We start from the raw sequence: 57,671 nt of genomic DNA, 5'->3' as shown, positions 1-57,671 counted from the left end.
AAAGGGCTGTGGTATGGGCAATGGCATGGTTGAAGATGGCGCGTATCGCTTCGCCATGTTGCTCAAGTTGGCAGTGACACAGATGCATTCCAGGCTCCCAAGGTGGTTTCGCCTGAGTATGCCACAAGCCGGTCGGCGTGCCACCTAATGGACTGGATATCAAAAACAGTGCCTGCCCAGGTGGCAGGCACTGCTCAGGCTCAGTGCTGATCCAGCATGCCTTGGGTGACTATAAAGTCGATGATTTCAGCCACCCCTTGCCCCTGCTTGAGGTTGCTGAACACCCAAGGCTTGTTGGGGCGCATTCTGGCGGTATCTTCGGCCATCACTTCCAGCGAGGCACCGACATAGGGTGCCAAATCTATCTTGTTGATCACCAGCAGATCGGAGCGGGTAATGCCCGGGCCGCCCTTACGGGGGATCTTCTCGCCCTCGGCCACATCTATTACATAGATGGTCAGATCTGCCAGTTCCGGGCTGAAGGTGGCACTGAGGTTGTCGCCACCACTCTCGACAAAGACCAGATCCAGGCCGGGATGGCGCGCCGTCAGTTCTTCCACTGCCGCGAGATTCATAGAGGCGTCTTCGCGAATTGCCGTATGGGGGCAGCCACCGGTTTCCACGCCTATGATGCGGTCGGCGCTCAGGGCCTCGGCGCGGGTGAGAATTTTGGCGTCTTCCTGGGTATAGATATCGTTGGTGACCACGGCCAGGTTGTAGTTGTCACGCATCGCCTTGCACAGGACTTCCAGCAGTGCTGTTTTGCCCGAACCAACGGGGCCGCCAACGCCTATGCGCAAAGGTTGTTTGGTTGTTTGCATATTTTCTCTCATGAACGAAACAGTCGGGTGTATTGGGTTTCATGGCGGGCACTGGCAATGGCCAGCGCCGGGGTATAGCTGCCGATATCGGCCTCGGGCCAGTCTTGCGCCTTTTGCAGCGCCTCGGGGATCTCGGTGCTCAGTTGCAGCAACAGCTGCTGACCGGCGCTCTGTCCCAGAGGGATCAGCTTGACGCCGGCAGTGACGGCATTTTCGAGCCAGCTCCAGCAATAGGCCTCGCACAGTTCATATGTCGGCAGTTGCCAGTGTTTGGCTGCGAGGGCAAAGGCCGCCAATTGGGTTTGCAGCACCAGCTCCCGCTCCTCGGGCGCAAGTGGGATCCCCAGTTGTGGCAGCAGTTTGGCAAAGGCCTGACCTCGCTGGCGCTCCTCCAGCCTTAGTTCTGCTGTTTCGCGACTGGCCAGCAGTAGGCGGCAATAGTCGCTCGCCGCAGAGATGTGTTTCTGCGCCAGCGCCTGACACAGACGCATCAGCAAGGGCAGCTCCAAGGTGGCCAGGCTGTCTTTAAGTTGGTTTTGCAGCCAGTGTCCCAGGGTGACAGGGTCTTTGACCCAGCCCCGCTCTATGGCCCATTCCAGTCCTTGGGAATAGGTAAAGCCCCCCACAGGCAGAGACGGACTCACCAACTGATAGAGGCGCAAGCGGCCAAGCTCGCCGGGGGCCTTGGTCTGAGGCTCAAGGCACTGCTGCCCATGGGCTGGAACCCGGCCGGGGCTGATTTTAGTGGTCATGGCTGTGGTCGTGAGCATGTTCGTGAGAGTGCCCATGACTATTGCCGTGACTATGAGCGTGACTATTACCGTGACTATTACCGTGACTATGGCCGTGGGCACTGCCACCATAGGCCCCCGCCTCGGGTTGGAACTTGTCCTGGCGATAGCTGACCGTGAGTCCGAGTCCCTTAATCATCTCGTCCAGAACATGATCGTGCAGGTAACAGCATTGGCCTTGGGTTATCTGCAGCGGCACATGACGATTCCCCAGGTGATAGCAGGCACGAGCCAGCAGCAGTGGGTCTGAGCTGCTGACCACAGACAGGCTTTCGGCCTTGGCAAAAACCTTGGCCAACTCGCCCGTTTCCGCCTTGAGAATATCGCCCTCTTTGAGGACAGTACCGCGTGGCAGAAACAACCCGGCTTCGCTGCCGTCACTCAAGGTCACTCTTTGGCGGCTGCGAACCCGTTCATCCATCGACAGCCACAGCTGCAGTGTCGGGGTCTGTTGGCATTCATCGGCTTCCAGGCGTTGACAGAAATGGATCATCTAAACTTGCTCCTCTTGGTTTCAAGGCCCGAATATCAGAACAGGAAGTAGCGCTGGGTCATGGGCAACTCAGTGGCCGGTTCACACACCAGCGGCACACCATCGGCCTTGACCTCATAGGTTTGGGAATCCAGTTGGATCTCCGGGGTATAGTCGTTATGCAGCATCTGTTTTTTACTTATGTTGCGACAGCCCCTCACTTCACCTATGCGACTCTTGAGCCCCAACTTACCGGGGATATCCGCTGCGATGGCCGCTTTGGACAGAAACAGCATGGAGCTGCTGTGCAGCGCCTGGCCAAAACAGGCATACATGGGGCGATAGTGCACGGGTTGCGGGGTGGGGATGGCTGCATTAATGTCGCCCATAGGGGCATAGGCTGTCAGGCCACACTTGAGCACCAGCGCAGGTTTAACCCCGAAAAATGCCGGATCCCAGAGCACGATATCGGCCAGTTTGCCCGGCTCTATCGAACCCACCTCATGGGCTATGCCATGGGCGATCGACGGGTTGATGGTGTACTTGGCCAGATAGCGCTTAATGCGCTGGTTGTCGTTGTGCTCCGTGTCTCCCGCCAGAGGCCCGCGCTGCAGCTTCATCTTGTGGGCACACTGCCAGGTACGCATTATTACTTCCCCGACCCGGCCCATGGCCTGGGAGTCGGAGGACATCACTGAGATGGCTCCGAGATCATGCAGTATGTCCTCGGCGGCTATGGTCTCACGGCGAATGCGCGACTCGGCAAAGGCCACATCTTCGGCAATGGCCGGATCCAGGTGATGACAGACCATCAGCATATCCAAGTGCTCATCCACTGTGTTGACAGTGTAAGGCATGGTGGGATTGGTAGAGGCCGGTAGAATATTGGCTTCTCCCACTGACTTGATCACATCCGGGGCATGGCCGCCACCGGCGCCTTCGGTGTGAAACACATGAATGACCCGGCCATCGATCGCCTTGATGGTTTCTTCATAGAAACCGGCTTCGTTGAGTGTGTCCGAGTGAATGGCTACCTGCACATCCATCTCATCGGCCACCTGCAGGCAATGATCTATGGCGGCTGGTGTAGCCCCCCAGTCCTCGTGGATCTTGAAGCCCATGGCTCCGGCCGCTATCTGTTCCCGCAGTGCTTCCTTATTGCTGACATTGCCCTTGGCGAACAGGCCTATGTTGATTGGCAGTGAGTCCACGGCTTCCAGCATCCGGTGCATGTTCCAGATCCCCGGAGTGACTGTGGTGGCGTTACTGCCGGCCACAGGCCCAGTGCCGCCACCGATAAAAGTGGTGACGCCACTGACCAAACCTTCTTCGGCCTGTTGTGGGCAGATAAAGTGGATATGGGTATCCACCCCACCGGCGGTGACCAGCTTGCCTTCACCGGCCACCACTTCGGTTGCCGGGCCAACCACTATGTTGACACCATCCTGCACATCCGGGTTACCGGCCTTGCCTATGGCCTGAATGCGGCCGTCTTTAATGCCTATGTCTGCCTTGACTATGCCCCAGTAATCCAAGATCAGGGCGTTGGTGATCACCAAGTCGACACAGTCGGCCGCCAGTGCCTGGCTCTGACCCATGCCATCGCGGATCACCTTGCCGCCACCGAACTTGACCTCTTCGCCGTAACGGCAGTAATCCTGCTCTACTTCGAGGAAGAGCTCAGTGTCGGCCAGTCGTACTCGGTCGCCCTTGGTTGGGCCATACATGTCGGCGTAGGCCCGTCGTGATAACTTGCTCATTTTGCCTCCAGTGCGCCCATGATGGCGCCGCGAAAACCATAGATGGCCCGGCGACCGCCAAAGGGCACCAGCTCCACGGTTCTTTGCTGGCCGGGCTCGAAACGGATCGCCATGCCGGCCGGAATATTCAGCCTTAACCCCTTGGTTTGCTCGCGCTCGAACGCCAGTTGGGGGTTGACCTCGTAAAAGTGGAAATGCGAGCCGACCTGAATTGGCCTGTCGCCCAGATTAGCCACCGAAATTTTCAACTTGGGCAGGCCAGTATTGATTTCAATGTCGCCCAGTGCCTCATTGAGACGGTATTCGCCCGGGATCATCTGCTGCCTCCAATCAGATTATCGGTTCGTGGATCGACACCAACTTGGTGCCGTCGGGGAAGGTGCATTCCACCTGAATGTCGCTGATCATCTCAGGGACGCCCTCCATCACATCCTCGGCACTGAGTATGGTGCGGCCGTAGTTCATCAATTCGGCCACCGTCTTGCCGTCGCGGGCCCGCTCCATGATTTCACAGGAGATCAGGGCTACCGCTTCCGGGTAGTTCAGCTTCAGGCCTCGGGCCCGGCGACGTTCAGCCACCAGCCCGGCGGTGAACAACAACAGTTTGTCTTTTTCTCTTGGGGTCAATTCCATCTTCTGGTCTCGCTATCAGGTCGCCCAAATCCTTGGCGGCTGCGGCAGACGTCCGTGCCAGTGTTGGTGGATCTGTTGCCAGACGGCAATCAAGGCCGTCATCAGCACTTCGGTTTGGTGTCCCAGCAAACGGATACAAAGAATGCCGTCTACCAGGGTGGCACCGTATTCAAAGTCGTTTGTGCCTGCGGCGAAGGTCGTCAATGCCTGGCGTACCAACGCCAGCAACTGCGCATCGGCGGGGAAAACGTAGCAGTTGCCCTGCATGGGATAGGTTTGCAATCCCGCCAACTGCTCTGGGTTGCCGGCCTGCTGCACCAACAGGCCTTCGGACAGGCGCAGCTCGCCATCCAGATAAATTTGGCTGCGGCCGCGAATATCGCCATGGCTGAAGCATTCCTTGAGCACAGGGCGACCGAAGCAGAGCATCTCCCAGCCGATGAAGCGTGCACCTGTGACCAGCTCTATGCGGGTTTCCAGGCGGGCACAGGCACCGGGGAAAAACAGGGTTTCCTGGGGCAGCCATTCCAGCAGGGCGCCATCGGCCACTTGCAGTTGCAGTTGCTGAGCCGCATATTGGCCGCCGCTGCGGTAAAACTTACCGGCGCCCGGAGTGGTTACCAGGCTGTGGGCACCGCTGTCGGCGGCGATAATAATTTGTAGCTGGTCGCCGCCGACTACGCCTCCCGGTGGATGTAACAGATAGGTGTGGCAGACCCCGGCTTCGGCCTGAAACGGGCGCTGCACCAGCAAGGGACCAAATTGTTCCCTTTGCAGCAGCCGGGTTTGCCCCCGTCTGGGGCCATAGCGCAGATAGAGTCGGGCACGCCAGTTGGCATGCGTTATAGGAATTACAGACACACTTACCCCTGCCCAGGAATTGTCAAAAGGCATCTAGTTGTTTGAAAGTTGGACTCGATTTCGATCAGTTCGGCGTCGACCACGCCCTGGATGCACCGCAGAAAACTACGCGGTAGGGCGAAGAGAGAAAGGTCGACGGACGCCGGAGATCATAGGAGTTGTCAAGCATGGCGACAAGAGTCGCCCAAGCGAATTCATTTCGTTATCTGCTCATTTTATTTCGCAGTTGTTGTTTCCGGAGGTTCCGCCAGCACCAGTGATGGACGTCTGTGCCCAGGTGAGCCGCTATCCTTGAGGGCAAACAGCGCCAGAATGTCGTTGCCGCTGCGGGAGTGACTGCGAAACTGCAGCGGTGTCATTCCCTGATGCTGCTTGAACTTGTCGCAGAAATAGGCCGGGCTGTGAAACCCGGACAGCTTGCAGACCCGGCTGACCGGGAAGTCGGTGAAGGTCAAATAGTTGAGAGCCACCCCCATGCGCACTTCCAGCAATAACTTACTGAAACTGTAGCCTTCCTGTTGCAGATGACGCCTGAGTGTGGCCGGGCTGGTATACAGACGGGCAGCGACTTGTTCCAGGGTCCATTTATGACCGGGATCTGTCATGATCAGGCGTGCCAGCGCTCTTTCCCTGGGTTCGTCATATTTGACTCTGAGGGTATTGAACAGATCGACTCCGGCGGCCAGTATCGCCTTGAGGATAAAATACTGACATTGGCGTAGCAGACAGGGGGCCTGGGGGGTTGGGCTCACCAGTTCATGGGTGAGCCGCAGCAGTTCAAAGTTGTCTCTGGCGGCATCCGGCGTACTCAGGGCGTAGCGGCGATAGTGACCATCTGTCTGACATTGGCCCGGCAGATAGTCAACGGCCAACTCTTCCAGCAAAGCTTCATCCAGCGTCAGTGTTTGTAGCGTCAGCGGTTGCTGCGCCGCTTCTATATGACAGGAGATGTGGGCAAAACGGGGAATGATCAGCAGAGTATCCTGGTTCACGTTCAGTCGCTCACCATTGATACTGACCCAGCCATGAGCGGAGTGCAGACGCACCAAAAGCGCGTTATCTATATAAAATTCGCGCAGTTCTATATGTCTGGATGAGTCGATATGTCGGTATTGCATCGTGAGTCTGGCCCGGGATGAATGCCTGTATTATAACCTGAGCCGGCTTGTCACCAAGCCGGGCAGAATAAAATTAGCTCCCCGGGTTTCAGTCGCGACTGTCTTTGGGGGCTTGAAATTCGGTCAGGCTCATATCGGCGTGCAGTACGGCTATCCGCTTGGGGGCGCCGTTTTCTGCCAGTTCCAGAAGGCCGATACCGCTTTGGTTGACCAGGCGCTTGCTGGGGGCTCCATTGGGGCGGCGGCCGCGGATCGACATGCGTTTGCGTTTGGTCAGCAGATTGAGCGGCGAGAAATGACCATAGAGCCAGCCGTTGAGCTTATCAAATACAGGCAGCAGCTTTTCCGGGAACTGATTTTTGATGCCGCTGGCGGTGACCTGGTAGATGTTGGGACTGGCACGGCGAAAGCGGATCCCTATGTCATAAGCAAAGGAGTAATGCACATCGCCGGAGAGGATCACAAACTCCTGCGGGGTACGTCTGTGCATGAAGATCGACAGCAGGGCGTTGGCGGCGCCTGGGTGCGCCATCCAGTTTTCGGCGTCCACCAGCAGCGAAGCCCCGATCAGGGTCGCCGTGCGCTGCACCGCCTCAATCAGCTTGACCCCGAAAATCGGTGCCGCCGACACTATGATGACCTTATCCTGCCCCAGCAGTGCCTGCTGCAGATCCATCAGCGCCTCCCAGTCCATCAACCCGGAAGGCTTGGCCAGGTTGGATTCGCTGCGCCAGCGGCGGGTACGGGTATCCAGTACTACCATTCTGGGTTGAGTATCCAGGGTGTAGTGCCAGTTCTCACACTTGAGCAGCTTGTCTATCAGGGCATCCTGGCGCTCACTGTCGGCTAGATAAAGGCCGCTCAGCTCTTCGAAAAAGTCGGTAAACCTCTTGGGTTGATTGCCAAGGGCCTGAAACAGGGTGTAACCCAGCAGGGCATTGCCTATGATGCGCTTGGAGAAGGCGTGACCATAGGCGGCCTCTTCCCAGCGGGCCGTGAGGTTCCAGTCGTCGGTGATGTCATGATCATCGAAGATCATATAAGTAGGCAGATGCGCCAGCAGGCGCCTAACCTTGCCAAGACCCGCCTTGAATTCCAATAGATGTTGCCACTGGGTCTGCCACTCCTGTGCCCGTTTGCCGGTCAGCCCGGGTAACTGCTGCGGCAGTTCCAGTTGCTGCCACAGTTCCGGTGACCAGATTAAAAGATACAGGGCCGTGACTTCGGCGAAGCTCAGCAGATGGTTTTCAGCCATCGAAGAGGTGAATATGGGGTGATTGATATACCAGCGCCAAAGTGCTGTCTTGGCCGGATACTGGGTACGGGGCAAGAGCTGTTTTGGCCTTTGGTAGAGGGAGTCAGGGCCATAATCTATCTGCGCCGAGTCTTTGAGTGGGGCGTCACTAAAGCTTTCCTGCTTTAGTCCCAGCAGCTCGATTACCTGGGCAATGGCCACCAGGGTGGGGCCGGCCACGTCATCGACATAGAGCTGATCGCCGCTCAGCATCAGTAGCGCCGGGCGCTCGCCTGGGGCATTGTTCTGCTCCAGCAGAGTATCGGCCGCCACCAGTGCATCGCCGCTGTGATGATGCGGGTTGCGACAGGAGCCGTGCAGCAAACGATCCAGCCTGGGCTGCAGCACCAGCTCGGGGGTGGATTTGTCCGGATAACACAGACCTTCGATATCGGCGAACAGCGACTGACCATCGGCATCTTCCAAGCTATAACCCACGGCTTGCCCTTGGGGCAGTAATCCGGGAACTTCCAGATGCAGCAGATACTGCCAGGCGTGTTTACCTAGTTGTACTCGGTGCACTTGTTCTTCATTCAGCGGCAAGGGCGCCGACTTGTGACTCAACTTAAGCGTTAATTGCGGGCTCAACGGTTTGCTGCTGACCCACCAGAGGGTGAAATGGTCCCGGTCACAGTGGCGCAATATCGGGCCGGCCAGGATCAGCGGCAAGGAAGAGGAAGTGGTCATCGGCGGGTTCTGCAGCCTCTCAGGAATGAAAAAGGGTGAATCCACAGGGTAAACAAGTGCTTTGGCTTTGAAAAGCCCCTAAAATGTGAAGCCTTGTTAATGATGTAAAGCGGCCGTGCCGAGGTGTCGACGGCAGACATTGACACTCCAGAGCCTCGCAATGCCATAGCCAACTTGGTATACCTGCCGATTCAATGCTTTTGCAGGTTTTCGGATGATAAACGGATGAAAAGTACCCCGATGGGAATGACTGGCTTATTTGGCCGAACCGGTGGCCTGGCGGCGGCCGATCAACTGGCGTTGCTGCGCGTCCTGGGGTTGCTGCTGCAATTGGGGTTGACCCTGCTCGGCAGTGACGCCTTTGGCCTGACGCTGCAACCTGAACCCTTGTGGTGGGTGTTCGGGCTGGAAAGTGCCTACCTGGCCTTGACCCTGTGGTTGCGTCATCCTCTTTATCGTCAGAGTGCCGGTATCTTTATCGCCCTGTTGCTGGACACCCTGTTCTGGATCTCCTGGCTGTGGTTTTCCGGTGGTGCTACCAATGCCTTTATTTCGCTGCTGCTGGTGCCGATTGCGCTGGCGGCGGTCACCTTGCCCGCCTGGGGCAGTTGGAGCCTGGCTGCGTTGTCGACTCTGGCCTATAGCCTGATGATCTTAAGCTTGCCGGAAGGCCATATCCGTCATCAGGGTATGGATATGAGTTCACACTTCCTGGGGATGTGGCTCAACTTTGTGGTGTCGGCACTGGTGTTGACCACCAGTGTCGCCCTGATAAGCCGTCGTCTGCGACGCCAGGATACCGAGCTCGGTTGGCTGAGGGAAAATCAGCTGCGGCAGGAACAGCTGCTGGCGTTGGGCACAGCTTCGGCGCAGATGGCACACCAGTTGGCAACGCCACTGGCGAGCCTGAGATTACTGCTGGATGAAGCCATGGAAGAGGGTTTGGATGCCGAAGCGCAGGTGCAAATGGATCAGGCGTTGTCCCGCTGTGAAGTCACACTCAATGAATTGCGCCGCGCCACTGAATCGATTCGTGAGCGTCGCTGCCAGGCCGTGACATTGGCGGCACTGGGGCAAAATATGCGCCAGCAACTCATGCTGTTGATGCCCGAGGTGGATTTCAGTCTCACCCTGCCTGCTGGCCTGACTGAACGTGAAATTATCACAGATGCCAGCCTGTTACCGGCGCTGCTGGCGCTGGTGGATAACGCCGCCAAGGCTAGCCTTAACAATATAGGCGAGCCTAAGGTTGAAATTGGCTTCGACTCCCTCGGTGACACTCGGCTTGAAATTAACATCAAGGATTATGGCCGCGGCATAGAGGCCCATCTCTTGGGTGAGCTTGGACTGATGCCGGTGGCGAGCCGCACAGGGATGGGGGTTGCCGTGCTCTTGAGTCACGCCAGTCTGGAGAAGCTGGGGGGCGAGCTGGTACTGCACAACGGCCCACAGGGCTGTGAGGCGCGTATCAGTCTGCCCTTATTGCCGGTTTCTGCCATTAAAGGAGATGCGGCATGAAGCGGCTATTGATAGTCGAAGATGACTTGGCGCTGGCGGCCATTTTGACACGGCGTATGCAGCGGCATGATTTTGAGTGCTGCCATGCCGAAGATGCCAGCCAAGCACTGCTCAGCGCCCGCAGCTGGCAGCCGAGCCATGTGCTGCTGGATATGAAATTGGCGCAAAGCAACGGCCTTAGCCTGATAGTACCGCTGCGAGCCAGCCTGCCCAAGGCCTGTATTGTGTTGCTCACCGGCTTTGCCAGCATAGCCACTGCGGTGGAGGCGGTGAAACTGGGGGCAGACAACTACCTGGCCAAGCCGGCCGACACCCGGACACTGCTGGCAGCACTCAAAGTCGAGCCTAAACCCCATACGGCTTCATCCTTGCCTGATGAAACCCCGCTGCACCCCAAGCGCTTGGAGTGGGAATATATTCAGCAGGTACTCAATGCCAATAAGGGCAATGTCTCGGCCACCGCCCGCCAGTTGGGAATGCATCGCCGCACCCTGCAACGTAAGCTGGCCAAGAAGCCTGTTGCTTAAAAAAATCCCGGCCTTCCGAGACGAGAAAAGGCCGGGGCAGGTTCAATTGCAGTGGAAATCTCAACGGCTTGCGGGAGCACGGTGAGGATGAACCCTTAAGCGGGCAACCGTGGCGCCCTTAAAAACGGTACTCGCCCATGACCCAGGCGTTGAGACCGGGTTGTGGTAAGCGCTCGCCGACGGCGATATCACCGCCCATTACCCGGTTATAACCGGCGAGATGATCGACATATTCTCTATCCAGCAGGTTATCGACTCCGGCCTTGAGCATAAAGCTGTCACCGCGGTAACCGGCCGCCAGATTCACCAAGCCATAGCCTGCAGTTTCCTGCTCCAGCTGAGTGGCCGAGACCTTATCCTGGGCGGCAACCGCTACTGTCTCCAGGCGGGCAAACCAGCTGCCCTGATCCCAGTTGAGTCCCAGAGTCAGGGTAGGCGGGGCGATACGGTAAAGCTTGTCTTCCACGTCGCGGCGCTCACCATAGGTATAGGCCGCTTGCAGATCCAGGCTCCACTGTTCATGCAACTGCCAGTGGGCGTTGACATCCATGCCGTAGAGCAGGGCATCGGTATTGCTGAACACCAAGGTGTTGGCATCGCCGGCGGCGATAACGGCAGGATCATCCGTGGGCAGGCCTTGAATATAGTTGTCTATCCTTTGGACAAACACCCTAGGGGTCAGGTTGAAACCCTGACGGTGTAAATCCAGCCCCAGCTCCAGTTGCCAGGCGGTTTCCAGATCCAGGTCCATCTGGCCCACATAGGTGCGGCCATCGGCCAGCCCGCCGGTGGACTGCATCGGCACCCAGAGATAGCGCTGTTGATAGCTGGCACTGGCCTGTTTTCGTGCCAGGCCGATTATGGCATCCAGCTCATTGTCGATTTCGAAGCGGCCGTTGAGCACCAAGTCCAGCCCGGTATCGTTTTGGCTGCGATCGGCCTGATTGAATCTGTCCATCAGGGTCTTGATTGCCGGTTTCATGGTCGCCATAGAGTGACTCACGGCATCGGCATCAAACCTGTAGTGTTTCACCCGGCTGCCCAGTTGCCAGCTCCAGCGGCCAAAATCCTGTTGCCATTGGGCGTAGAGGCTATAAACACTGTCGTTGATACCGTTGAAGTTATCCACCCGGAACTTGCTGTTGCTCGGGTCTGTCACCACAGTATCGTGTTCGGCATGGCGCCAATCAAAGCCAAATTCCCAGCTGTCTTTCGCCATTTGCCAATGGCCATCGAAACTTTTGGAGTCGGCTATGGTGTAGCGCGGTGCCATGGTAGGCATTTTCATCCGTAGGCTGAAGTTGTCCATGCCGTGACGGGCATCGCTGTAGCCCAGATGCCAGCGCATTTGCCAATCGGCCAGCAGGTGCTCACCACTGAGTTTGAATCTGTCTGTGCGGATATAGTCGATATCCATCGGCAGCGCCGGGGTGGCGGCATCTGTGGTTTCCAGATGCTGGAACGAGAAGGCTATCGACTCATCATCGGCGTTGCTGTCGGCCAGGTTAAATCTGTATTCACCGCCGAACACCTGCTTGTCGTAGACCCCTGGCAGTAATCTGTGGTTATCGCCGCTCTCGGGCACATCATTGCCCTTGAACAAGTCGCCATACAGCATGAGTGCCTGACGCTCACCGCCGAAGTTGCTCTTGACGCCGATGCGACTCTGCTCGCCATTATGCTGGTATTGGCCGCTGACCAGGCCGCTGACTTCATCGAAACGGGCCTGGGACTCCACTACCCGGATACTGCCACCCAAGGTATCGACGCCGCTGGCGACTGGGGCTATGCCGCGATCCAGTTCGAGTTGCTCTGTGATTACAGGCACGGCATAACTCAAGGGAGTATCCATGGCGTTGGGACCGGCGCCGGCCATGCTCATGCCGCCGACCTGGGTTTCGACTCTATCGCCAAAGAGGCCTCGGTACTGGGCTATGCCGGTAAGTGGGCCGTTACTGTTGACGTTGGCGCCGGGCAGTGACTTGAGCAGACCACTGATATCGGCCTTGGGCGCGGTGGCTTCTGGCGAGGTCTGCAGCACGCTGCTCTGTACGCTGCCGCGCACCACCAGCACTTCCATGGGAGAGTCACTGGCCTTGGCGGCAGTGCCCAGACCGATTATAGGCAGTAAAGCCAGAGCGAGAGGAGAAGGTGAAAAGCGCATATCTTATTGATTTTGGTTGTTTTGGGTGACCCATTCTGGGTCTTGTGCGCGGATGGGGCAAAGCTAAACAGCCAAAGTGCGACAAGCTGTCGCACCCGGAAGAGGGTCAAACCAAGGGTGTGAACTTGATCAGTTCGGCAATACTGTGGACGCCAAGCTTTTTCATGATCTTGGCGCGATGTACTTCTATGGTTCGCAGCGACAGATAGAGAGCTTCGGACATCTGTTTATTGGTCATTCCCTGCACCAGAAGTTGCAATACCTGTTGCTCGCGCTCGGTCAGGGTGGCGTATTTCTGCTGCAGTTGTTGCTGTTCATGGGTCTTGAGGCTGTAGTCGAAGGCTTTTTCGATAGCGGCGGCCAGCGCCTTGCCGGCCACGGGTTTCTGGAAAAAGTCGCAGGCTCCCTGACGAAAGGCGTCAACGGCCATTGGCAGATCGCCATGGCCGGTAAGAAAGATGATCCCCAAGGGACTGTTGGCCTCCAGTAGTCTCTGCTGTACCTGCTGGCCGGTGAGTTCAGGCATGCGGCTGTCGAGGATCACGCAGCCAGGCGCCTCCAACTCAGCGTCCTGGAGAAATGCCTGGCCGCTGTCAAAGGCTTGCAGCCGATAACCGAATTGGCTCAGCATAAAGCCGAGTGAATCCCGGACGGCGGCATCGTCGTCCACCAAATAAAGCGCTACGTCAGTCACATACTTGCCTCTCTCAGGTGAATAAGCCAATCCTAATCTTTGTCGCAGTGAGGCTCAAACTCGGTTGTTGGCTTTTAGAGCCAGATCACTGAGGTGTTGGCCGACATTTGCCCTCCATCAAGTTATTTTTTCGCTGTCTGTATTAGCTTATCTTCATGGATAAAAGGGGAGTGGGAATGGCCAGAATATTAATCTTGATACTGTTGTTGGGGGCCGGGTGTGCTTCGGCTTCGGCGCAACTGTATGAACCGGCGACCGATGCCGAAATGGGTGACGAGCCCATAGAGGCTGTGTTTCGGGTCGGAGTGCTGGCCAATCATGGTGTGGCTCAAGCCAAAGAGAGATGGCGCCCCATGATGCAATATCTCAGCCAAGAACTTCCAGGAAATCGCTTCGAGGTCGAACCGCTGACTTTTGAGCAAATGAGCCAGCAATTGCTGGAGCACAGGATCCACTTTATCGTGACCAACCCAGGGCAATACCTTAGCCTCAGCAGCAAGCTGCCCCTGTCATGGCTGGCTACCATGCGTAGTCGCAAGCACCTGGGAACTACCTTTGCTATCAGCTCGGCTATCATAGTGCGGGCCGACAGCCCGGTGCGCAATATTGAGGAGCTGCGTGGTGCTACTGTGGTGGCCAGCGATCCTCAGGCGCTGGGGGGATATCAGGCGACAGTAGGCTTGCTCAACAAGCGTGGCTTTGCTGCCAAGCGTTTTTTCGGCGAAGTGCGTTTTTTGGGGTTTCCGCTGGAGCCTCTGGTTTACCAGGTGCGTGACCGCACTGTCGATGCCGCCATTACTCCCTTCTGTACCCTGGAGGAGATGGTGGAAACCGGCTTGGTGCAACGTCAGGACTATCGGGTAATCAACGGCGTCAAGCCCGAGGGGTATGACTGCGAGACCAGCAGCGCCCTCTATCCCAACTGGTCATTTGCCGCCTCTGATCTGGTGCCTAGTCATATCACCCAAGCGGTGACCCGGGCGCTGTTCGACTTGCCTTCCGACTCTGAAGCGGCGATCAAGGCCGACACCATGGGCTGGACAGCTCCTATCAGTCAGCTCAAGGTGATCAAACTATATGAGGAGCTGGATCTTCACGGCGGCCCACCTCCTCTTTATGAAGCCGCCATCGACTGGGTACGCAAGAACAAGGAGTGGGGCGGAGCGCTGCTGTTACTGTTCCTGATCTCCACTCTCTACCACCTGTGGCTGGAATATAAGTTTCGCCAGAAGAGTGAATTCCTGTTGGCAACAGAGCGACAACTGCGGGACAAAGAGTTGCAACTGGAACGAATGCAAAGTGCCGCTATTCTGGGCGAAATTGGTGCCGGGCTGGCGCATGAGCTCAATCAGCCGATTGCCGCTATTACCCAATACAGTGAAGGCGCCATGATGGTGCTGGAGCAGCGCGCTGCCGAGGGCTGTGGCGAGCGCGCCGATGCCATGCGTGAGGTGCTGACCAAGATCAATAATCAGTCTATCCGCGCAGGGGCCGTGGTGCATCGTATTCGCGGTTTGCTGCGTCGGCGCCGGGCCGAATCTGAGCCAGTGGTGATAGAGTCACTGCTCAGGGATGCACTGGCGCTGTTTCAGCGGCCGATGGAGCAGCAGGGCGTCGAGCTCAAAATAAGTCGCCGCGGGTCGGAGCGGCCGTTGCTGGGGGATGCTGTAGGGCTGAGTCAGATGCTGGTTAATCTGTTGAAAAATGCTATGGATGCCCTGGATGAAGTTTCGGGTAAACGGGAGATCCAACTCAAACTCGACTATCAGGCCGCGCCCCCCGCAGCCGGGACCAAGGGAGAGTGGCTGCTGCTGGAACTCTTGGATACAGGCATAGGCCTCAGCGCCTCGGCGGCGGAGTTGATGCTGTCTTTTGCTACCACCAAGGAGGATGGCTTGGGGCTGGGATTGGCTATCTGCCGCGACGTGGTGACTCAGCATAATGGTCATCTGGAGCTGGAAAACCGCCGCGAGTGCCGCGGTTGCCGGGTGCGGGTGTGGCTGCCTATGGGGGCACCATCCCGGAATGAATGATTATCCTTGACTCAAGTCGCTGGTGTCGGCTTTATCGCAGTGCCCCAAGGGTTTGCCACTGACGGCGGCCGAACTCCAATACCACGCCTACAGCCAAACCGGCGGCGGCATTGACGGCCAGGCTCACCACAGCGGTCGCCAGGATAACAAAGATACAGAAAGGCTTGCCGTCCAAGAGGCGTTTGGACCAGGCCAACTGCAAGCCGGCGGTGGACAGCAGACTACCGAGAATAGCCAGCGGAATAAGGCTCAGCAGCCAGGCCACGTTTTCCCCCCAGGAGAGGGCTATCAGCAGGCAACTGCCGCCGAAGATTAGCGGCGCCCACAGGCGGCGGGCACCGAAATGGTATTGCACCGCCAACCCTCCGGCACCGTGGCACATGGCCGAAGCACCGAAGGGACTCAGCAGCAGATTGGCCAGGCCAGAGCTGGTGGCAAAGGCCTTGGGGCTGAAACGCTGGCTGTCTTCGGGGAACTTCTCTTTGGCCATTACTGAGGTGGCGATAACGGCATTGGTCAAAGTCAACGCCAGTTGCGGCAGCACCAACAGGGTTGCCGCGGCTCCCCAGTCATTTAACTCGGGCCAGCTCAAGTGCCAAGGCGTGTTGTTGAACACAAAGCTGCTGTCGCTGCCGCCTTGCTGGTATTGCCATAGCATGCCGAGGGCAATCACCAAGGGCATGGCCAGATAGCGCAGCGGGATAAAGCGGGCAAAGAAAATCAGTGCGAAGGCGCCGAATCCCAGCACAGGCTCGTCGGCCATCATCTTGAAGCCCATCCACAACAGTTGCAGCCCTATGGCCAGTTGGATGCCGACACTGATAGCCTGGGATATTTGCCGCGACAGCCAACTGATGGCGCCGGAAGCCGCCAGTACCAGCAGTATTACTCCCATCAGCATGGCGCTGGCTTGCATCATGCCAGGTGTCAGCCCCTGGGCGATGACCAGGGCGGCAATCACTTTCATGGGTTGCACGGGAATGGGGCGGCGATAAAACAGGGCTGTGGCCAGGGCAAAGAGACCGAAACCGAGAAAAATGCCTTGGGGAGAAAACTGATTCAGAGCTATCAACCCAAGCACCAGAGGGAGAAAGGTTCCCAGATCGGCAAAGGCGCCGCTAAGCTCACCCAGGGAGCGGTTTAATGAGGAAAAAGTCTTGCCGTTTGTTGTCATTGCACTTGCCACAGAAAAGGATGCCCAGACAACGCAAGAAAAATGCCATTTTTTGTAGGGAGTTGCATCATCAATGACCCGAATTTACCGTCATAGTCTAATTCAGTGTAGTGCCGCTTGGACACTTTGGCCCGATTCTGGGTCTAAATGTCTTTTTTGGGGATAAGTGGCATCTCGTTTGGAGGGTACCAGATGAAAGAGTACCAGATGAGAGTGACCGGCTCCCGGGAGGCAGGGAGATGCGGGAGCCGGTCTTCAGGGCTTGCCTGAATCGGATCAGCGGGCGTGGCGAGCGCCGCCTTTGTGTTTCATGGGGTCGCCCTCATAGCCCAGCGCCTGCCAGTCGAGGCGGTCACCGCCGTTGTGGCAGTCGGCGCACTTGAGCGCTTCACTCTTGGGCGAGACCATGTGGTTGATACGCCACCACATTTCGGTTTTGGCGAAGCCGTACTGGCCGCTGTAGCTGATGCCCTTGGCCTGCATGGGCTCGCTGGCGGCCATCCCTAAGCGAATCGCCTTATCCCAGTCAAACTCAGACCAGAAACCGCCCTTGCCATAGGTCTTGGGATTGAGCAGCACCTTGTTGACCTTATCGTACACCTGCTTGCCTGTGTGTACCTTGAAGGGGTAGATCTTCGCCTTGGGATCCTGAATGTCACCCAGGGGGAAGGTCAGACGGGTGACCTGCTCGGGATCCATCTTGTCACCGGCCATATAGGCATCGGCGCGGCCGTTGTACCAGGCGTAGCTGGGCTTGACCATCTTGCCCCAAACGAAGCTGCCCTTTTTCTTGGCGTAGCTGTGACGACCATATTGATCCAGGCTCTCTTCCCTGTCTTCACCGGCAGTTGACCAGTCCCAGTGCAGCTTGGTGGGCTCATGGCGGGCAAAGAAGGGAATGTGGCAGGTCTGACAGGCCACGGTCGCCGCGTGCTTGTTCAGCTGTTTGTTGCCGTGTGGTGCACTGTCGTGGCAATTGTCACAGCCGATATGATCTTCACCGCCGGGGGACACACCCATGGCGTTACCGCTGATCATATGCTTCTGGGTGGTGTGGCAGTCCTGACACTGGAAGTCATTGCCGTCGCTGTCCATATGCACATCCGTGGCCTTGTCCGGGTAGGCCATGGAAGAGTCGAGGTCGCCATGTTTGACCGCATCTCCGCCGCCACCATAGAAGTGGCAGCTGCCGCAGTTATCCCGCACCGGCTTGCCGACATTCTGGGCGACCCGCAGCAAATCTACTGTCTTGAATACCTCACCGGCTGCAACGGGATCTTTAACATAAGTACCCGTGGTGTCATGGCACACCAGGCAGTCCACCTTGGTCTTGTCCTTGAAGTCAAAGCTGTTGTCTTTCCAGCCGTAACCGGCATGGCAGCCGGTACAGCGCGGTTCGTTACCGGCAATGGAAACACAGAAGTTGTTGATGGAGTTTTTCTTGCCCCGTTTGACTGTACGTCCGGGCAGTTCCTGCTCCAGCTCCCAGGTCCAGTGGGATGACAGCATAAAGTCATCGGCATCCTTTTCATGGCACTCAAGACAGGCCTGGGTGACTTCCGAGCCTGTGTTGAAGGGGCCCTTGAGTACCTCTTTGTGGGGGCTGCTGGCCTGGGCCTGGCTCAGGAGGCCGAGCCAGAGTGCCGTGGCTATAAATGGCAGATAAAATGTTTTCATCTGTGTTCCTCCCTAGAAATTCACTGTCAGTGAGGCGTTGATATCCAGCGCCGTATCCACCACGGGCAATAGCGAATAGGCGCTGCCGTCCAGTACATCATCCACCTTCACAGGTGCACCCACGGGCGTGCCCGAGCCAGTGTATTCATAGTCGTAGTAGAGCCCCGCCAGCTTGATAAACATCCTGGGGTTGATATCGAAGATGTAGTAGGCCTCGGCCACATGGCCGCGGGTGGCCAGCTTGCTGCCGACCGGGTCGTCCTGGGCCTGAGTGAAGGGCGTCCAGTACTTGGAGCCATAGTTGTACTCCAGACCGAACTTGCCGTAAGGTGCCGGGATCTGCATGCCGATATAGATGCCATAACCATCGTGGGAGGCATCGGACTCGGCGCTGGATGGCACCATCAGCAGTTCATCGCCACTGCTGTTGAGCTCTGCCTGAAACACGGCGTCGGTCAACATGCCGCCGAACATGCCGGCGTTGCCGTTGCTCTCAGCGCGGGTCCAACCGAAGGAGGCAAACAGCTTGAGATCGTCATCGGACTCATAGGCATAGCCCAGGCCGCCCAGATACATGTCGCCTATGACCCCGCTGGGTTGCACCCGGGTAACAAAGTTGAAGTTGTCGAATTTCTGCAGATCGCTGTATAGAGTGGGGGCGAAAATTCCGGCCAACTCGTTGGGGAAGGCCATGGTGCCCTTGAAGCCGTCGTTGATATCCCGCGCGGCAAACAGGGTCAGCTGCAGGAAGTGGTTACCATCGTTGATCACATCAATGTTGAAACCGCCCAGATGGGTGTCCTTGCTGACGGTATCGCCATAAAGCTCGCCATTGCCCCATTGGGACTCAAAGCCCTGACCGTAACAGAAACGCACCACCTGGCCTTCTATCCCGGTGAGCTCTCCAAGCTTGTAGCTCAGAGTGGCACCGTCAAAGTTGAAGTTGACCAGGTGTCCGGAAGGGGTGCCGCCACGTTTTTCATTTTCCCGGTAGTGGCTCGGTGGGCCATAGGTGGAGGGACGACGGCCGACAGACAGATAAAACTCGCTGCCGCCGATGTTTTTCCAGTCAAAGTAGGCGCGCTCGACCCGCAGCCAGTCGCCGCTGGGGTTGCCTGAGTTGGTGCCGTCCATGGTGAAAGAGCGCCAGGAATCAAACACCTGCACACCGGTGGAATCGCCCCAGTCCTTGAACATGGTCAGGCGTCCGGCAAAGCTGACGTTGTCCCACACCTTAGCCTTGAGATCGAGCCGTAGCCGAGTAGTGTAGAAGATGTCATTGTCTATGTCGCCACTGCGATAAGGCGCCAGCACATAGGGCATAACGCCCTGCAGTTGCCCCTGGGCAAAGGCGTTGGCCAGCTCAGGGTTGGCAGCCATCATCTTGCCAAGGGGCGAGGAGGGATCCATGGGGTTGCCCAGTTCGCCGGCCATGGCTTTGGCGCCGAAGTCGTTGAAGTCCATCTTGATCGCCGGATGCCAGGTGACATTGCCATAGTGCAGCGAGTGGGCTCGGGTACGAAAGTCGCCGCTGATCTCCAGTCGATCGAGCGCCGTGTGCCGCTCTGTCTTGTCCACCCGGCTGTTGAGTATATCCAGCTCTTCGGTGATCTCCTGCAGTTGCTGTTTAAGCTCGCGGATCTTGGTGCTGTCATCCAGTTCCCCGGCCTGAAGCTGGGGGCTGCCCAGCAGAGCCAAACCCAGTGCCTGGGCCACCGCCAGAGCGATAAGAGTACGCATAGTAGATTCTCCTGACCGGTCTTGCCGGTCGTTTTCAGGCAGCAAGCGGCCCTGGGGTAACCCCATGACTTTGCTTGCAAGCTGTAAATTTAGTTAAGTGATTGGCGCCTATGCGCTCGGATCAACCGCAGGTCTGGGGTTGATCCGAGTCGGCGGCATGGTCGTACAGGAACTGTTGAATATCCTTGAGTTCCTGCTCAGTTAAAGGCTGAAACGCCTCGGGTTTGGCTTTGTGTTTGTCTCTGGCGAAGAATCTGTCCCATTGGCTCATGGTCTTGCTCATGGGAGTCAGTTCGCCGCCTATGCCTGCTTTGCTGTGACACTCTTTACAGACTTTCTTGTACAGGTGTTTGCCTTTCTTGGGGTTGCCGCCGTCGGCTGCGGTGGCGCCTGTGGCCAATGCGCAGGCTAAAAGCAGAAGGCCGAGTTTGCTGCTGGTGTTCATCATCTATTCCTCTGGGGTGACCGCCCGCTCCGTTAATGGGCTGTTATTTTATGTGTCCTTGCGGTTGTCAATTTAGCAATCCTGAGGTGCGTCAGCTTTGAACTGGATCACTTTCATGAAAATAATCTAATTGATAAAAATATCATTGAAATAAATCTAATTGATATGGTGTTTTTGTTTTTAATTATCTAATTTTATTGTATTTTTATTTTTTGATCAGAAATCATCACTGTTGTTTTGGCTGATTTTATGAGCGTGATCGGCTTAACAATTGTGAATATTTGTTATCTCTAAAGTGGTTTTTGTTAATCAGTTTGGTGCTTGTAATGGCTTTTTTTTAACGGCTAGAGGCTGGATTACCCTCACACTTTCATGTCCTTTCCGGCATCTTTGCGGGGGCTGGATCACACTCACTCCCCCTATGTGGTTTACCACAATACCCACAGGAATTTAATGGGTAAACAATGAGCTTAAGCCGCTGTAGTCAAGCGGAATCCCATTCAAACAATAACCTGTGTGAGCGACCTTTCCCCGAGGGGAGAGGATGGAGGTAAACCATGATAGAGCTTGATAGGCGCACCTTTCTGAAAGGGGCTGGAGCCGGAGGGGCAACCTGTGCCCTGGCCGGAGTTCTGCCCGGTTCGCTGGCGGCTTTGGGGCGCAGCCCTCTGACCGGCAGTGCCACTGAAGTTGCCAGTATGTGTGAGATGTGTTCGACCCGTTGCCCGATTTCGGCGCGGATAATCGACGGCAAAAACGTCTTTATTTCTGGCAACAAAGAAGCCAAATCATTCGGCGGTAAGGTCTGTGCCCGTGGCGGCGCCGGCCTCAGTTTATTGTACGATCCACAAAGGATTGTCAAACCACTCAAGCGCGTCGGTGAGCGCGGCGAAGGCAAGTGGGCCGAAATCAGCTGGCAGGAAGCCTATCAAACCATCGCTACCAAGCTGAATCAAATCAAGGCCGACCATGGTCCTGAAGCCGTGGCATTTTCCTCCAAGTCAGGTTCGCTGTCCGGACACCTGTTCTATTTGGGTCAGGCTTACGGCAGCCCCAACTCCTTTACCCATAACACCACTTGCCCGGGCGGTTATGTGGTTGCCGCCAAGGCGATGTTCGGTACCAAGGTGAAGCGGGATCTCTCCAACTCCAAGTACATCATCAACTTCGGTCATAACCTCTATGAGGGGATCAATATGTCCGAAACCCGGGGAATGATGAAGGCCCAGGCTGACAAAGGCGCCAAGTTGGTGGTGTTTGAACCCAGGTTCTCTGTGGTGGCCGACAAGGCCGATGAGTGGTATGCCATTCGTCCCGGTTCGGATGTGGCCGTAGCCCTGGCGCTGTGCCATGTGTTGATTGCCGACAACCTCTATGACAAGGCCTTTATTGAGCGCTATGTTGTGGGTTTTGAAGAGTTTGCCGCCGAGGTCAAGGCTTATACCCCTGAGTGGGCTGAGAAAATTTCCGACGTACCTGCCGCCGACATCCGCCGTATTGCTCACGAGTACGCTGCTGCAGCGCCTCATGCCGTGGTCGACTTTGGCCACAGATCTACCTTCACTCCGGAAGAGTTCGATATGCGCCGGGCGCTGTATGCCGCCAACGTGCTGATCGGCAACCTGGAGCGTAAGGGTGGCCTCTACATGGGCAAGAAGGCCGGTGGCTACAACAAGTTTGCCGGTGAGCTTGTGGCTCCTGAGCTGGGTAAGCCAGGCGTTAAACTGCCCAAGCCGCAAGCCAAACGCATCGACCAGATGGATGAGCAGTTTGCTATGGCCTGGTCCGGTGGTGGTATCTATCAGTCAATCATAGATGCAACTCTGGAAGCCAAGCCTTACCAACTGCGGGCCTGGGTTATGAGCCGTACCAACCCTATGCAGACCATGACCGACCGTGCCAAGGTGGTTGAAAGTCTGAAGAAGTTGGAGTTTGTGGTTTCCTGTGATGTTTACATCAGTGAAACCGCCGCCTGGGCCGACATCATACTGCCCGAGTGTACTTACCTGGAGCGGGATGAAGAGGTCGCCGACAAATCCGGCAAGAACCCGGCCTACTACCTGCGTCAGCAAGTGGTAGATGTGATTGGCGATGCCAAGCCTTCCTGGCAAATCTTCCGTGAACTGGGCATAGAGATGGGCCTGGAGCAGTACTATCCCTGGGAAAACATGGAAACCCTGCAATTCCTGCAGGTGAATAAAGACGCCCAGCTGTTGCAGCACATCAAGGACAAGGGCTTTGTCAGCTACGGCAAGCCGCTGATGCTGCGTGAACCCAAGATGGTGGCCGACTTTGTCGCCGCCTACCCCAACGCCAGGGGCATGGATGAAGATGGTACTTATGGTAGCGCGCTCAAGTTCAAGACCCCCAGCGGCAAGATTGAACTGACCTCCGCCAAGGTAGAAGACATGGCGCCTGGCCGTGGCACTATCGCCTATCGTGAAGTGACCCTGAAACAGCCGGACGAGCTCTACTTTATCCAGGGTAAGGTGGCAGTGCATACCAATGGTGCGACCCACAATGTGCCTATGCTGGCTAACCTGATGTCCGATAACGCCGTCTGGATCCACCCTGACACTGCCGCCAAGCATGGCATTGAGAATGGGGACGCCATTCGTCTCACTTCCAGTGTCGGCAGTGAAGAGGGTCATGCGCTGGTGACCAAGGGCATACGTCCCGACACTGTGTTCGCCTATATGGGCTTTGGTTCCAAGAACAAGGAGCTGGCACGGGCGACCGGTAAGGGCGTGCACTGCGGCAACCTGCTGCCCAACGTGACTGCACCTGTGTGCGGTATGAACGTACACACCACAGGTGTGAAGCTGGAAAAGGCATAAGGGGAGGCGAAGATGACTAAAAGATATGTGATGGTGCACGACGAGAATAAGTGCATCGGCTGTCAGGCCTGTAACGTCGCCTGCCGCAGCGAAAACGGTGTACCTGAGAGCGTAACCCGCCTGCAGGTACGGGTAGAAGGCCCATTCGGTGATGCGCCGCATCTGCACTTCAAGTATCACAGGGTGTCCTGTCAGCAGTGTGAAGATGCCCCTTGCGTCAAGGTCTGTCCTACCGGGGCGGCTTATGTGGGCGAGGACGGCATTATTTCCATCAAGGCAGAGAAATGTGTCGGCTGTATGTACTGTGTGGCAGCTTGCCCCTACAAAGTACGCTTTATGAACCCGGAGACCAAGGTGGCCGACAAGTGCAACTTCTGTAAGGACACACGTCTGGCTCGCGGCGAACAACCCGCCTGTGTGACCGTATGTCCTACCGATGCCCTGGTGTTTGGTGATGCCAACGAGGCCGGCAGCGAGGTGGCGACTCTGCTCAACACCCGCGTGACTTATCAGGACAAGACCCATCTGGGTACTAAACCCAGAATCTACCGTATTCCTGTCAAGAGAGGGGGGATCCAATCATGAACAATACTTGGGGCGATATGACACAATACGACCCTGTAACCTGGAACTGGGTCATAGCGGTTTACCTCTTCTTGGCTGGGTTGTCGGCGGGTAGTCTGCTGATTGGGATCGGGCTGCGTTGGGTGCAAAACAAGACAGAGGGTGACAGCGGTATTCTCAAGGCGGCAGCCTTGATAGCGCCAGTGGCTATCTGTTTGGGGATGCTGTGTCTGGTGTTTGACCTGACCAAGCCGTTCCACTTCTGGCTGATCCTGATCAACTACAACCTGACATCTGTGATGTCCATCGGGGTGTTGGCGCTGCTGGCCTATATTCCGCTGACCTTTGCCTATGCGCTGGTCGTGCTGAAAGATGATCTCGGTAGCTGGGGTCTGGGCTTTCTTAAAGGGATTGCAGAATCACTGACTGGCCTTCGCAAGACTATGGAAGTACTGCTGTTTGTGCTGGCGATTGTCGTGGGTGCTTACACAGGCTTCCTGATCTCCGCCATGAACGCCTACCCCATGCTGAACACTGCCGTATTACCGGCGCTGTTCCTGGTGTCCGGTCTGTCGGCCGGTGCGGCCGCCAACGCGGTAGTGGCGCTGCTGCTGTTCAAGACAGACAAGCACTGCCCACAGCTGGGACGGATGCACGGTTTGGAACTGCCGGTAATGGCGGCAGAAATCCTGTTCCTGTTCATGCTGTTCTGCGCGCTCTATTTCAAGGGCGGTGCAGCGGCGGCAGCGCTGGCATCATTGACAAGTGGCGTCTGGGCCAGCGTGTTCTGGATTGGAGTTGTGGGTATAGGTTTTGGTATCCCGCTGCTTTCCATGTTGTTGCTGCCGGCGAGTACCCGCCACACCAAGGGCGCCATGCTGGCGGTAGCCTGCTGCAGCCTGACCGGGGTGCTGGCACTTAGACACTTCATTCTCTATGCAGGTCAGAGCTATCTTGGTTAACAAGCACCTCTGAACCTGTTTTGCCTCAGCCCGTATCATTTGATACGGGCTTTTTTTGTATCTTGATACCATTGTGCCACTGAGATCTGGACTATCTTTAACCCATGTAACTAACGTCTTGCGTCTGGTTACAGATAAAAGCAAGAGGGGGATGAGATGAAACTGAGTCTTTTGACACTGCTTACCACGGGGCTTGCCAGCACGCTGGCGCTGGCAGGGCAGGATGTTTATGAGGCCCGCGCCGATGCCATGGGCGGCGTTGCCGTGGCGGCCGGTAATCGTGAGGCGGCGGCCTTTTCCAATCCGGCGCTGCTGGCTTTGCCCTCGCGCCGCAGCAGTGACTTCAGTTTACTTATTCCCACCATAGGCGCAGATGGCGCAGATAAAGATCAGATGATCGATAAGTTTGATGCCTTGCAGGATAACTATGACGCTCTGGTCAATGCCATAGATGCTGCCGACACAGCGGCTATCGATGACTACCGCAAGCGCCTCAGTGGTGACTTGCAATCGCTGCAGGGCAACAACGCCTATGTCAGTGCCGGTATCAATATGGCGTTGGTCATGCCTTCGGATGGTTTTAGCTATGCCTTTGTATTCAAGAGTTATCTCGATGCCTTGGGGATTGCCGAAATCGCCGCTGCGGATATTGATGCCCTGGATAATCTGGACCCCAATAACCCGCCGGAAATCCAAGATTTGACCTCCCAGGGGCGGGTAGTGGCCGGGGCGGTTTCCGAGCTCGGAGTTGCCGTGAGCTATCCGCTATCTATCGTCAATATGCCGGTGACAGTGGGAGTCACCCCCAAGCTGCAACGGTTGGATAGTTTTAATTATGCTGTCAGCGCCAACAACTTCGATGCCGATGATTTCAATGATGATGATTATCGCAGTGATGACACAGGCTTTAATCTGGATATCGGCCTGGCATTTCAGCCATTGGATGGTTTGGTTATCGGTGTCAGCGGACGTAATCTTATCGAGCGGGACTTAAGCAGCATAGAGGCTGGCGGCGTGCAGCTTACCTATCAGGTGAAACCTATGGTTACCGCCGGGGTGGCCTATGACTGGGCGGCTTTTTCGCTCAGCAGCGACTTGGATCTTACCGACAACGATAAGTTTGCCGAGCTTGAGGGCAGCCGCTATTGGCGTTTAGGTGGCGAATACCGGCCTGCTGACTGGGTTGCTTTACGGCTCGGTTATCGCCAGGATCTTAATGATCACAGCGCCGATCTTTATTCACTCGGGACAGGGTTCGCCATAGGCAACAGCTTCCGGCTGGATCTCACCGGCATGTTTGGCAGTGACGATGCCATAGGTGGCGTGCTGCAAACCAGCTATCACTTCTAACAGCGATTTAACCGTTGATGAGCGCCAGGGTTGACTTGATAGTCAGCAACAGGGCGCTCAGGGTGCATAGCGCCAAGGTTAAGCTGCGGGTCTTCTCTTTATCCACCCGGCCCACCAAACGGCCAGCGACCAGAAAACCAATAAATACCGCAGGCAGCAGCAACAGCGATAGCCACAGATGCTTTAGGGTCAAGAGGCCAAAACAGCCGAGAATGATCAAGGCTATCAAGGAGCTGAAGATGAAGAAGGCCGACAGCGCTGCGCGGAACTGACTGGCATCCTTACCCGCCAGCAGCAGAGCCATAGGTGGTCCACCTATGGCCGCCACGGTACCGAAGATCCCGGAAAATACCCCGGCAATAAACAGGCTGAGGCGGTTGATCTTAATGCTGTATTTTCTGAAGCTGAGAAATACGGCCACGGCCACAATCAGGGCTATGGTCAAGCCCATAATCGGTTGCGGTGCCAGCAACAACAGGGTGGCACCAATCAGGCCGCCGGGGAGTCGTCCCAGCAAGGCATATTGCAAGCCGTTGAATTCCAGGTGGCCGCGTTCGCGTATCAAGGTCAACAGGGCGATAGAAAATCCCATCACAATCACAGGGACGGGAACCAGTTCCGGATCGACGATATACAGCAAAGGTGTGGCTACCACGGCCAGGCCAAAGCCTATCAGCGACTGGGTCAGGGCGCCGGTAAATATGATCAGGGATGCCAGCAACAGGGTGACGGGATCTATCAATGACAGCATTCGCAAGCTCCCAAAAGAAAAGGATCGCGCAGCGATCCTTGTTCAACAATAAGATAATTCAGAGGAATAAGACACTTATTCCATGTCTTCCCATTCAATGCCCATGGCATCCATCATGCGTTTGGCTTCTTCCGGGATGCTGTCGGGTTTGTCTTTGGACAAATCCTCATCATTGGGCAGTGGCTGGCCGGTATAGGCATGCAGGAAGGCTTCGCACAACAGTTCGCTGTTTGTGGCGTGCCGCAGGTTGTTTACCTGGCGCCGGGTGCGCTCATCGGTCAATACTTTCAGTACCTTCAACGGAATAGAGACAGTGATTTTTTTCACTTGCTCATTCTTCTTGCCGTGTTCGGCATAAGGGCTGATGTATTCGCCATTCCATTCAGTCATTGATTCACCTGTGATCTCACTAATTCGCAGCAGATTTTAAACCCTTACAGGATACAGTCAAATGATTGCCTGCAAAATCTGTGCAATATGAACAGAAATCCATACATTTGGACGTCCAAACGTCTTGATGCCTATTGACGGCTGGATAGTCATTGGTTAGATTTAGACGTCCAGACATCTTTATGGTGTCGAACCTCAGCATTCAGGAGTCGATTATGACAGAGCGGCGATTAGCAACCACAGCGGTCCGGCAGGGCATCGAATCAGACAGCCAGCACGGGGCCGTGGTGCCACCCATCTATCTGTCGACCAACTATGCCTTTGAGGGGCACACTCAGCCAAGAGCCTTTGATTATAGCCGCTCGGGTAATCCTACCCGCTCCATTCTGGGGGATGCCTTGGGGGAGCTGGAACAGGGCTGCAGTGCGGCAATCACAGCGACCGGCATGGCGGCCATTACTCTGGTGGTCAACCTGCTGGGGCCGGATGACCTCTTGTTGGTGCCCCATGACTGTTATGGCGGTAGCTATAGGCTGTTCACCCATCTGGCCGCCAAGGGCCAGTTTCGTTTGCAGGTTTTGGATCAAACCGACCCGCAAGCACTCGCCGCTGCCCTGGCGCAAAAGCCGCGCATGGTGTGGCTCGAGACGCCATCTAATCCGCTGCTGCGGGTTGTGGATATCACCGCCATTGCCGAGGCGGCCCACCAGCAGGGCGCATTGGTGGTGGCCGACAACACCTTTTTATCGCCGGCGCTGCAACAGCCTTTACTGTTGGGGGCCGACATAGTGGTGCACTCGACCACTAAATACATCAATGGCCACAGCGATGTGGTGGGCGGCGCCGTGATTGCCAAAGATCCCGAACTGGCAGAGCAGCTGCACTGGTGGTCCAACACGCTTGGGCTGAGCGGTGGCGCCTTCGATAGCTACTTGACCCTGCGAGGCCTGCGTACTCTGGCGCTGAGGATCCGCGAGCATCAGGCCAATGCCGAGCGCATAGTGGCGCTGCTGAGCCAGAGCCCGGTGGTAGACAAAGTTTATTATCCGGGGCTTAAGAGTCACCCTGGTCATGAGATTGCCGCCAGGCAGCAGAGTGGCTTTGGCGCTATGCTGAGTTTTGAACTCAAGGGCGATGAGACGCAGGTGGTTGCCTTCCTCGGCGCGCTCAGGCTGTTTTCCGTGGCCGAGAGCCTGGGAGGGGTTGAGAGCCTGGTGGCCGTGCCCGCCACCATGACCCACAGAGCCATGACGAGTGAGGCTCGCGCCGAAGCCGGTATTAAAGACACGCTTATTCGCTTGTCTGTGGGCATAGAAGATAGCCGGGATCTGCTAGACGATATCGCCGCCGGATTGGCGGCAGCCGCAAACTGTTGAATTGAAGGAGCTTGAGATGGCACGTTGTCACCTACATAAGTTTGGCGGTTCCAGTCTCGCCGATGCCGATTGCTACCGACGGGTCGCCCATATTTTGCTGACCCATGGTCATGCCGATGATCTTGTAGTGGTTTCCGCCGCCGGCAAGAGTACTAATTTTCTCTATAAACTGTTGAACCTGAAGGAGTCGGGCGCTCTGTGGCAGGAGGAGCTACAGGAGCTTGTCGGCTATCAGCAGAATCTGATTGAACAGCTGCTGGGCAATGAACAGGCACGTCAACTGCGGGAGCGTCTGTCTACAGATAAGGCGCAACTGGCCAGTTTATTGTCTTTGCCTGAACTCAGCGAATACCAATGCAATCAGGTGGTGGGTTTCGGTGAACGCTGGTCGGCCAGACTGATGGCGGCGCTGCTGCGGGAGTCCGGTGTTGCCGCTTCCCATGTGGATGCCCGCAGTTTGTTGATTGCCGATGAGGGCGCAGTGCCCAGGATTCGCCTCGATGAGTCCCGTGAAAGGGTGCAGCGGCTGCTGGCCGAGCATCCCGATGAGCGTCTGGTGATCACCGGCTTTATCTGCGCCAATAGCCAAGGCGAAACTCTGTTGCTTGGTCGCAACGGCTCCGACTTCAGTGCCACCCTGATAGCCAGCCTGGCCGATATCGACAGGGTGACTATCTGGACAGATGTCGAAGGGGTGTTCAATGCCGATCCCAACAAGATTGCCGATGCCAGGTTGCTGAGCAGTATGTCGCTGGCTGAGGCCGACCGCCTGGCGCGGCTTGGCTCCCCGGTACTGCATTGCCGTACGTTGCAGCCGCTGTTTGATACCGAGGTCAGCCTGGCGGTGCGTTCGAGCTACGCCTCGCATACCGACTTCACCCTGATAGCCCCCAAGAGTGATGCCGCAAGCGCCCCAGTGGTGACCAATCTCAATCAGGTGTCACTCTTGAGCCTGGAGTTCAATGGCACCCAGGCTCAGACTCAGACGCTTGATGCGCTCAATGAGGCGGGTTTGACTCCGCTGGCCTACTGGTCTCAGGGGCAACACAAACTTGAGCTGGCCTATACTCCCGAATTATCCCGCCAAGTCTGGCAGTTACTGGAAGCGCAGACATCCGAGCTCAAAATTCAAAGCATTACCGAGGACAGAGAGCATGGACTGGTGGCGCTGGTAAGCAGTGGCGCCGGCAGTTATCGTCGCAGCTTTGCCCGTTTGCTGAGCCGTGAAGCGCGGCCTCTGTACCAGGACCAACTCAGCCTGGTCACCCTGGTACCTAAATCGCAGGTGAACCTGCTGACCCAGAAGGTGCACAGGCGCTGCGCCGGCCCCCGCAAACGCATAGGCGTTATTCTGCTGGGTGTGGGTAACATAGGCGAAGCCTGGGTGGAGTTGTTTGGCCGAGCCCGCGACGGCCTCAAACGTGAGCTGGAGGCCAGTGTTGAACTCCTGGGCTTGGCGAGTTCGAGCCGCGCCTGGATCTGCAATGAGGGGATCTTTGGGGATGACTGGCAGGCAAGGTTTGAAGCTGAAGCTACCCCTTGGCAGTATGAACATCTGTTCGAACAGCTTGCGTTGCTGCAAGCCGATGAACTGGTAGCGCTGGATATCAGTGCCAGCGCTGGACTGACACTAGAGTATCCTGAGTTTTTTGCCCGTGGCATTCATATGGTCAGTGCCAACAAGTTGGCTGGCTCCGGGCCATTGCCTTTCTACCGCGAGCTGAAACAGCAGTTGGGTAACCGCCGACTGTTCTGGCGTTACAACGCCAGTTGCGGCGCCGGGCTGCCGGTGCAGCACGCGCTCAATGATTTGCACAACAGCGGCGACAGGGTAGAGGCTGTCGGCGGTATCTTCTCCGGCACGCTCTGCTGGCTGTTTGAGCATTTCGATGGCATCAAACCTTTCTCCGAGCTGGTGTTGCAGGCCAAAGAGCTGGGGATCACTGAGCCAGATCCCAGGGACGATCTTTCCGGGCGTGACATGCAGCGTAAGCTGTTGATTTTGGCTCGTGAAATAGGTCTGGAACTGGAGCTTGAGGATATTCGCTTAAGCTCTCTGGTGCCTGAGGCGCTGGCCGATATTCCGCTGGATGAGTTTTTGCAGCGGATCCCCGAATTGGATGCCACTCTCGCGCAGCAGTTTGCCGCCGCGGCCGAGCAAAACAAGGTGCTGCGCTATGTGGCTTCACTGGAGCAGCAAGATGGCCAGGTTAACGCCGAAGTCTCTCTGCAGTGGGTCGAGCGTCAGCATCCATACGCTAACCTGACCCCGGGAGATAATGTGTTTGTCATCCGCTCAGCCTTCTACCAGGGTAATCCGCTGATCATTCGCGGCCCAGGTGCCGGTAGGGAAGTGACTGCCGCGGCAGTACAGTCGGATCTGGTGCAGATCTGTCGCGATCTGCTGCAGGAGTAGGGTTGGTATTAGCGTCATGTTTGAAGTTGGTTGACTCCTGGCTAGGAAAGCCTGTGTTAGAGGCCGTTCTCGGACGTCCTGTCCTTCACGGTATTCGGGCTTTCAGCCTATCCGCACCGCAGGTGATGGGCTTGCGGTTTAGCTGGAAGCTGAGATCAAGTTTATTGGTGAGCTTTGGCTTAAAGCCATGCTAGCCGCTGTGCCAGCGGTCTAAAGTCGTGGAGCAAATGCATCCATGCACAAAGGCCAGTTCGCCATCCCTGGCTCTCGCTCGTTAGCTTGTCGCTAGACGACACTCGCCGCCCCACACCCGAGGAAAGGGGGCTGTATCGACTCGCCCCCTTTCCAAACCCCCAGCGACCCGCGACGCAGCGGACAACCCCTTGTGCTTATGATGCCAATTCGCTATCGCGCCAGACGCTCAGAGTCACATCCATGTGACTCTTATCCAGCTCAACATCCTGTCTCGCGCTCGTGAGCTCGTCGCTAGGCGACACTCGCCCCTGATTCGACTGTCGCTGCTTCGGCATCCAAATCCTTCCATGGATAAAGGCCAGCTCGCCTTCCTTGGCTCGCGCTCATAAGCACACTCGCCACCGGCGAGCATTCGCCCTCAGCCACGTTATTTGCGCCAACGGCTTTCGGCGACACCGAGGGGGAATAGGTGCAACTCTGTTAGTCCTGAGCAGCTTGAAATATTTGAGCGATTTGCAGACATACACCTATTTCCAGGCACAGGATCACCTGTGCGAGAGCTCTCCTCAGGCGCAAAGCCGAGGCTTTGCAGAAACACTCATTAGTGGCTTTTATACTGATTAAGATAAATACACCTTTGAAGCCATCTTTGGGCTTGACTTCAAGGACAGTTTCTCTAGTATGTGGACATATAGACGTCCAAACGTCCAGATAGATAGTTGAGGGAATTTTCAATGGCTTTTCATCACGCACAACATGCGCACTCGCTGAACCAGAGCTTGTCTGAGCTCAACGGCGACATCAATGTTTCTTTCGAGTTCTTTCCGCCCTCAACGCCTGAGATGGAAACCTTGTTGTGGAACTCAATTCAACGCCTGGAGCCACTGAATCCCAAGTTTGTTTCTGTCACCTATGGTGCCAACTCAGGGGTGCGGGATCGCACTCACAGCGTGATCGAACGGATCCAGCAGGAAACCGAGCTGGTGGCGGCGCCGCACCTGACGTTGGTGGATGCCAGTGATGAAGAGTTACTGCAGTTGGCACGTCATTACTGGAACAGCGGTATTCGTAACATAGTGGCGCTGCGAGGCGATCTGCCGGAAGGCAGTCCCAAGCCGACACGTTTCGCCTCGGATCTGGTGCGTTTGCTGCGCTCGGTCGCCGACTTTGATATTTCGGTAGCCGCCTATCCAGAGGTGCACCCGGATGCGGCTAATGCCCAGGCTGACCTTATCAACTTGAAACGCAAGATTGAGGCCGGTGCCAGCCGTGCCATCACCCAGTTTTTCTTCGATGTGGAGTCTTATCTCAGGTTCCGCGACCGTTGTGTGGCCGCCGGCATCGATGTGGAAATTGTTCCCGGGATATTGCCTGTGGGCAACTTCAACCAGCTCAAGCGTTTTGCCGCCATGACCAATGTGTCTTTGCCTGGATGGCTGCACCGCCAGTTTGAAGGTTTGGATAACGATCCCGGTACCCGGGCGCTGGTGGGGGCCAACGTGGCCATCGACATGGTCAAGGTACTTTCCCGTGAAGGGGTGAAAGACTTCCACTTCTATACCCTGAACCGCGCCGAACTTACCTATGCCATCTGCCATACTCTGGGAGTACGTCCCGGCAAGTGAAGGCCTTTGATAACGGCTAAGCGGATAAAAACGAAGCCCACCAATAGGTGGGCTTGTCTTTAGTGTGTTTTTAGTGAAAGGATTAGACCTTGAATTGGCCAATCAGCTGTTTGAGGCGTACCGACAGCTGCGCCAGCTCTTCACCGGCAACGGCTATCTGGGCTGCACTTTCACTGCCCTGAGCCACACCATCATTGATATTGGTAAGGTTACGATTGATCTCGGCCGAGACGGCGCACTGCTCGTTGGCGGCACTGGCTATCTGGATATTCATCTGGGTGATGGCGGAAACTGCAGCGCGGATCTCATTGAGAGCCGCATCGGCGTTTTGCACTTCGGCGACACACTTATCCATGGTTTGATTACTGCTTTGCATCACACCGACGGCTGACTGCGCCCCTTGTTGCAGGGTTTCAATCATATGCTGAATTTCGGTTGTCGATGCCTGAGTGCGGCTCGCCAGGGTGCGTACTTCATCGGCTACCACGGCAAAACCCCGTCCTTGTTCGCCGGCCCTGGCTGCTTCAATGGCGGCATTGAGTGCCAGTAGGTTGGTCTGATCGGCAATATTGCGGATCACTTCCAACACTGAGTCTATCGCTTGACTGTCCTGCTCGAGTTTGTCGATAGCAGCCGCGGCGCCACGGATCTCTGACTCCAGTCCGGCCATCAGCTCAACCACACTGTTGACCACCTGTTTACCTGAATCTGTGGCGGCATCGGCTTGCTCTGCCGAGTCGGCGGCAACTGTGGCATTTTGGGCGACCTCCTGAACCGTGGCGGCCATCTCGTTCATGGCGGTAGCCACTTGTTCGGTTTCCCTTTGCTGCTGCTCGGCGCTGTGGCGGCTGTCGCTGGTGATGCCGGACATCTCTTCGGCCGAGGTTGCCAGTGAGTCAGTGGCTTGAGTCACCTGCTGAATAGTTTGCTGGATTTTGGCGACAAACAGGTTGAATGCCCGTGCCAGATCGGCAATTTCATCCTTGCTGCTCACTTCGATACGCTTGGTCAGGTCGCCTTCCCCTTGAGCGATATCCTCCATGGCGCTGGTGGTTTGCGCGATAGGGCGGGTGATGCTGCGGGCGATAAAGAAGGCGATAACGGCGCCCGCCAACAGCGCTATGGCACCAATGGCCACCAACTTGAGTTTGATATACCAGAGGCTGGCTTCCGAGTGGCTGCGATCCATGGCGATCGCCAGTACGCCAATGGGGTTATCGGAAAAGTCAGTCACCTGATGCAGGTAGAGGACATGACTATTGCTATTCAAACTTATCAAAGACTTGTCAGCTTTTCCCTGTTGTACTTTCTGCAGCAGCGCCGTGTCTTTGAAAGCCGCGGTTTCAAAGGTTCCGCCAAAACGGCGGTAACCGCTGCTGTCAGGTGTCAGCAGGGCAATTTCGGCCTGATAATTCTGTTTGAAGGCATCAAAGAAAGGTTGACCGAATGACATGCCAAACTCAACCGAACCTGTGTGTTGTCCCTGATAAGTCATTGGAGCCAGGCCGCGGATCCCGAGGCCGGCCACCCCTTTCTCGAGCCCCATTATCGGCTGCTTGCTGTTGTTGGTCTGCACGACGGTTTGGCGAAACCCCGAGAGATCGTCACCGAACTTTTCCGGTTTATGTACCCTGAGGAAGGAGGTGGCCGGTGGCAGATGGAATTGAAACTGCTGCACGGCAAAATCCCGTTTCAACGGGACAAACAGTTGTTGGCTGCGGTTGTTGAGTGAATCCCTGTCGCCGAAGGCGAATTCCTGCTGCATTTCCGGGGTATTGGCCACCACAGTAGCCAATGCCTCGGCCAATCTGCCTGAAGAGTCTATTTCAGCAATCGCGGTTTGATACAGCTTATGCAGTTCACGCTGCTCGGCATTATCAATTTGGCTGGAAAATTCCGACAATACCAAGGGCATGATAAAGCTCATCATGGCGATAAGTACGGCGCAGATCCCCAGCACGATTCGAGTGCCGATTTTTAGATGTGAGAACAAGTTAGCCTCCAGGCATGGGGGGATGAAACGAGTGCGGCGGCTTGACGTGGCCTGGTGATCGCCACGACCTTGCGCCGGGCTCATTGTACCTTCCCAGGGTCAAACAAGGTTGAATAATTATAGTGCTACTAGTGTTAAGTAATTGCGACTTATGACAAATTTTTGTCCAGATCCGTTTACTTACTGAACAGATGTGCGAGGCAGATCGGGTTTATTCCCGATTAGCTATTTACTTAGCAGGCTAAATAAGTAAAATGCTTAGCCTGCTAAGTAACCAGTTAATCAAGATGCACAAATATATAGAACAGCTGACAGAGACCTCTCTGGGAGAGCGCTTGGGGCGTTTACACCGTTTATGGCGCATGGTCGCCGACAATGAATTGGCGCCTTTGGGGCTGACCCATCCTCGTTGGACCGTGCTATGGAAGCTGAGACGCATGGGCGACCATATCAGTCAAAAGCAGTTGGCCGAGTCGCTGGAAATTGAATTGCCTTCTTTGATGCGGACCCTGGGTCAGCTGGAGCAGCAGGGGTTGATCACTCGCCACAGCTGCGAGCATGACAAAAGGGCGCGCATCGTTTCCATGACGGCCCAAGGTGAGGAAGTTATTCGCTCCATGGAGGCCAGGATCATCCAGGTACGGGCCAAGTTGTTGGCGGGCATAGATCCGGATGAGCTGGCTCATTTTGAAGCCGTGATCACCAGGATTTGCGATAACGCCCAACATCAGCTGCAGCAAGAGCAAGCGAAATGAGAGAGACTTTATGACGCCAGATCAACAATTTGCCAGACTCGTTAAATTTTCCATGGTGGGCTTTGTGCTGGTCTTTGCCTATTTCATGTTGGCGGATCTGGAGATGCCGCTGACGCCACAGGCGATGGCGACCCGCACTGTGGTCAAGGTAGCGCCCCAAGTGAGTGGCCCGGTGCAATCTGTGGCTGTAGCCAACAATCAACATGTAGAGGCCGGGCAGTTACTCTTCGCCATAGATCCGGCTCCTTTTGAGCTCGCGCTGGAGCAGGCCAAATTGGCGCTGGAGCAGGCGGTGCAGGATAACGCCGAGCTGGATGCAGCCATAGAGGCCGCCGCCGCAGATGTCAGCGCCAATGAGGCCATGTTGCAACAGAAACAACGTGAGGCCAGGCGCCTGGATGCCCTCTATGCCAGCAATGGTGTGTCACGCCAGCTTAAGGATCAGGCCGATACTGATGCCAGCTCGGCGTTAGCCAAGTTGGCAGCCTCCAAGGCACAACTGGCTAAACTCAAGGTTTCCCGGGGAACAGCCGGGACAGAGAACCTCAAGTTGCGCCAGGCCCGCAGCCGTTTGGCTCAGGCAGAATTGGATCTGAGTTACACCAAGGTGCTGGCAGAACACGAAGGCATAGTCACCAACCTACAACTGGCCAGTGGCAGCATGGCCAACAAGGGCCAACCCGTATTGGCTCTGGTGTCGGAGCAGATGGATATCATTGCCGATTTTCGCGAGAAAACCCTCAGGGGAGTTGAGTCGGGCACTGAAGCCTGGGTGGCGTTCGATGCCGAGCCAGGCAGACTCTACCCTGCCAGAGTCAGCAGCCGCGATGCCGGTGTCAGCGCTGGACAATTCGATGCCAACGGCATGCTGGCGACGCCGACCGAGTCAGATCGTTGGGTGCGGGACGCTCAGCGTCTGCGACTGCACTTTGAACTCCAGAGTGAAGAATACCCCAGGTTGGCGGCCGGTTCCCGAGCCACCGTACAACTGCTGCCGGACAATAGTTTCTATCGTTTCATGGCCAAGCTGCAGATCAAGGCAGTCAGCCTGCTGCACTACATCTATTGAGGTGGCCGATGATCCTGCGTCACCACCCCTTGACTCAGAATGAGCTGCGCCAGTGCCTGCGCATCGCCACCGGCGCCAGCCTCGGCTTTCTGATCTGTAAGCTGATGAATTGGAATTACGGGGTGTTTTATACTGTCATCCCCATGTTGTTGCTGGGACTGGTGCCAGTGATGAACGGCCATGCGGCGCGCCAGTTACTGGCCGCGGCTGTTGTCTGTGGGGTTGAGGTGGGCATCATAGGCGGTTTGTTTGGCAGTCATCCGGCACTGATGACCTTGATTGTCTTTGTGCTGTTTCTGTATCGCTTTGCCTGTATGTCCCGTGGCGCCCTGTTTCTGTTTGGTGCCAATGGAGTGATCAGCCTCAGCATTATGCTGCATTTTGCCAGCTATCCTGATACCGACCTGAACGACCTCATCTTCGGTAACTTTTGGGCCAGTGTGCTGTCTGTGCTGATAGCTTATTTGATGACAGTGCTGATCCCGGATGTTGAACCTCGCAATGCTTATGTCCCCGGGCCCAAACAGCCCCACAGAATGCGCCATGAAGCTTTGATGGGGGCCAGCGTTGCAACCCTGTCGTTTCTGATATTCCAGGCCTTTGATCTGCGCGACTCCATGTCGGCGCAGGCTACTACACTGTTGTTGCTGTTTCCCATGCATTGGAACGGTGCCCTCGACTATGCCCGCAAACGGGCTATGGGTACTGTGCTCGGGGTGGTATACGGGATGGCGGTGCAACTCTTGCTGTATGACTGGTCCGGTGTGCTTTTGTTGGTCGTACCTATGCTCTGGTTCGGTACTTTGTTGTTTGCCCAGGCCCATGTCAAAGAGGCCAGTGGCTCGGCGGTGGGCTTTGGTGCCATGACCACTCTGGGAATATTGTTCGGCCAATATCTGACTCCGGGCAATGATCTGATCTTCAGTGCCCTGTATCGGGTGAGTAGCATTCTGGTGGCCATAGTCGGCACCTTGTTGGCCTGTTATCTATTACATCATTTTCTCAATAGCTTTGAGACGACCCGCTTTGGAGAGTAATAACTTCTAAACGAGAATCGTTATCCAATACATTGTTAGAAAAGGGTTTTTTATAAAACTCAAATCGTAAGCAAATATTTCAAAGCCGAAGATTTATTTGAGCTGCAAACCTTATGGCATCTGGATTATGGCCGTTTTCGCTGGTTTTTTGATATTTATCGCAAACTTCTCATATATGTGATTTGGATCTATGCTATAGCACTTACTCATTTTGGGGGATAACAGATGAAATCAATCACGCTCGCCGCAGGTGGTCTGTTGCTGTTGGCTCAGTCCATAGGAACCGCTATGGCAGCAGAGCCGGCTATGCCACCGCAGGCCGCGCTTTGTGGCAGTTGCCACGGCCCTCAGGGACAGGGCGTAGAGCCGTTGGGCCCAAGACTCGCCGGACTTTCCAGCCAATACATTCAACAACAAATCAAGCTGTTTCAGGCTGGAACCCGCCAAAACGCTACCATGACGCCCATGGCCATGACCCTGCAAGGGGATGAGGTTATCGGCCAGGTGGCGGATTACTTCGCGGCCCAGAGCGTCGCTGAAGTCAAACCCCAGCTCAGAGGTGAGCAGGTGGTATTTGCCGATCCGACCGAAAAACTGGTGTACCAGGGCGACTGGACCCGGAACCTACCCGCTTGTGTGACTTGTCATGGCCCTTCCGGCCTGGGTGGTGGCACTTTCCCCAGGCTTGCCGGTCAGCAAGCCAGTTATATCAAGACTCAACTGCAAGCCTGGCAGGATGGCAGCCGTAAAGGCGATGTCGATGGCATGATGGAGCATGTTGCCAAACAGCTCAACAGCGCCGAAATCGATGCTATTGCCAGCTATTTTGCCAATCTCAAGTAAGGACGCAGCATGAAAAAATCTACTCTGTTTATCATGGGTGCTGTGGCCGCAATGACAGCTCAGGCCCAGGCCGAGAATCTGCCCGATCGCCAGGCGCAACTGCCATCATCACCTAAGGTACAAGGGCAGGAATATCTGATCCCCAGACCGCTGGATGCGATTCCGGCCGGTGCCTTTGGTGATAAGGTGCGCAAGGGCTATCAGCTGTTTGTCAATACTCAGCAACTGCGCGACAAATACGTCGGCAATGAGCTGAACTGCGTCAATTGCCATATGGATGCCGGCCGTAAGCCCAATGCTTCTCCTATCTGGGGCGCTTATTTCGCTTATCCTGCCTATCGGAAGAAGAACGATAAGGTCAACAGCTTCGAAGAGCGTATTCAGGGCTGTTTTACCTATTCAATGAATGGCAAGGCGCCAGAGAGCGGCAGCCCTGAGTTGGTGGCCCTGTCTGCCTATGCCTATTGGCTTGGGGTAGGTGGCTTGATGGATCAATACGGTGTCAAAGGCGAAGTGCCTGAACTGGCCGATGCTGAGCTTATCAAGGGCGGCAAACGGGAAGACTTCCCCATCCCTGAAGCCATTAAGCAGCAGTTGACGGTAGATCAACGCGCCAATCTGCCGGGCCGGGGTTATCCTTCAATACCCAAACCTGAATTGGCTTATGATCCGGCCCGCGGTGAGCAGGTTTATCAGGCCCATTGTCAGGCGTGTCATGGCGCCGATGGTCAGGGGCAAGCGATAGCCGGTGTGTATGCCTTGCCACCGCTTTGGGGACCGCAGAGTTTTAACTGGGGCGCCGGAATGCATAGGGTCAACACGGCTGCCTTCTTTATCCACGAGAATATGCCACTGGGCAAGAGTATGCAGCTGACCACTCAACAAGCTTGGGATGTAGCCGCTTATATCAACTCCCATGAACGTCCTCAGGATCCCCGCTTCAAAGGAAAGCTCGAGGAAACCCAAGGCAAGTATCACAAGCATGCCGGTTACTACGGTAAAGAGGTAAAGGGTACCTTGCTGGGCAAAGAGGCTTATCCCATCTTCCCCAAGAAGTCGTAAGGCAAGAGCCTTAATCTATTCGGCGCGCCATAGCAGGCGCGCTTTTTTTATTTGGTAGTACAGGGTTGGGAACTTGACTCTGTGGTTTTGGCCCGGGGGAGGTAATTGACTGACTGAAGCCATTAAAAAGTAAAAGGCCGATCTCAGGGGAGGACCGGCCTTGGATACTGATGGGCTCAAACGGAGATGAGCCTAAGCATCACGCTCTGCTCGGATGATCAGAGGTTGTTTTCCAGGTACTGGCGGATAGCTGTGTCGTTAAAGACACAGGCGTGGTTGCCGCCGAAACCGACTTCGAGAGCGAAAACGCCATCGCCGATACGCATATTCTTGGCTTCTTCGGCATTGTCGTTGATGTTCTTGATATGCAGAGTCTTGATCTGCGCAACAATCTCTTCCTTGGCGTCCTGGTCGTTGGCGAGTTCTTTAAACGCGGATTTGACACGATCCAGTGCATAGGTGGGCACGTACATGATCTCTTTGGCGCTGTCGAAACTGTCCCAGTCAAAGGTTACGTCCAGGTCGGCATCCAGAATGCTCTTCATGTCCTGTTTGAACTCAACCACATACTGCTCTTCGATAGAGCGCTTCCATTGTTTTTCTTGTAAACCCATTATTTCCTTCTCTATAAGTTGAGGAGAGCGCGTACTGGCTACTCAAGCAACCGATTTACGCCCCCAAATCATATCCCTTGGTTTGTTTCCAAGGAGGTAAACCGGGGCCAGTCTACCTATTTTGTGGCATGGGATCCATAGGGTTATAACCGAAAAATGCTTCCTTAAAAATAAATTAAAAACTCAGCTAATCAATGAGATTGGTTGTTTCTGTCCGGTGACAGGTTCTTTGTTCGTGATCAGAAACACTCGTTGGCAACTCTCTAGCGCTGATGACAAATCCTCGCTGTGATAGGGGCGGAAAGTCCCTGGGTTACTATGCTTAGCGTTATACTGAGGCGGTGGTCGCTGCGCCTTATCACCGACTTCTGGGGTTGAAATTCGGCATTGGCTTAAGCAGGGGGCGCAGCAGATGTGGGCCGCAGTTTGCTCCATTATGATGGGGAGTCTTGGCTATTGGCTGCAGCAATATCGGGGGAAATGCTTACTCTTTGTCAGGGTGATTACTTTCTTTGGCTTGGCAGTTCAGCTTCTGTCTATTGGCAAGCAGTGTACCTTGGGGCAAGATGAAATAGGCCGTATGCCGTTTTACTGTGAAAGCCCAGATTACAGGCCTGCCTGCTGTGTTGTGCTTCTTGCAAAGGACTATGACCATTTGCTGCGAACCACGCCTTGCATCCAGGCCCATAAGCCGACGCAGAGCACACATGGGACTTGTTCGCACCTTCCCTAATTAAGCTTGCCCGTTCAATCAGGATTACAAGGATTGTCATGACTCAGACTCACTATATTGCCCGTTGCCATTGTGGCGGGGTTCAGTTGGCGCTCACTTTTCCCGAAGGAGTGAACAATGTTCGCCGTTGTGATTGCTCCATGTGTCGCCGCCGTGGTGCGCCGGTAGCCTCTGTATCCTTGGCTAATCTCAAGCTGGTGAGCGGCGCAGAGCTCACCAGCTGTTATCAGTTCAATACCCATACCGCCAAACATTATTTCTGTAGTCGCTGCGGTATCTATACTCATCATCAAAGGCGCTCGAATCCACAGGAGTATGGCGTTAATCTGGGGTGCATTGACGAGTTGGATCCCTTTGCTTTCAAGGATGCTCCCGTGATGGATGGCATCAATCATCCTGCTGACAGGGAGGCTTCATGACCGAAAAGTCCGCCGCTCGTTGTCCTGTATGCCAACAAGCCAACCAATGCGCCATGGCGGCCGGTACCGATCCTGCGCTTTGCTGGTGCATGAAGGCCGACTTCAGTTACCTGGAACTGGCGCTGCGGGATATTCCCAAGCACAGTTGTATCTGCCGACACTGCTTAATCAATATAAAGAAAAATGCCGCTCACCATGAGTGAGCGGCATTTTTACCGAGTCTATTTAATCCGCAGGATCAGCTGCGGTCATCACGACGACGGGGCTTACGATCCGGACGACGCTCTCCTGAGTGCTTGCGAGGGCGACGAGCTGGACGCTGTTCACCTTCGAAGCTCTGGCTACCGGCTTCACGGATATTGATAGGCTTGCCACATACCCGAACTTTCTTCAGGTGCGCCAGTACGTCTTTAGGCATACCGGCAGGCAGATCGACTGTAGTCAGAGAGTCAAACAGTTGGATCTGGCCTATGTAACGGCTGTCGATACTGGCTTCGTTGGCGATGGCACCTACGATATTGCCCACACCCACGCCGTGCTCACGACCCACATCCAGCACGTAACGGCACATCTGCAGATCCGGGTTATCCTTCAGGGATTCGGCCTTGCCGAGATCGCCGGGAACCGGACGAGAGTCGCGACGACGCGAACCGCGATCTTCCCGTGAACCACGATCGTCGCGTGAGCTGCGATCATCACGGCTGTCACGCTGACGCTCCTGGATCGGAGGCAACTGCAGCGGACGCTCTTGCTGTACCTGTTGCAGCAGTGCGGCCGCCAGAATATCTGTGTCCACTTCCAACTGCTGACACAGCTGAGCCACAGCGCCTTTCATAAAGTCCAGCTCTTCGTTGGCTATGGTGGCAGCAACCTGTTCGCCAAGGCGAGACAGACGGCGCTCGGCCACAGTCTCAGGGCTTGGCACCTTCATCGGGGAAATACGACTGTTGGTGGCACGCTCAATGGTGCGCAGCATGCGCATCTCTCTGTGGGTCACAAACAGAATCGCCATCCCGGTACGACCGGCGCGGCCGGTACGACCGATACGGTGTACATAGGCTTCGGTATCGTAAGGGATGTCATAGTTGACCACGTGACCGATACGCTCAACGTCCAGACCACGGGCGGCAACGTCGGTGGCAATCAAAATGTCCAGCTTACCGGACTTGAGTTGATCCACGGCGCGCTCACGGGCCTGTTGGTTCATATCACCGTGCAGTGGTGATGAGGCGTAACCGCGGGCTTCCAGCTTCTCGGCCAGTTCCACACAAGAGTTACGGGTACGCACAAAAATGATGATACCTTCGGTGTTTTCCACTTCGAGCACACGTACCAGGGCTTCCAGCTTGTTGTGCTGGGACACCTGTACAAAGCGTTGCTCGATGGAGTCTACCGTGGTGTGGCTGGCGGCAATGCTGATGGTGGCAGGGTTGTTCAGGTGCTTGTTGGCAACCCGCTTGATCTGCTCAGGCATAGTGGCAGAGAACAGTGCCAGCTGACGCTCGGCCGGAGTATGATCCAAGATCCACTCGATATCGTCGATAAAGCCCATTTTCAGCATTTCATCGGCTTCATCAAGCACCAGAGCCTTGAGGCTGTCGAGCTTGAGGGTGCCACGGCGCATATGGTCCATGACCCGGCCTGGTGTACCAACGACTACCTGAGGGCCGCGACGCAGCGCCTGCAGTTGTTGGTGCATGCTTTGACCGCCATAGATAGGCAGTACATGGAAACCTTTCATGAATTTGGCATAGCTGGAGAAAGCTTCAGCTACCTGTACCGCCAGTTCGCGGGTTGGTGCCAGCACCAGAATTTGCGGTGCGTTGAGGTTATGATCTGTTGCATTAAGCAGAGGCAGAGCGAAGGCACCGGTTTTACCTGTACCTGTCTGTGCCTGGCCGAGAATATCTTGGCCCGCCATCAGGGGGGCGATACTCGCGGCTTGAATTGGGGTCGGGTTCTCGTAGCCGAGCTCATCTAGAGCACGCAGCAACGCCTCGGAGAGGCCGAGTTCTCGGAAAGTTTTTTCACTGGATGACATGGGTTGTAGCCTTGTGGACGCGTCTGGATGACGCAGAAAGTTTCACAGACAGAAAATCAACCCCGTGTCGATTTCCCGCACCGAAAACGCCAGATTATAACAGCGAAATCTGCTATTTTCCACGATTAAAGGTATTTTTATGGCAAATTTAAAGCAAATAGTAGGCCAACTATCGGTTTTGTAACTGTTCCGATGGCAGTCGCAGCAGCAGATCGGCTGCTTCGGCCACGGCGCCGATAAAAGGATAATCCAGTCTGTCGGGCGTGTCATCACGGGTATGGTACTGGGCGTGGGCAGGGACACCGAAGTAGAGCCAGGGAAGCCCCGCCCGGTGGAAAGGGTAATGATCCGAGGCCCTGAGCCAATCACTGCGCTGAACGCTGCGACCAATAGGGCGCGGATGACTGGGGCGAATGCACAGCCCTGTGCCCGCCATCAGATAGTCGCTGAAGTCATCATAGTGGCGGAAATAGCGGCTGCCTTCGAGGTAGATGGCATAAGGAAGCCCGGGCCTGCCTATCATATCCAGATTGACCGCCAGCGAGATGTGCTCGGCAAAACCGCTTTGCTGTAATGCGCTCACCAAGGCCTTGCTGCCATAGAGTCCCGGCTCTTCGGCGTCACTGGCAATAAACAGCAGGTTGTAGCGACCGGGCGCTTGTTTGACTCTTTGGGCGATGGCCAGTAAGGCTGCCACACCAGAGGCGTTGTCGTCGGCCCCCGGATAAAAGCCCGGGCCGCGATCGCCCAGATGATCATAGTGGGCAATCAGCAGGCGCCACTCAGTGGTCGGCCGGGCTGCCGGTAGCCAGCCCAGCAGGTTGATGCCCCGAGCGTCGGCAAAGCCATCGACATAGTTGAATGAGTGTTGAAAGCCGCTCAGAGTCTCGGCCAGGGGCGGAAATATCGAAGAGAGCGGCTGCAGGCCGATTTGTTCAAAGCGCTCTGTGAGATACTCGCGGCTGAGCGCAGCACCTTGGGTGCCGCTGCGCCGACCTTGCAGTCTGGGCGAGGCAAGTACTTCGACATCCTGTTGCAGCTGCTTTGTCTCGGCCCAGTTTAGTTGAATCTCAGCGCCGCAGCGTTCGGGCGAACTGCTGCAACCGGCAGCAAGCATCGGCAATATCAATAGGAGTGCCCACAGCGGCGGGTGAATAGAGAGTGTCATCGGCATCCTGCCTCCGGCAAGGGTAATCAACTCAAGCTATGTTGCAGTTTATACCATTCCCCGAGACAGGTTTGCCTGCTTATTTCGCGGCTTGTGCCACGCCGCCCTGATAGCTAGGCGGTAGGGTATTGCCGCCGTGGCTGGCCGAAGGCGTATCTGCCTTTGTTCTGCCCTTGAGCTTGAATACCTCAATACCCGACACCAAATGACGCTTGGCGCCTATGGTGACCAGCGTCGCCGGGGGCAGAGCACTGGGTTCCACAAGCGCCGTGCGGCCATCGGGCAGGGCGACTGTGGTGCCGTCCGGGCCGGAATGCACCACTTCACCCAAATAGCGTTTGCAGTTGCCTACCAAGGGGTCAAAAGCCGCCAGCAATAAACCCGCCATAAAGATAACCAGGGCCAATAACAGTAGTCTGTTGCCTGTCACAGTCACCTCACAGCATAGGCTTCAGGAAGCGGGCGGTATGGGACTCTGGATGCTCGGCCACCTGCTCCGGGGTGCCGGCCACCAGAATGGTGCCGCCACCCGAGCCACCTTCCGGCCCCAGATCCACTATCCAGTCGGCTGTTTTTATCACATCCAGATTGTGTTCAATCACCACTATGGTGTTGCCCTGGGACTTGAGTCTGTGCAGTACATCCAGCAGCAGCTGGATATCGGCAAAGTGCAGCCCTGTGGTGGGTTCATCCAGAATATAGAGGGTCTTGCCGGTATCCCGCTTCGACAGCTCTTTAGCCAGTTTGACCCGCTGAGCCTCGCCGCCGGAAAGGGTAGTGGCGCTCTGGCCCAAACGTATATAAGACAGACCGACATCCATCAGGGTTTGCAGTTTACGGGCAATGGCCGGCACCGCATCGAAGAACACACGGGCTTCCTCGACCGTCATCTGCAGCACTTCGTGAATGTTCTTGCCCTTGTACTTCACTTCCAGCGTTTCACGGTTGTAGCGCTTGCCTTTACAGACATCGCAAGGCACGTACACATCCGGCAGGAAGTGCATTTCTACTTTAATAAGGCCGTCACCCTGACAGGCCTCACAGCGGCCGCCCTTGACGTTGAAGGAGAAACGCCCCGGCTGATAGCCGCGGGTACGGGATTCCTGAGTCGCCGAAAACAGCTCGCGGATCGGGGTAAATATGCCGGTATAGGTGGCCGGGTTGGAGCGCGGCGTGCGGCCTATGGGGCTTTGATCTATATCTACCACCTTGTCGCACAGTTCCATGCCCTCGATACGCTCATAAGGCGCCGGCTCTTCGGCGGTGGCGCCGTTGAGCATGCGATGGGCAATCTTGAAGAAGGTGTCGTTGATCAGGGTGGACTTACCCGAGCCGGATACCCCGGTGACACAGGTCAGCAGCCCGACCGGGATCTCCAGATCTACCTGTTTGAGGTTGTTGCCGCTGGCACCGAATAGCTTGATCATCTTGCCGGGATCGCAGGGCACCCGACCTCCGGCTACGGTGATCTTTTTCTTGCCGGACATATATTGGCCGGTGACAGAGGCTTCACAGGCCATGATGGCGTTGATGTCACCGTCACAGATCACTTCACCGCCATGAACCCCGGCGCCGGGGCCGATATCGATAATATGATCCGCCATGCGGATGGCATCTTCATCGTGTTCGACCACAATCACAGTGTTGCCCAAGTCCCGCAGGTGAGTGAGGGTGTTGAGCAGGCGCTCGTTGTCGCGCTGATGCAAACCAATCGAAGGCTCATCGAGTACATACATCACCCCGACCAGACCGGCGCCGATTTGGCTGGCCAGGCGGATCCGCTGCGCCTCGCCACCTGAGAGGGTTTCTGCCGAACGAGATAAACTCAGGTAGTTTAGGCCGACATTGACCAAAAAGCCCAGGCGATCGCCCACTTCCTTGAGGATCTTCTCGGCTATCTGCGCCTTTTGCCCCTCAAAGCTCAGGGTGGCGAAGTAGTCGCTGGCCTCACCAATGGACCAGGTGGTCAATTCCGGCAGGTTGATATTGCCGATAAACACGTTGCGGGCCTCTTCGCGCAGGCGTGAGCCGCCACAACTGGAACAGGCCTGGTTGCTGATGTACTTGGCCAGCTCTTCACGCACCGAGTTGGACTCTGTCTCTCGGTAGCGTCTGTCCATGTTGTTGAGGATCCCCTCGAACGGATGGTTGCGAACCACTACATCGCCGCGATCGTTGATATAACGGAAGGCGACATTCTCTTTGCCTGAGCCGTAGAGCACTATTTGCTTCACCTTGGCGGGGAGGTCGCCAAAGGGAGTTTCCACATCGAAGCCGTAATGCTCGGCCAGTGAGGTGAGCATCTGGAAATAGTAGAAGTTGCGTCTGTCCCAGCCACGAATGGCACCGCCCGCCAACGACAGCTCATCGTTGGTGATCACCCGATCGGGATCGAAAAACTGCTGTACCCCGAGGCCGTCACAGGTCGGGCAGGCACCCGCGGGGTTGTTGAAGGAAAACAGCCTGGGTTCCAACTCGGCCATGGAGTAACCACAGTGAGGGCAGGCGAAGTTGGCGGAGAACAGCAACTCTTCATTGCTGCCTTCCTCCATGCTGGCCACAGTGGCCACGCCGCCGGACAGCTCCAGTGCGGTTTCGAAAGATTCCGCCAGCCGCTGCTGCAGATCCTCGCGCACCTTGAAGCGGTCAACCACCACATCGATATTGTGTTTTACATGCAGATCCAGCGCCGGTGGGTCGGAAAGATCGCACACCTCGCCATCGATACGGGCGCGAATATAGCCCTGGGCCGCCAGGTTCTCCAGTAATTTGACATGCTCACCCTTGCGGCCCTGCACTACGGGAGCCAACAGCATCAGGCGCTCGCCTTCGGGGCGTTCCAGCACCTTGTCTACCATCTGGCTGACGGTTTGTGCCGCCAGCGGCTGGCCGTGAACCGGACAACGGGGCTCGCCCACGCGGGCAAACAACAATCTGAGATAGTCGTAGATTTCGGTAATGGTTCCCACGGTAGAACGAGGGTTGTGGGAAGTGGACTTTTGTTCAATCGATATTGCCGGGCTCAGGCCTTCGATATGATCCACATCCGGTTTTTCCATCAGACTCAAAAATTGGCGGGCATAGGCCGATAGGGATTCCACATAGCGCCGCTGACCTTCGGCGTAGAGGGTATCGAAGGCGAGAGAAGATTTGCCCGAGCCAGATAAGCCTGTAATAACAATGAGTTTGTCTCGGGGAATGGTCAGATTGATGTTCTTGAGATTGTGGGTTCTGGCACCGCGGATGTCTATCTTGTCCATCAGTCTCTACTTTGGCTAATCACTGGAGAAAAAGAGCACAAGTATCACATATTTTGCCTTGTGCCGATAGCGGCGACGCATTTGTGCTACTGACACCATACTGTCAGTAGCAAGCCCTCAGCCGAGGGCTGAGGGCGACTTGGGTTTTTCTCTTTGAGCTGTTCAAAACCTTCGTGGTAACATGCGCTCCCTTAAAAAATTCTTAATCCAGGGCAAAAACTATGGCCAACGGTGGACTTTCCGGCACTGAAAGAAAAGTCGCGTTCTCATTAGCCAGTGTGTTTGGGCTGCGCATGATGGGCTTGTTTATGATCATGCCTGTCTTCGCGCTCTATGGACAAGATCTCAAAGGCTTCTCACCTCTGTGGGTGGGTATTGCTATCGGCGCCTATGGTCTGACTCAAGCGATACTGCAGATCCCCATGGGGATACTGTCAGACAGAATTGGCCGCAAACCGGTGATCCTCGGCGGCCTGTTGGTGTTTGCTCTTGGCAGTGTTTTGGCTGCTATGTCCGACAGCATCTACGGCGTTGTCGCCGGCCGCGCCTTGCAGGGCATGGGCGCCATTGCCGCTGCCGTGCTGGCATTGGCGGCGGATCTTACCCGGGATGAACAACGCACCAAGGTGATGGCCATCATAGGTATGTGCATAGGTTTCTCCTTTGCCTTATCGCTGTTGGTGGGGCCTGTGGTGGCGCAGCATCTTGGGCTATCGGGCTTGTTTGCCCTGACGGCGGGCCTGGCGTTGCTGGGAATGCTGATAGTGCAGTTGTTGGTGCCAAACCCTGTGGCTCATGCGCCCAAGGGCGATACCATGGCGGAACCGGGCAAGCTGAAAAATATGCTTAAAGATCCACAGCTATTTCGCCTCGATGCCGGTATTTTTATTCTGCATTTGGTGCTGACGGCGGTATTCGTGGCATTGCCGCTGGACTTGGTCGATGCCGGTCTTGTTAAAGAAAAGCACTGGATGCTGTACTTCCCGGCCTTTGTCGGCGCCTTCTTTTTGATGGTGCCGCTGATCATCATTGGCGTGAAGCGCAATAATACCAAGGGGATGTTTCAGTTTGCTTTGGTGATCATGCTGGCATCTTTGCTGGCGATGGCGCTGTTTTCCCATAGTCTTTGGGTGTTGGCGGTCGCCATAGTGGCCTTTTTTACCGGTTTTAATTACTTGGAAGCCTCGCTGCCCAGCCTGATCGCCAAGTTTTGTCCCGTGGGGGCCAAAGGTTCGGCCATGGGGGTGTATTCTACCAGTCAGTTTCTCGGCGCCTTCTGTGGCGGTTTGCTCGGTGGTGGCGCCTATCAAATCATGGGCGCTGCCGGAGTGTTTAGTGTGGCAGTGGTGCTGCTGATTATCTGGCTGGCATTGACCCTGGGAATGAAAAATCCTGTGCTGCTCAAGAGTTACACTCTAGAGGCTCAAGTGAGTGGTCGAGAGCAGGCGCAGAAGATGGCCGCTGAGCTTTCTCAATTGCCGGGGGTTGCCGAGGCCATAGTGGTTTTGGAAGAAAAAGTCGCTTACCTCAAGGTGAACGATCAATTCGATTTAAGACGAGCCAGAGCTGTGTTAGGCTCTGTCAATTAAGCTAAGTTTAAGTGAAAATCGCAGGAGATTTCGATGGCCAGTCGTGGTGTTAATAAGGTAATTCTGGTGGGCAATCTGGGGCAGGACCCAGAGGTGCGCTACATGCCAAACGGCAACGCCGTAGCGAATATCACAGTGGCCACCAGTGAGTCATGGAAAGACCAGCAGGGCCAACAGCAAGAGCGCACCGAGTGGCACAGGGTTGTCATGTTCGGCAAGCTGGCTGAAATTGCCGGTGAGTACCTGCGCAAAGGCTCGCAAGTGTATCTGGAAGGCAAGCTGCAGACCCGCAAGTGGAAAGATCAGAGCGGTCAGGATAAGTACACCACTGAAGTGGTTGTCGATATGGGCGGTACTATGCAGATGCTGGGTGGCCGTAACCAAAATCAAGGTGGTATGAGCCAGGGCGGCAACCAGGGCGGTATGAACCAAGGTGGTATGAACCAAAACCAAGGTGGTTACGGCGGTGGTCAGGCACAGTCTCAGTCCCAATACAATGCGCCACAGCAGTCCGGCGGCTATCAGCCCAAGCCTGCTCAGCAGCCACAGCAGCCACAGCAGCAGTACAACGCGCCGCAGCAGCAAAGTTATGGTCAGCAGCAGAACTCAGGTTATGCGCCCAAGCCACAGCAGCCTGCGCCACAACAGGCGGCTCCACAGCAGCGTCCGGCACCACAGCCTCAGCCACAACAGCAGAACTACACGCCGGATCTGGATGACGGCTGGGATGATGATATCCCATTCTGAGGTCTATTGGAGATAGGCACTTGTGCTTATATACCAGAAAAAGCCACTGCAACTGCAGTGGCTTTTTGCTTGGCGCCTCTCGAGCTATAGTCGCGGCTCTTTTGGTGGTAATAGCTTGAAGCTCGAAAGCGGGCCATTGCTTGTTTGGCTCCGTCTCCTTGAACCTGACCAGGCCTTTAGCAATATTATCGGCGTCATGGACGCTTAACTGAGATGCTTTCCTGATTAGGTACAGATGCGCTTTTGGTCTCAAGTCAGTGCCCGCTATGCCTGATTCGCCAATAGCGGCAGGATATTTTTGGTAAAAATTGACAATCTTTACATTTGTGAGTGGCTTATCTGTCGTTTAGTGTTTGATGGTTTTTTAGGCGGTGGGTCAATTTGACTTGATGACGGTTATTCTGCTCCCTCGGTTTGCTACTGCAGATAGTGTAAAGGTGTTACTGATGTAATACTTTGTTTTATCTGTTATATTCGTTCATTCAGTTATTTCCCCTTGTCTTAGTTGTCGGCTTTTTTAGCACTATCCTTTTCTTTTTCCCGTCGATTGAACCTCAGTTAATGGCTATTCATCCTGCCTTTTTCGTTAATGGGACAAAATTTACCTATATATTTGGACAAAATGTCTTTTGGTGTATTTTTTGTTCGTTTTGGCTTTATAAACTATTTTAAGTCTATTTGTTGGGTTTTAGTTCTGTATCTATATCATTTTATGGTTCAAGATGTCATAGCTATCTCTTTGTGATCCTGGTCTCGTGTCATTATTTGTTATCCTGAGTGTCTTTAAGGATAATCCTACATGAAGTGTGGTCTTTAATTTTACTGCACTCGGTAGGTCGCCGCCGAAAGGGGTGACCCCCATCAAAACTCATAACGACAAGAGTGTGAGGACGCTATGAACAGACGTCAGTTTTTCAAACTGTGCGCTGCCGGGGCGGCAACTTCAGCCATATCTGCGCTGGGGTTGTTGTCCGAGAAGGCTTATGCCGCAGTTCGGGAATTCAAACTACTCAGAGCTAAAGAGACCCGCAACAACTGCCCGTATTGCTCGGTGGGTTGTGGCTTGCTTATGTATAGCCAAGGCAGCGGTGGCAAAAACTCTGAACATGCCATTTTTCATATTGAAGGTGATGCCGATCATCCGGTAAACCGTGGGGCGCTCTGCCCTAAAGGCGCAGGCCTGGTGGACTATGTTAACAGTCCGCACCGTCTGCAGTACCCTGAGTATCGCGCTCCGGGTAGCAATGAATGGAAGCGTATCAGTTGGGGCGAAGCTTACAAGCGTATTGCCCGTTTGATGAAAGACGATCGTGATGCCAACCTGATTGAGAAGAACGCCGATGGCGTAACAGTCAACCGTTGGTTGACTACAGGGATGATGACCTCATCCGGTATGGCGAACGAGAGTGGTTTTGCGACTCAAAAGTTTGCTCGTTCTCTTGGCTTAGTCGCCATCGATACCATTGCACGTAACTGACACTCCCCAACGGTAGCAAGTCTTGCTCCAACATTTGGGCGCGGTGCCATGACCAACCACTGGATCGACATCAAGAACTCTAATGTAGTGATCATTATGGGCGGTAATGCTGCAGAAGCGCACCCTGTCGGTTTCGGCTGGGTCACGGAAGCTATGCAACATAACAATGCCAAATTGATTGTGGTTGACCCTCGTTTCAACCGTAGTGCTGCTTTGGCCGATCACTATGCTCCTATCCGCTCAGGCACAGACATTGCGTTCTTGCTGGGTGTGATCCGCTATCTGATCTCCACCAACCAGATCAACTTCGACTATGTGAAGGCCTATACCAACGCCAGCTATCTGGTGCGGGAAGACTTTGAATTCCACGAAGGTCTGTTCTCAGGTTTTGATGAAGAGAAGGGCGACTACGATAAAGAATCCTGGTTCTATCAACTCGACGAAAACGGCTATGCCAAGGTGGATGAATCCCTTGAGCACCCTCGTTGTGTGTGGAACCTGCTGAAACAGCACGTAGAACGTTACGACTTTGCCACTGTCAGCAACATCACAGGGACACCGGTAGACGACTACCAAGTGGTCTGTGAGGCGATTGGCAGCACTTACACCAAAGACAGGGCGGCGACCTTTATGTATGCCCTGGGCTGGACTCACCACAGTAAGGGTGCGCAGAACATTCGTACCATGGCGATGGTGCAGTTGCTGTTGGGTAACATTGGCCAGTTGGGTGGCGGGGTTAACGCCTTGCGTGGTCACGCCAACGTTCAGGGTTCTACCGATATGGGTCTGCTGTGTCAGAGCCTACCGGGCTACCTTAAGCTACCCAATGATAAAGACGTCAATCTGCAGACTTATCTGGATCACTATACGCCTAAGCCGTTGCGTCCGGGTCAGACCAACTATTGGCAAAACTATCCCAAGTTCTTTATCTCGCAAATGAAGGGCTTCTGGGGCAAGCATGCCACAGCTGAAAACGACTTTGGTTATGACTGGTTGCCTAAGTGGGATCAGATGTATGACTTTGGCCGCTATCTTGACATGATGTATCGCGGTCAGATCAACGGTTGTATTGTGCAGGGGGTTAACGCGATTAACTCTATGCCTAACCGCAACAAGAACCTCAAGGCGTTGAGCAAGCTCAAGTATTTGATTGTACTTGATAACTTGGCATCTGAAACCGCGACCTTCTGGCAACATGAGCCGGATTACAACGAAGTTGATACCGCCAGTATCCAAACGGAAGTGTTCCGTCTGCCCACAACCTGTTTTGCTGAGGAAGAAGGTTCCATCGTCAACTCGGGTCGCTGGATGCAGTGGCACTACAAGGGTGCCAATGCTCCCGGCGAATCCATGCCCGACTCTGAGATTGTGGCCGGCATTTTGCTGGAGATGAAAAAGCTGTATCGCGAAGAGGGCGGTAAACTGCCTGAGCCTGTGGAAGCGGTCAAGTGGGACTATGCCGATCCGCATAACCCAAGCTCGGTGGAGCTGACCAAAGAGTTGAACGGATACGATGTTAACACCGGCCGTCAACTGAGCAGCTTTAGTGAACTCAAGGACGATGGCAGCACCGCCTGTGCCTGTTGGATCTATGCCGGTTCCTGGACCGAGCAAGGCAACCAGATGGCACGCCGTGACAACCATGATCCATCCGGCAAGGGGATAACCCCGGGATGGGCATTTGCTTGGCCTGCCAACCGCCGGGTGCTCTACAACCGCGCCTCTTGTGATGTCAACGGTAAGCCTTGGGATCCAAAACGCACCATAGTCGAGTGGAAGGATGGCAAGTGGGAAGGCATAGACGTGCCTGACTTCAACGCCAAGCTCAATCCACAGGACAGCGCGCACCCATTCATCATGCAGGCAGAAGGTGTGGGCCGTTTGTTCGCCCTGAAGCTGCTGAAAGAAGGGCCGTTCCCTGAGCACTATGAGCCGGTGGAATCACCAATCGGGACCAACCCATTGCATCCTAAAGTGGTGCACAGCCCAGTGCTGCGTTGGTTTGAGGGTGTGAAAGAAACCATAGGCACCAAAGAGGAGTTCCCTTACGCCTGTACCACATACTCGCTCACTGAACACTTTAACTTCTGGACGACTCACTGCCGTTTGGCGGCGATCTCCATGCCAGAGACCTTTGTGGAAATGAACGAGCAGTTGGCAGCAGAAAAAGGCATCAAGAATGGTGATTTGGTGAAGGTGAGCTCCAAGCGTGGCCACATCTTTACCAAGGCTCTGGTGACCAAGCGTTTGCAGCCACTGCAAGTCAATGGTCAAACGGTACACACCCTGGGTATTCCACGTCACGGTAGTCATAACGCCCTCACCAAGAAGGCATATACCTGTAACGTGCTGACCACAGAGATGGGTGATGCCAACACGGGTGTTCCTGAGTACAAAGCGTTCCTGGTGAACGTTGAGAAGGCGGAGGTCTGATAATGGCAACACAAGATATTATTCGACGCTCAGGCACCTCAGCGGCAACGCCGGCATCGCAAACTCGGATTGGTGATATCAAGCAGGTAGCAAAACTGTTTGATGCGACTAAGTGTAACGGTTGTAAGGCCTGTCAGGTGGCGTGTTCCGAATGGAACGATCTGCGTGAAGAAGTGGGCAGTTTCGAGGGCAGTTATCAAAACCCGATGAAACTCTCCGGCCAGGTCTGGACCTTGATGGAGTACAACGAGGTGATGGACGAGCGCAACAAGTTGCGCTGGCAGTTCACTCACTCAGCTTGTATGCACTGCGCCGATCCTGCCTGTCTCAAGGCGTGTTCGACCGCAGGCGCCATTATCCAGCACGCCAACGGGGTAGTGGATTTCGATTCAGACAAGTGTGTTGGTTGCGGTTACTGCGCCAGTGCCTGTCCGTTCGATATCCCCAAAATCGACCCCAAGGATAACAAGGCCTACAAGTGCACCATGTGTTCCGACCGCTTGGCAGTCGGACTGGAGCCTTCTTGCGTCAAGACCTGTACCACAGGCGCACTGCGCTTCGGTACTCGTGAAGACATGTTGTTCTATGCCGACAAGCGGGTGGCCGAGCTCAAAGAGCGTGGCTTTGCCAAGGCTGGGTTGTACAACCCGGAAGGTGTGGGTGGCACAGCGATGATGATGATATTGCACGATGTCACTCAGCCCGAAAGCTACAACATGCCGGAAGATCCACAGATCCCACTGTCTGTCACTCTGTGGCAGGACTGGGTCAAGCCTCTGGGTACTGTGGGGATCCTGGCAACAGCTGCTGTGGCTTGTCTGCACAAGATCACCGTTGGTCGCAACATAGTCGAAGAGGATCAACCCGGTTATCAGCCGCCTGAGGAAGATCAGCAAGCGGCTCAGAAAGAGGAGGACGGCAAATGAGCAAGCATCACAAGCAAGAGATGATAGTGCGTCATAAGCTGTTTGACCGCATCTGCCACTGGTTCATTGTGGCGGCAGGTTTGGTCACCTTTCTGACCGGGTTTTCGTTCTTTTATCCTTCCTTCCAGTGGATGGGGGCTATTGCGGGCACGCCTCAATTGGCGCGCTTCGTTCACCCCATTGCCGGGTTGTTTATGTGTCTGCCGCTGATGTTGATGTTGGTGCGTTACTACCATCACAACAAGTGGGAGAAGAACGACCTGAAATGGATGCTGTCCATCAAGGATGTGATGTTTGAGAACGAGGACAAGATCCCGCCTATCGGCCATTACAACCCTGGGCAAAAGGTGCTGTTCCGTGCTTTCGTGGTGACCTCCATCGGACTGACGGTGACTGGTTTCATCATGTGGCAGCCCTATTTTGCACCTTATTTCTCAGCCACTACCATTGGCTGGGCGATTCTGGTGCACGCCATCTGTGCTCTCATCATGCTGATTTTCGTGATGGTGCACTTCTGGATGGCGACCTGGGTAGAAGGTTCGGTTGCGGGCATGCTTTACGGCAAGGTCTCCAAGGCCTGGTGCCGTAAGCACCACCCCAGAATGCTGGAAGAAGATTCGGAAGCGGAGAAACACTAAATGAGTCAAACAGCCGAGATACCCCTGGCCCCCGGCAGCGAGTCGCCGCTGGAGCTCAAACCACTGAAAGCCGCCGATCCTGTCAGCGTTTATCTGCGCAGAGCCAAGCGTCTGGAAGTGTTGGCCAAGGACTCGCCGCTGGCTGATTACCTGGAGCTGTGTCGCCGTTTGGTCGCCGTACAGGCCAAACTGGCGGCGGAGGAAGACTTCGGTCTTCCTCCCGCCTGGGACAAGTCCGAGGGGTTGCCCCTCGCAGACTTGGGTCCCAGTGCCGACAGCTATTGGCAGAGTTTGCTGCAGCAACTGCTCAGTGAACTCCTGCCTCAGGTGGATGAGTCGGTCGCCCGGGTGCTGCGTCTTTTGATGCAACAGGCCCCCGAGCAATTGAGTGCCTGGGGGCAGGCGCTGCGTCAGGGCAACCTGAGTGCAGTGCCCGCCAGGTTCAGTCTGTTTCTGTGGGCTGCCATGGGGCTTTATTGGTCTCACTGGGCGCCGGCAGTTATTCAGCGCATGGATCAGCGCCAGGTCAAACAGCAGAGCCTGTGTCCGGTTTGTGGCAGTCATCCGGTTGCCAGCGTGATAGTCGATGAACCCAGAGCCGGTTTGCGTTATCTGCATTGCAGCCTGTGTGAGAGCGAGTGGCACTTCATACGTGCCCATTGCACTTGCTGCGGGCATGACAAGGAGATGACCCTCTGGTCTTTGGACGACTATCAGGCCGAAGTTCGCATCGAAAGCTGCGAGGCCTGTCATGGTTATACCAAGATGATGTTCCTCGAAAAGTCGCCGCTGATGGATGTGGCCGCCGATGATTTGGCGACCCTGATGCTCGACAGTCAGCTCAACGAGAAAGGCTATGGTGCCACCACTGTCAATCCTTTGTTGCTGGCCCACGAGACGGAAGACAGCGAGTAACCAGCTAGTAAGAAAGCCGGGAGGGCTAAGGCCCTCCCTTTATTCAGTCAATGATGAAACAGATGATGACCCAAACTGCCGATACCCTCAAAGACCTCTATCGGGCTTTGCCTTCCATGGATAGCCTGCTGGCCGAGCCAGCGCTGGCTCCGCTGCTGAGCCGCTTTGGCAAGGCCGCCGTCAAACAGGCGTTGGATGGACAACTTCGGCTGGCAAGAGCCGGGATAGGCCGTGAGCAACGCCTGCCCGACTGGTGTCACTCACACCAAGCCTTGTATGGCATTTTGGTTGATCAGCTGTCCAGCGATTATCGCCATAGTTTACGGCCGGTATGGAACCTCACCGGCACCCTGCTGCACACCAACCTGGGACGGGCGCAGCAGTCCGAGGCGGCCATAGAGGCCGTCACTTCTGTGATGCGTTACCCGACCCCACTGGAATTTGAGCTGCAGGCCGGCAAGCGCGGCCATAGAGACAATGCCGTCAGCTCACTCATTCACCGCCTCACCGGCGCCGATGCCTGCTGTGTGGTTAACAACAATGCCGCCGCCGTGCTGTTGATGTTGTCGGCGGTGGCCACAGGTAAAGAGGTGATAGTTTCCCGCGGCGAGCTGGTGGAGATAGGCGGCGCCTTCCGGATCCCCGACATCATGCGTCAGGCCGGGGTTACTCTGGTAGAAGTGGGCAGCACCAACCGAACCCATCTCAGGGATTACGAACAGGCGATAACCGAAAACACCGCCGCCATTATGAAGGTGCACACCAGTAACTACCATATTCAGGGCTTTACCGCCTCGGTGGAAGAGTCGCGGCTGGCGACCTTGTGCCGCGAGCATGATATTTCGCTGATCTCGGATCTCGGCAGTGGCTCGCTCACCGACTTGCGCCGCTTCGGGCTCAAGCAGGAACCTACTCCGCAGGCGATGCTGGCCGATGGGGTCGATTTGGTGAGCTTCTCCGGCGACAAGCTGCTTGGTGGCCCTCAGTCCGGGCTGATTGTCGGTAAACAGTCGCTTATCAATAAATTGCAAAGCCATCCGCTCAAGCGGGCGCTGCGCTGCGACAAACTGATTCTGG

49 protein-coding genes (2 of these 49 running past the window's edge) are annotated in these 57,671 nt (G+C 55.5%); 24 read left to right on the top strand and 25 right to left on the bottom strand.

Going from position 1 to position 57,671, the window contains the following annotated elements; translation table 11 throughout:
- The 10 genes from RC73_RS04720 to RC73_RS04675 all read right to left on the bottom strand — a co-directional run.
- Window positions 1–88: the 5' end (the start) of a GNAT family N-acetyltransferase gene (locus RC73_RS04720; RefSeq protein WP_039033555.1), read on the bottom strand. 425 nt of this gene lie to the left of the window's left edge; the window shows 88 of its 513 coding nt (coding positions 1–88); its start codon is at window positions 86–88; the stop codon falls past the left edge of the window.
- Between the two features lie 112 nt (window positions 89–200).
- The gene (gene ureG, locus RC73_RS04715) at window positions 201–821 is read right to left on the bottom strand and encodes an urease accessory protein UreG (RefSeq protein WP_039033554.1); all 621 of its coding nucleotides are present in this window, start codon (window positions 819–821) and stop codon (window positions 201–203) included.
- An 8-nt stretch (window positions 822–829) separates the two neighbouring features.
- On the bottom strand, window positions 830–1,609 hold the full coding sequence (locus RC73_RS04710; protein ID WP_235369966.1) for an urease accessory protein UreF: 780 nt from the start codon (window positions 1,607–1,609) through the stop codon (window positions 830–832).
- Window positions 1,563–2,105 (bottom strand): urease accessory protein UreE, encoded by a 543-nt coding sequence (gene ureE / locus RC73_RS04705; RefSeq protein WP_039033553.1) that lies wholly within the window; start codon window positions 2,103–2,105, stop codon window positions 1,563–1,565. Before ureE ends, RC73_RS04710 begins: the two co-directional genes overlap by 47 nt.
- Window positions 2,106–2,140: 35 nt before the next feature.
- Complete coding sequence (gene ureC / locus RC73_RS04700) at window positions 2,141–3,844, bottom strand: urease subunit alpha (protein ID WP_039033552.1); 1,704 nt, start codon at window positions 3,842–3,844, stop codon at window positions 2,141–2,143.
- A complete protein-coding gene (locus RC73_RS04695) occupies window positions 3,841–4,161 on the bottom strand; it encodes an urease subunit beta (protein ID WP_039033551.1) in 321 nt (106 codons plus the stop codon). Before RC73_RS04695 ends, ureC begins: the two co-directional genes overlap by 4 nt.
- 13 nt (window positions 4,162–4,174) lie before the next feature.
- On the bottom strand, window positions 4,175–4,477 hold the full coding sequence (gene ureA, locus RC73_RS04690; RefSeq protein ID WP_039033550.1) for an urease subunit gamma: 303 nt from the start codon (window positions 4,475–4,477) through the stop codon (window positions 4,175–4,177).
- Between the two features lie 15 nt (window positions 4,478–4,492).
- Window positions 4,493–5,338 (bottom strand): urease accessory protein UreD, encoded by an 846-nt coding sequence (locus RC73_RS04685; protein ID WP_233962594.1) that lies wholly within the window; start codon window positions 5,336–5,338, stop codon window positions 4,493–4,495.
- Between the two features lie 215 nt (window positions 5,339–5,553).
- On the bottom strand, window positions 5,554–6,456 hold the full coding sequence (locus tag RC73_RS04680; RefSeq protein WP_052247992.1) for a helix-turn-helix transcriptional regulator: 903 nt from the start codon (window positions 6,454–6,456) through the stop codon (window positions 5,554–5,556).
- Between the two features lie 88 nt (window positions 6,457–6,544).
- Window positions 6,545–8,437 carry an alkaline phosphatase D family protein gene (locus RC73_RS04675; protein WP_039033549.1) on the bottom strand — a complete coding sequence of 631 codons (1,893 nt, stop codon included), beginning with the start codon at window positions 8,435–8,437 and terminating at the stop codon, window positions 6,545–6,547.
- Window positions 8,438–8,662: 225 nt separating this feature from the next.
- Between RC73_RS04675 and RC73_RS04670 the strand changes: the two genes are divergently transcribed.
- Complete coding sequence (locus tag RC73_RS04670) at window positions 8,663–9,955, top strand: ATP-binding protein (protein WP_412514479.1); 1,293 nt, start codon at window positions 8,663–8,665, stop codon at window positions 9,953–9,955.
- Window positions 9,952–10,482 carry a response regulator transcription factor gene (locus tag RC73_RS04665; protein WP_039033548.1) on the top strand — a complete coding sequence of 177 codons (531 nt, stop codon included), beginning with the start codon at window positions 9,952–9,954 and terminating at the stop codon, window positions 10,480–10,482. Before RC73_RS04670 ends, RC73_RS04665 begins: the two co-directional genes overlap by 4 nt.
- A gap of 118 nt (window positions 10,483–10,600) precedes the next feature.
- Here the strand turns inward: RC73_RS04665 and RC73_RS04660 are convergent, their stop codons facing one another.
- Both RC73_RS04660 and RC73_RS04655 read right to left on the bottom strand, forming a co-directional pair.
- Entirely contained in the window at window positions 10,601–12,646 is a 2,046-nt protein-coding gene (locus tag RC73_RS04660; RefSeq protein WP_039033547.1) for a TonB-dependent receptor, read from the bottom strand.
- Between the two features lie 106 nt (window positions 12,647–12,752).
- Window positions 12,753–13,340: a response regulator transcription factor gene (locus tag RC73_RS04655; RefSeq protein WP_039033582.1), complete on the bottom strand. Its 588-nt coding sequence runs from the start codon at window positions 13,338–13,340 to the stop codon at window positions 12,753–12,755.
- Window positions 13,341–13,606: 266 nt separating this feature from the next.
- On the opposite strand from RC73_RS04655, the gene RC73_RS04650 reads away from it, so the two are divergent.
- Entirely contained in the window at window positions 13,607–15,373 is a 1,767-nt protein-coding gene (locus RC73_RS04650; RefSeq protein WP_152608413.1) for a sensor histidine kinase, read from the top strand.
- Between the two features lie 31 nt (window positions 15,374–15,404).
- On the opposite strand, the gene RC73_RS04645 is transcribed toward RC73_RS04650, so the two are convergent.
- The 4 genes from RC73_RS04645 to RC73_RS04630 form a co-directional block, all read right to left on the bottom strand.
- On the bottom strand, window positions 15,405–16,547 hold the full coding sequence (locus RC73_RS04645) for a putative sulfate/molybdate transporter (RefSeq protein WP_039033546.1): 1,143 nt from the start codon (window positions 16,545–16,547) through the stop codon (window positions 15,405–15,407).
- A gap of 276 nt (window positions 16,548–16,823) precedes the next feature.
- Window positions 16,824–18,224 carry a tetrathionate reductase family octaheme c-type cytochrome gene (locus RC73_RS04640; RefSeq protein ID WP_039033545.1) on the bottom strand — a complete coding sequence of 467 codons (1,401 nt, stop codon included), beginning with the start codon at window positions 18,222–18,224 and terminating at the stop codon, window positions 16,824–16,826.
- A gap of 12 nt (window positions 18,225–18,236) precedes the next feature.
- Window positions 18,237–19,964, bottom strand: coding sequence for a DUF3373 domain-containing protein (locus tag RC73_RS04635; RefSeq protein ID WP_039033544.1), 1,728 nt, complete (start codon window positions 19,962–19,964; stop codon window positions 18,237–18,239).
- A gap of 121 nt (window positions 19,965–20,085) precedes the next feature.
- Complete coding sequence (locus RC73_RS04630) at window positions 20,086–20,412, bottom strand: c-type cytochrome (protein ID WP_025010197.1); 327 nt, start codon at window positions 20,410–20,412, stop codon at window positions 20,086–20,088.
- A 554-nt stretch (window positions 20,413–20,966) separates the two neighbouring features.
- Between RC73_RS04630 and phsA the strand changes: the two genes are divergently transcribed.
- The 4 genes from phsA to traF all read left to right on the top strand — a co-directional run bounded on the left by phsA (window position 20,967) and on the right by traF (window position 26,122).
- A complete protein-coding gene (gene phsA / locus RC73_RS04625; RefSeq protein WP_039033543.1) occupies window positions 20,967–23,246 on the top strand; it encodes a thiosulfate reductase PhsA in 2,280 nt (759 codons plus the stop codon).
- 12 nt (window positions 23,247–23,258) lie between these two features.
- Window positions 23,259–23,831, top strand: a complete 573-nt coding sequence (locus tag RC73_RS04620) for a 4Fe-4S dicluster domain-containing protein (RefSeq protein WP_039033542.1) — start codon at window positions 23,259–23,261, stop codon at window positions 23,829–23,831.
- Complete coding sequence (gene nrfD / locus RC73_RS04615; RefSeq protein ID WP_039033541.1) at window positions 23,828–24,772, top strand: NrfD/PsrC family molybdoenzyme membrane anchor subunit; 945 nt, start codon at window positions 23,828–23,830, stop codon at window positions 24,770–24,772. The genes RC73_RS04620 and nrfD overlap by 4 nt, the downstream gene beginning before the upstream one ends.
- Before the next feature lie 156 nt (window positions 24,773–24,928).
- A complete protein-coding gene (gene traF / locus RC73_RS04610; RefSeq protein ID WP_039033540.1) occupies window positions 24,929–26,122 on the top strand; it encodes a conjugal transfer protein TraF in 1,194 nt (397 codons plus the stop codon).
- 7 nt (window positions 26,123–26,129) lie between these two features.
- On the opposite strand, the gene RC73_RS04605 is transcribed toward traF, so the two are convergent.
- On the bottom strand, window positions 26,130–26,873 hold the full coding sequence (locus tag RC73_RS04605) for a sulfite exporter TauE/SafE family protein (RefSeq protein WP_039033539.1): 744 nt from the start codon (window positions 26,871–26,873) through the stop codon (window positions 26,130–26,132).
- A 75-nt stretch (window positions 26,874–26,948) separates the two neighbouring features.
- Entirely contained in the window at window positions 26,949–27,263 is a 315-nt protein-coding gene (gene metJ / locus RC73_RS04600) for a met regulon transcriptional regulator MetJ (RefSeq protein ID WP_039033538.1), read from the bottom strand.
- A gap of 215 nt (window positions 27,264–27,478) precedes the next feature.
- Here metJ and metB point away from each other — a divergent pair, with 215 nt between their 5' ends.
- Both metB and RC73_RS04590 read left to right on the top strand, forming a co-directional pair.
- Entirely contained in the window at window positions 27,479–28,639 is a 1,161-nt protein-coding gene (gene metB / locus RC73_RS04595) for a cystathionine gamma-synthase (protein WP_039033537.1), read from the top strand.
- A gap of 16 nt (window positions 28,640–28,655) precedes the next feature.
- Window positions 28,656–31,055, top strand: coding sequence for a bifunctional aspartate kinase/homoserine dehydrogenase II (locus RC73_RS04590; protein ID WP_039033536.1), 2,400 nt, complete (start codon window positions 28,656–28,658; stop codon window positions 31,053–31,055).
- Window positions 31,056–31,444: 389 nt separating this feature from the next.
- Here the strand turns inward: RC73_RS04590 and RC73_RS20715 are convergent, their stop codons facing one another.
- A complete protein-coding gene (locus RC73_RS20715) occupies window positions 31,445–31,585 on the bottom strand; it encodes a hypothetical protein (RefSeq protein WP_160289558.1) in 141 nt (46 codons plus the stop codon).
- Window positions 31,586–31,984: 399 nt separating this feature from the next.
- On the opposite strand from RC73_RS20715, the gene metF reads away from it, so the two are divergent.
- On the top strand, window positions 31,985–32,875 hold the full coding sequence (gene metF, locus RC73_RS04585; protein WP_039033535.1) for a methylenetetrahydrofolate reductase: 891 nt from the start codon (window positions 31,985–31,987) through the stop codon (window positions 32,873–32,875).
- An 82-nt stretch (window positions 32,876–32,957) separates the two neighbouring features.
- Here the strand turns inward: metF and RC73_RS04580 are convergent, their stop codons facing one another.
- A complete protein-coding gene (locus RC73_RS04580) occupies window positions 32,958–34,805 on the bottom strand; it encodes a methyl-accepting chemotaxis protein (RefSeq protein WP_052247995.1) in 1,848 nt (615 codons plus the stop codon).
- 350 nt (window positions 34,806–35,155) lie between these two features.
- Here RC73_RS04580 and slyA point away from each other — a divergent pair, with 350 nt between their 5' ends.
- From slyA to RC73_RS04555, 5 genes are all read left to right on the top strand, one after another.
- Window positions 35,156–35,623, top strand: coding sequence for a transcriptional regulator SlyA (gene slyA, locus RC73_RS04575; RefSeq protein WP_039033579.1), 468 nt, complete (start codon window positions 35,156–35,158; stop codon window positions 35,621–35,623).
- Between the two features lie 10 nt (window positions 35,624–35,633).
- Window positions 35,634–36,692, top strand: coding sequence for an HlyD family secretion protein (locus RC73_RS04570; protein ID WP_039033534.1), 1,059 nt, complete (start codon window positions 35,634–35,636; stop codon window positions 36,690–36,692).
- 8 nt (window positions 36,693–36,700) lie between these two features.
- On the top strand, window positions 36,701–37,729 hold the full coding sequence (locus tag RC73_RS04565) for a DUF2955 domain-containing protein (protein WP_039033533.1): 1,029 nt from the start codon (window positions 36,701–36,703) through the stop codon (window positions 37,727–37,729).
- A gap of 288 nt (window positions 37,730–38,017) precedes the next feature.
- Window positions 38,018–38,572, top strand: coding sequence for a c-type cytochrome (locus RC73_RS04560; RefSeq protein WP_233962780.1), 555 nt, complete (start codon window positions 38,018–38,020; stop codon window positions 38,570–38,572).
- A gap of 9 nt (window positions 38,573–38,581) precedes the next feature.
- A complete protein-coding gene (locus tag RC73_RS04555) occupies window positions 38,582–39,634 on the top strand; it encodes a c-type cytochrome (protein WP_039033531.1) in 1,053 nt (350 codons plus the stop codon).
- A 218-nt stretch (window positions 39,635–39,852) separates the two neighbouring features.
- Here RC73_RS04555 and RC73_RS04550 read toward each other — a convergent pair whose 3' ends face one another.
- The gene (locus RC73_RS04550; protein WP_039033530.1) at window positions 39,853–40,248 is read right to left on the bottom strand and encodes a hypothetical protein; all 396 of its coding nucleotides are present in this window, start codon (window positions 40,246–40,248) and stop codon (window positions 39,853–39,855) included.
- Between the two features lie 771 nt (window positions 40,249–41,019).
- Between RC73_RS04550 and RC73_RS04540 the strand changes: the two genes are divergently transcribed.
- The gene (locus RC73_RS04540; protein WP_039033528.1) at window positions 41,020–41,400 is read left to right on the top strand and encodes a GFA family protein; all 381 of its coding nucleotides are present in this window, start codon (window positions 41,020–41,022) and stop codon (window positions 41,398–41,400) included.
- Window positions 41,397–41,603, top strand: coding sequence for a cysteine-rich CWC family protein (locus RC73_RS04535; protein WP_039033527.1), 207 nt, complete (start codon window positions 41,397–41,399; stop codon window positions 41,601–41,603). Before RC73_RS04540 ends, RC73_RS04535 begins: the two co-directional genes overlap by 4 nt.
- A gap of 35 nt (window positions 41,604–41,638) precedes the next feature.
- Here RC73_RS04535 and RC73_RS04530 read toward each other — a convergent pair whose 3' ends face one another.
- The 4 genes from RC73_RS04530 to uvrA form a co-directional block, all read right to left on the bottom strand.
- Window positions 41,639–43,441, bottom strand: a complete 1,803-nt coding sequence (locus RC73_RS04530) for a DEAD/DEAH box helicase (protein WP_039033526.1) — start codon at window positions 43,439–43,441, stop codon at window positions 41,639–41,641.
- Between the two features lie 169 nt (window positions 43,442–43,610).
- On the bottom strand, window positions 43,611–44,615 hold the full coding sequence (locus tag RC73_RS04525) for a M28 family peptidase (protein ID WP_235369965.1): 1,005 nt from the start codon (window positions 44,613–44,615) through the stop codon (window positions 43,611–43,613).
- Window positions 44,616–44,688: 73 nt separating this feature from the next.
- Complete coding sequence (locus tag RC73_RS04520; RefSeq protein WP_144361834.1) at window positions 44,689–45,039, bottom strand: hypothetical protein; 351 nt, start codon at window positions 45,037–45,039, stop codon at window positions 44,689–44,691.
- Between the two features lie 7 nt (window positions 45,040–45,046).
- Entirely contained in the window at window positions 45,047–47,869 is a 2,823-nt protein-coding gene (gene uvrA, locus RC73_RS04515; RefSeq protein ID WP_039033525.1) for an excinuclease ABC subunit UvrA, read from the bottom strand.
- 221 nt (window positions 47,870–48,090) lie between these two features.
- Between uvrA and RC73_RS04510 the strand changes: the two genes are divergently transcribed.
- From RC73_RS04510 to selA, 7 genes are all read left to right on the top strand, one after another.
- A complete protein-coding gene (locus RC73_RS04510; RefSeq protein ID WP_039033524.1) occupies window positions 48,091–49,458 on the top strand; it encodes an MFS transporter in 1,368 nt (455 codons plus the stop codon).
- Between the two features lie 33 nt (window positions 49,459–49,491).
- Entirely contained in the window at window positions 49,492–50,205 is a 714-nt protein-coding gene (ssb, locus tag RC73_RS04505) for a single-stranded DNA-binding protein (protein WP_039033523.1), read from the top strand.
- An 895-nt stretch (window positions 50,206–51,100) separates the two neighbouring features.
- Window positions 51,101–54,115, top strand: coding sequence for a formate dehydrogenase-N subunit alpha (gene fdnG / locus RC73_RS04495; RefSeq protein ID WP_144361832.1), 3,015 nt, complete (start codon window positions 51,101–51,103; stop codon window positions 54,113–54,115).
- A gap of 2 nt (window positions 54,116–54,117) precedes the next feature.
- Window positions 54,118–55,041: a formate dehydrogenase subunit beta gene (gene fdxH, locus RC73_RS04490; RefSeq protein WP_039033520.1), complete on the top strand. Its 924-nt coding sequence runs from the start codon at window positions 54,118–54,120 to the stop codon at window positions 55,039–55,041.
- Window positions 55,038–55,679: a formate dehydrogenase subunit gamma gene (locus RC73_RS04485; RefSeq protein WP_039033519.1), complete on the top strand. Its 642-nt coding sequence runs from the start codon at window positions 55,038–55,040 to the stop codon at window positions 55,677–55,679. Before fdxH ends, RC73_RS04485 begins: the two co-directional genes overlap by 4 nt.
- Window positions 55,680–56,594 carry a formate dehydrogenase accessory protein FdhE gene (gene fdhE / locus RC73_RS04480; RefSeq protein ID WP_039033518.1) on the top strand — a complete coding sequence of 305 codons (915 nt, stop codon included), beginning with the start codon at window positions 55,680–55,682 and terminating at the stop codon, window positions 56,592–56,594. It begins immediately after the preceding gene.
- Between the two features lie 62 nt (window positions 56,595–56,656).
- A protein-coding gene (gene selA / locus RC73_RS04475; protein WP_039033576.1) for an L-seryl-tRNA(Sec) selenium transferase crosses the window boundary here: on the top strand, window positions 56,657–57,671 show its 5' portion. It continues 407 nt past the right edge of the window; only the first 1,015 of its 1,422 coding nucleotides appear in the window; it begins with the start codon at window positions 56,657–56,659; its stop codon lies beyond the right edge, outside the window.

This window comes from Shewanella sp. ECSMB14102 (assembly GCF_000813075.1).
Lineage (GTDB): Bacteria > Pseudomonadota > Gammaproteobacteria > Enterobacterales > Shewanellaceae > Shewanella > Shewanella indica.
Note: the sequence above shows the minus strand (reverse complement) of the source record. Positions and strands in the feature narration are given on the sequence as shown.

Coding starts and splice junctions, on each gene's coding strand:
- RC73_RS04680 (WP_052247992.1), bottom strand. CDS start 6,456: ATGCAATACCGACATATCGACTCATCCAGACATATAGAACTGCGCGAA.
- ureC (WP_039033552.1), bottom strand. CDS start 3,844: ATGAGCAAGTTATCACGACGGGCCTACGCCGACATGTATGGCCCAACC.
- phsA (WP_039033543.1), top strand. CDS start 20,967: ATGATAGAGCTTGATAGGCGCACCTTTCTGAAAGGGGCTGGAGCCGGA.
- RC73_RS04560 (WP_233962780.1), top strand. CDS start 38,018: ATGGCAGCAGAGCCGGCTATGCCACCGCAGGCCGCGCTTTGTGGCAGT.
- RC73_RS04485 (WP_039033519.1), top strand. CDS start 55,038: ATGAGCAAGCATCACAAGCAAGAGATGATAGTGCGTCATAAGCTGTTT.
- RC73_RS04660 (WP_039033547.1), bottom strand. CDS start 12,646: ATGCGCTTTTCACCTTCTCCTCTCGCTCTGGCTTTACTGCCTATAATC.
- ssb (WP_039033523.1), top strand. CDS start 49,492: ATGGCCAGTCGTGGTGTTAATAAGGTAATTCTGGTGGGCAATCTGGGG.
- uvrA (WP_039033525.1), bottom strand. CDS start 47,869: ATGGACAAGATAGACATCCGCGGTGCCAGAACCCACAATCTCAAGAAC.
- ureE (WP_039033553.1), bottom strand. CDS start 2,105: ATGATCCATTTCTGTCAACGCCTGGAAGCCGATGAATGCCAACAGACC.
- RC73_RS04530 (WP_039033526.1), bottom strand. CDS start 43,441: ATGTCATCCAGTGAAAAAACTTTCCGAGAACTCGGCCTCTCCGAGGCG.
- RC73_RS04550 (WP_039033530.1), bottom strand. CDS start 40,248: ATGGGTTTACAAGAAAAACAATGGAAGCGCTCTATCGAAGAGCAGTAT.
- RC73_RS04645 (WP_039033546.1), bottom strand. CDS start 16,547: ATGACAACAAACGGCAAGACTTTTTCCTCATTAAACCGCTCCCTGGGT.
- RC73_RS04540 (WP_039033528.1), top strand. CDS start 41,020: ATGACTCAGACTCACTATATTGCCCGTTGCCATTGTGGCGGGGTTCAG.
- metJ (WP_039033538.1), bottom strand. CDS start 27,263: ATGACTGAATGGAATGGCGAATACATCAGCCCTTATGCCGAACACGGC.
- RC73_RS04525 (WP_235369965.1), bottom strand. CDS start 44,615: ATGCCGATGACACTCTCTATTCACCCGCCGCTGTGGGCACTCCTATTG.
- RC73_RS04710 (WP_235369966.1), bottom strand. CDS start 1,609: ATGGGCACTCTCACGAACATGCTCACGACCACAGCCATGACCACTAAA.
- RC73_RS20715 (WP_160289558.1), bottom strand. CDS start 31,585: ATGCCGAAGCAGCGACAGTCGAATCAGGGGCGAGTGTCGCCTAGCGAC.
- metF (WP_039033535.1), top strand. CDS start 31,985: ATGGCTTTTCATCACGCACAACATGCGCACTCGCTGAACCAGAGCTTG.
- RC73_RS04555 (WP_039033531.1), top strand. CDS start 38,582: ATGAAAAAATCTACTCTGTTTATCATGGGTGCTGTGGCCGCAATGACA.
- RC73_RS04570 (WP_039033534.1), top strand. CDS start 35,634: ATGACGCCAGATCAACAATTTGCCAGACTCGTTAAATTTTCCATGGTG.
- RC73_RS04665 (WP_039033548.1), top strand. CDS start 9,952: ATGAAGCGGCTATTGATAGTCGAAGATGACTTGGCGCTGGCGGCCATT.
- RC73_RS04675 (WP_039033549.1), bottom strand. CDS start 8,437: ATGACCACTTCCTCTTCCTTGCCGCTGATCCTGGCCGGCCCGATATTG.
- fdxH (WP_039033520.1), top strand. CDS start 54,118: ATGGCAACACAAGATATTATTCGACGCTCAGGCACCTCAGCGGCAACG.
- metB (WP_039033537.1), top strand. CDS start 27,479: ATGACAGAGCGGCGATTAGCAACCACAGCGGTCCGGCAGGGCATCGAA.
- RC73_RS04695 (WP_039033551.1), bottom strand. CDS start 4,161: ATGATCCCGGGCGAATACCGTCTCAATGAGGCACTGGGCGACATTGAA.
- RC73_RS04670 (WP_412514479.1), top strand. CDS start 8,663: ATGAAAAGTACCCCGATGGGAATGACTGGCTTATTTGGCCGAACCGGT.
- RC73_RS04565 (WP_039033533.1), top strand. CDS start 36,701: ATGATCCTGCGTCACCACCCCTTGACTCAGAATGAGCTGCGCCAGTGC.
- ureA (WP_039033550.1), bottom strand. CDS start 4,477: ATGGAATTGACCCCAAGAGAAAAAGACAAACTGTTGTTGTTCACCGCC.
- RC73_RS04510 (WP_039033524.1), top strand. CDS start 48,091: ATGGCCAACGGTGGACTTTCCGGCACTGAAAGAAAAGTCGCGTTCTCA.
- RC73_RS04580 (WP_052247995.1), bottom strand. CDS start 34,805: ATGATGAGCTTTATCATGCCCTTGGTATTGTCGGAATTTTCCAGCCAA.
- RC73_RS04650 (WP_152608413.1), top strand. CDS start 13,607: ATGGGTGACGAGCCCATAGAGGCTGTGTTTCGGGTCGGAGTGCTGGCC.
- RC73_RS04605 (WP_039033539.1), bottom strand. CDS start 26,873: ATGCTGTCATTGATAGATCCCGTCACCCTGTTGCTGGCATCCCTGATC.
- RC73_RS04640 (WP_039033545.1), bottom strand. CDS start 18,224: ATGAAAACATTTTATCTGCCATTTATAGCCACGGCACTCTGGCTCGGC.
- RC73_RS04635 (WP_039033544.1), bottom strand. CDS start 19,964: ATGCGTACTCTTATCGCTCTGGCGGTGGCCCAGGCACTGGGTTTGGCT.
- RC73_RS04620 (WP_039033542.1), top strand. CDS start 23,259: ATGACTAAAAGATATGTGATGGTGCACGACGAGAATAAGTGCATCGGC.
- ureG (WP_039033554.1), bottom strand. CDS start 821: ATGCAAACAACCAAACAACCTTTGCGCATAGGCGTTGGCGGCCCCGTT.
- RC73_RS04590 (WP_039033536.1), top strand. CDS start 28,656: ATGGCACGTTGTCACCTACATAAGTTTGGCGGTTCCAGTCTCGCCGAT.
- RC73_RS04630 (WP_025010197.1), bottom strand. CDS start 20,412: ATGATGAACACCAGCAGCAAACTCGGCCTTCTGCTTTTAGCCTGCGCA.
- RC73_RS04535 (WP_039033527.1), top strand. CDS start 41,397: ATGACCGAAAAGTCCGCCGCTCGTTGTCCTGTATGCCAACAAGCCAAC.
- nrfD (WP_039033541.1), top strand. CDS start 23,828: ATGAACAATACTTGGGGCGATATGACACAATACGACCCTGTAACCTGG.
- slyA (WP_039033579.1), top strand. CDS start 35,156: ATGCACAAATATATAGAACAGCTGACAGAGACCTCTCTGGGAGAGCGC.
- fdhE (WP_039033518.1), top strand. CDS start 55,680: ATGAGTCAAACAGCCGAGATACCCCTGGCCCCCGGCAGCGAGTCGCCG.
- traF (WP_039033540.1), top strand. CDS start 24,929: ATGAAACTGAGTCTTTTGACACTGCTTACCACGGGGCTTGCCAGCACG.